We start from the raw sequence: 46,663 nt of genomic DNA on the forward strand, positions 1-46,663 counted from the left end.
CTCGCGTTGGTCGCTTCCTTCTTCATGGGAAAAGAGAAGATGGTCGTAGGCGAAGAGCAAGGTGAATACACAGGCGGACACTAATCCGTTATGCAGTAAACTGTAAGTTACGTATAGCAGCTAATCGTAGTTCATTACAACTCGAATACCTATCTTAAAACATGGAAAGACACACTTCTGGCGTATCCTCAAAAGGGACGTGAAGTGTGTCTTTTTGTTTTCGTAGGATCAGCTGATCCTTGAAAGCCTGAATTACGGATTGAGCCTAAGGCTGTTTCGTATCGCTAACCCCGTCCTCGACCACAGAAGGCCCTTGTGGATCAGGCGAGCTGCTATGACCAGAGCGGGCAATCAGACGATTCTGAGCTTTGTACGTATCCCGTGTGATCGTTTTGGATTCGACCACTTTGCCGTCTACACTCTTGGTTCGTACCGTCTCAACAATATATCCAGGCTGTCCGTCTTGCAGCACCTGCTGGGCACCATCAGGCAATACCGTACTGGACACATACTTTACAGGAACACTTAATGTTTCAATGGTACGAGATTCAAGGGCATAGCTGACGTTTTCCGGGAATGTCCCAAAAAATTTCACGACCAAACTCCCGTTTATGACTTTGGCATGAATCAGCAAGGACTTGCCTGTATTGTTTTTGAAGCGAAAATTGATGGCTCCCGAGGCAAAGGTAGCATCCAATCCTTTCGGCAAGTATTTGACGGGCAGGGAGTGATTGCGACGCTCAATAATATCGAGACCCGTCAACAGTGCTGCGTTATACACTGTACTGGATACCTGGCAGATTCCACCCCCAATCCCGGGGGTCAGTCTTCCGTTCACAATGACCGGTGCCTCACGAAACCCATAATCCTTTTCAGCTTTACGGACGACCTTCTCATAATCGAACACGGCATCCGGAGGCAAAATCATGCCGTTAATCGCTTCCGCGGCTGCGCTAACATTATGTATCCGGCCTTCACTGCTATTGCCAAGACCCGTGGAGAACTGGATGATCTTCCGTTCAATGCCTTCTTGGCGAAGAGAGTCAAGGGTTACCTCAGGTTTCAGCGTATACAGTGGTACCTGGATTATCAGCGGAGCTGGTTTCTTATCCGGGTTCAGTGCACTGAAATCCCGGTGCAGCTTCGTCTGAATGAGACTTGTGAGCGTATCCCAATCAATCCGGCGGACACCCTTTTCCGGGATATACTGGACTTGGTCACTTGCGGTAATGCGGCGAACGGCGTTCGCAGGTGTACCGAAGGTTTCTTTTTCCCAGGCAGGGCTGAGATGTTCTTGGAGTGGTTCTAAGTGGTAGGTCATATCCAGAGAGAACTCTTTCGAAAATTGATAACGTGCATATGCGCGTTCCCACAGGTTACCTTCCTCAAGCTGCTGTATTGCGGACTCAAAGCTGTTAACGTTGTAGCTTACTCCCACCTGGGCTGTGGTATGCGTCATGGTCTTGGGGTCAGGTTCAGTCACTTCAAGGGTGACAGGCCAGTCCTCCAGCTTTTGGATCCGTTCATCGATTGCATGCAAAACTTCCTTACGGTTCTTCCCTTCTACCGACCAGCCCCCAACATGGACGTCTTTGGGCAGGGCAGGCTGATTCACGTACATATACAACAATCCATAGGACGCGGAGCCGATCAAGAGGATGGAGAATAGAACAATGACCGTCAGATGTATTTTTTTCATAACCGTACGCTCCTTTATACTTCAGTTGTTCCCGACTTTGTAACACTTTCTATATATATGATCCAATGCAGGAAAACTTTCGGGTACTCAATAGGTAACAAATTTGTTACAATAAACTTCATATGAATCCATGCTTCACCATCAAAACAGGGACGACATGGATTTTTTCCTGATGAAATTCAGGTCTTTTTAAAGGAAATGCCGGGATTGTGTCGAAATGATAATGGCTAACTATGTGAGCAGGAAGTGATGATGTGATAGAAATGCAGGACGTGTGGAAGACCTACGCCAATGGGACCCACGCATTACAAGGGGTGTCGGTGAAGATCGACCGCAATGAATTTGTCTATATCGTCGGTCCGTCCGGCGCAGGCAAATCGACATTTATGAAATTGATGTACAGAGAAGAAGTTCCGACCAAAGGACAAATATCCATTAACGGATTTAATATTGGTAAATTGAAGCCAAGAAAGATTCCTTATGTTCGTCGTAACATCGGCGTTGTGTTCCAGGATTTTCGTCTGCTGCCACGCATGACAGCATTTGAGAATGTGGCATTTGCGATGGAAGTTATTGAAGCGCCGAAGCGTCATATCAAAAAACGGGTGATGGAAGTGCTCGACTTGGTGGGACTGCGGAGTAAGGCAAATCGCGAACCTTCACAGCTCTCGGGTGGAGAACAGCAACGTATTGCCATTGCACGGGCTATCGTCAACAACCCATCGGTTATAATCGCGGACGAGCCTACAGGGAACCTCGATCCGGAGACGTCATGGGGGATTATGCAACTGCTGGATGAGATTAATTTCCGGGGGACAACCATTGTTATGGCGACCCACAACAAAGATATCGTAAACACGATGCGTAAACGGGTAATCGCCATTGAACGTGGACAGATTGTACGGGATCAGATGAGAGGGGAATACGGTTATGAATTTTAGCACTCTCTTGCGTCATCTGCGGGAGGGATTCAAAAACGTATTCCGCAACGGCTGGATGTCTGTAGCCTCCATCATGTCCATTATTGTGTCGCTGCTGATTCTTGGCGTGTTCATGTTGCTGGTGCTCAATGTAAATTCCATGGCGAACCAGGTTGATAGCCAGGTAGAGATCAGCACGTTCCTCGAACTGAATGTGGACGATAACCTGCGTAACACACTGGAGCAAGAAATCAGCGCGATGCCAGAAGTAAGTGAGATCCGTTTTGTTTCCAAGGAAGAAGGACTCAAGGAGTTCCGTGAACGTCTTGGGGAGAGTGCAGATAACGTGCTTAGCGGTTTCGATGTGGATAACAATCCACTGCCGGAGACCATTGAAGTTGAGGTCATTGAACCGGAAACCGTGACTTTTGTGGCGCAAAAAATCGAAGCCTTGAACGAAAAACACCCGGAGAAGCCGATCATGAAAGTGAACTACGGCAAGGAAACGGTGGAAGTATTGTTCAAATTTACGAAACTAGTGCGTAATATCGGATTTATTTTTGTCGGGGGACTGGGTCTGATGTCCATGTTCCTGATCTCGAATACGATTCGCGTAACGATTCTGGCTCGTCGCCGGGAGATCGGCATTATGAAGCTGGTTGGCGCAACCAACACCTTTATTCGTTGGCCTTTCTTTATTGAAGGTGCACTCATTGGATTTATTGGCTCGGTCATTACGGTTGGGGTGCTGTTCGTAGGATACAGCCAGTTGATGGCCACGATTGGTCAGGATGTATTCATGCAGATGCTTAACTTGATTCCGCTCGGCGAAATCTGGTTGCTGTTTGGAACACTGTTGATCGGACTCGGTGTGCTGGTAGGTATTTTGGGAAGTACACTGTCCATTCGGAAATCACTCAACGTTTAATCTTGTTTACATCGATCGAATTGCAGAATATGTCGAAAAGAATGGTAAAGCAGGTTCATTCATGGGCGCTGTTTGACGATATGTAGGAAAGACGGAGTCTTTTAAGATTGAAGAAAGCAAAGAACATGCTGTTCACCACCTGTGCAGGTTGCTTTCTTGTGAAATCATAGGATGGGGGATCATCATTTTGAAAAAAACCGCTTCGCTACTGGCCTTAACGTTATTGGCCGGTATGACGCTTCAACCTTCTGACGGATATGCCAAGAGTAGCATCAACGATATTGACCAGCAGATTCAGCAACTGGAGAACAAGGCAGCTACTGCCAAGCAGGAGCAGAAAAAAGCCGCTTCCAACAAAAAGGAAGCTCAGCATTACAAGAACAAAACCAATGCTTATCTGAAGGTTGTCATGGAACAGATCAATGTCGTTAGTGATGAACTGGCCAGCGTATCCTTGCAGATCGAAAACACGGAGGAAGATCTCCGTACAACCAAGAAAGACCTTCAAGCGGCAGAAGAACGTATTGTTGCAAGGGAGAAACTTTTGGAGTCACGTGTGCGCCTGATGTATACGGACGGTGCTGTATCGTATCTGGATGTATTGTTGTCCTCCACCAGCTTCACTGACTTTCTGACCCGTGCGGATTCACTCAAAACGATCGTGGATCAGGATCAGCATCTGCTGGATGAACATAAAGCGGACAAGCAACTGGTTGTGGACAAAAAGGCAGAACTGGATGTGCAATATGCAGAAGCCAAGAGTCTGTATGCACAGAAGAAACAGCGCAAGTCCCAATTGAATGAAAAAGAAGCGGAAAAGCAAGTGCTTCTCGCTTCATATGATGCTAAAATTGAAGAGTCAGAAGAGCTGACACAAGAGCAGGAAGATGTATTGATGCAGATTGCCAGCAAACGTTCGGCACTTCTTCAAGAGAAAAATAAATTGCGTGAACAACAGGCAGCCGCCGCAGCCAAAGCAAAAGCCGCAGCCGCTGCTCGGGCGAAAGCTGCAGCGAAGACGCCAACCAGAGTCAGCTCGGATAGCAGCAGTGAGGTCACGTATTCATCAGGTAATGGTATTTTCTCAAGACCGGTATCTGGCGGACGCATTTCTTCTCCATTCGGTCCCCGTACCCATCCAATTACGGGTGTAGTGGGTAAAATGCATGCTGGTGTTGATTTCGCTGTTCCAACGGGAAGCTCAGTTTATGCTGCTTCTGGCGGAATTGTAATTATGGCTGAATGGTATAGCGGCTATGGCTATACGGTTATTGTGGACCATGGCGGCGGGTTATGGACGTTATATGGTCACTTGCGCGAAGGTGGATTTAAAGTCAGCAAAGGGGACACCGTGAGCAAGGGTGATACCATTGCTGAGTCAGGAAACACAGGGAACTCTACAGGACCTCACTTGCACTTTGAAGTGCGAGACAATGGTACAGCAGTGAATCCAATGAATTATCTGTAAATTCCTTGTCCCCGGACCGAATGGAAAAAACATATTCCGTACAAGCTAGACATATACTAAGCTGGCATGTTTAGGGAATGGATTCCGGCAACAATGGAATCTGACAGGCTTCAAAACGAAAGGCGGTGACAAACGGATGATGAAGAAAAGATCGGCGCTACTGCTTGTCATTGTGGGTCTCCTTGGCGGTAGTTTGCTAACCCTGGTATTGATGACTTATCCGGGAATAGCGAGCCAGACCACACCGGGCGAAGGTTTGCTGGCCAGTGTAACCGGCAATACGCAGCAGAAGAGCGATTTGAAGAAGATTGAAACCGCGATGGATTTGATCTCAAGCAACTATTATAAAGACGTGGATCAGACCAAATTGATTGACGGTGCGATCAACGGCATGATGGAATCCCTTGGTGATCCGTACTCCAACTATATGGGGCAGGAAACGGCTGCCCAGTTTGAAGAGTCGATCGAAGGTTCATTTACCGGTATTGGCGCAGAGGTATCGTCACAGGATGGAAACGTCGTTGTGGTTTCCCCGATCAAAGGGTCACCTGCCGAGAAAGCGGGTATTCGTGCGAAAGACATGATTATGTCTGTGAACGGAGAATCCCTGCAAGGTTTGGAACTGAACAAGGCGGTTAACAAAATCAGAGGTCCAAAGGGCAGTGAAGCGAAGGTACAAGTTAAACGTGCTGGATCTTCAGAACTGATTGAATTTGTTATTGTACGGGATGACATTGATCTGGAGACCGTATATGCGCACATGGAGGACGGTGGAATAGGCGTTATTGCCATTACCCAATTCTCTCTCAATACAGGCGATCGCTTCAAGGAAGAATTGGCGAAGCTTGAGAAGCAGAACATGAAAGGTCTGGTCATCGATGTACGTAATGACCCAGGCGGTGTACTGCAAGTTGTCATTGATATTGCTGAACAGTTCGTTCCTAAAGGCAAGGTTATTGTGCAAGTTGAAGACAAGAACGGCAAAAAGGAACAAAGTAAATCGAATGGATCAGCCAAAGCTTATCCAATCACAGTCCTGATGAACAAAGGTAGCGCGAGTGCGTCGGAGATTTTGGCCGGAGCATTACAACAGTCAGCAGGCGCTAAGTTGATCGGTGAAAACTCCTTTGGTAAAGGAACCGTGCAGACGAGTTATGACAAGCAAATGGGTGACGGCAGCTTGCTGAAAATTACCATTGCCAAGTGGCTCACACCGAACGGGGACTGGATTCATGAAAAAGGAATCAAACCGGATATTGCGGTAGACCAACCGGATTACTTCTCGGTGGCACCGATTAACAAAGAGAAGTTACCACTTAAATATGACAGCAATAGCACGGATGTGAAAAGTGCGCAGACGATGCTGAGAGGACTCGATTTCAAACCGGATCGTGTGGACGGATACTACGACCAGAAGACAGAAGAAGCGGTCAAGGCATTCCAGAAGCAAAAAGGCATTCAGGCTACAGGCCAGATTGATGAGAAAACCGCTGAATCACTGGAAGCGGCTCTGATTGAACGTATTGCCAATCCTCAATATGATGCACAGCTGAAACGCGCGATCGAAAATGTCTCAAAGGATATTTCGTCCGCAGTGTCGAAGCCATAAAGAAGGCTGATTTTCAGCCTTCTTTTTTTCTGAACTGGCTGAAGGAGAGGGGTGACCGACCACAATGGAATGGGTATGGCCGTGGTTAACTACATTAGGGGAAGCTTTGTTGCAGTTGTTTATTCAGCCGTTTTATTATATTGCGGTGATCCTGATTGCGCTGATCTATCATCGTCAGTTACTGCAGGAGCGTAAATTGTTTCATGTCCGTTTGCAAAGCTCGATCACACAGACGATTCGTGCGGTACTCGGAGGCATACTCATCGGTACCATTGTCTCGATCGTATCCCTATTTCTCGGTGCACATCTTACACTGGGAAGTCTCATATGCATATGGGCTGCAACGTTAGTTCTATCTTTGTTCCGCATCCGGTATCTGTGTTTTGCTTATGCGGCCGGGTTACTGGGTGTGCTGCAATTTGGTTTGAATCTGGCTTCAGGCTGGCAACCATCGGGTTGGCTGGGTAGTATAACGGAAACGCTACGTACCCTGGATATGCCTGCACTGCTTGTTCTGGCGGCCCTTCTACATATGGGTGAAGCCCTGTTGGTACGCATGCAGGGGGTATCGATGGCATCACCGCTTCTCTTCGAGGGAAAACGCGGGAAACTGGTTGGCGGATATCAATTACAACAATTCTGGGCTATTCCTCTACTGATTCTTGTTCCAGTCACAGGAGGTGGCGCAGAGCTGGCATGGAATCCGCTTATGAATGCAGGACATAGTTACATGCTGGTTGCGCTGCCGATCATGCTCGGATTTGGTGAGATAACGCAGAGTATGCTTCCAGGCCAGAAGGTGCAGATCTCGTCAAAACGATTGATGCTATATGGGACAACCTTGCTCGTGTTCAGTTTGCTTGCCGCATGGTGGTCTCCACTCATGGTGGTTGCAGCACTGATTGCATTTGTTGGACATGAATTTCTGGTGTGGTACAGCGCGTTTGAAGAGCAAAATCGCAGTCCGGTATTTGTTCATCCGCAGCACGGGTTGAAAGTATTGGCTGTTATTCCGGAGAGTCCTGCTGCAGATTTGGGGATTGAAGCCGGAGAGACGTTGTACAAGGTGAATGGTAAGTTGGTTCATTCGCCGGAAGAGTTGCATCGTGCTCTGCGGATGAACCCGGCTTTTTGCAAACTTGAGGTGCGAAATCACCAAGGAGAAAGCAAGTTCATGCAACGAGCGATCTATGAAGGGGAGCATCATCAGCTTGGGGTCATTATGGCACCGGACAATCACGAGGTCTGGGCGATTCGTTTACGTCCACTGACGCTGTTCCATGTCATTAATCTCAAGTTGTTTGCCCGTCTGAAAAAACCACAAAGGGACGAAGCTCCATTGGCTTTACCGCCAGCCCCTGTGGCCAGTGATAAAGGGTCCATAGAGATGTAACTAAGCATACGTGAGAAGTTGTTGCATAAATCAAACAATGAAAAAGGTATTTCCGAGCGCCGTCGCAGGCAAGGGAAATACCTTTTTGTTATTTTCTTAACATAAAAATGGCGATTTGGGTCCGATCACGCAAGCTCAGCTTACCGAGAATATCCGTGACATAGTTTTTGACCGTACCTTCACTGAGGAACAGTTTGGCTGCAATTTCTTTATTGGATAGTCCTTCCGATATGGCCTCGGCAACCGCCAGCTCCATACGTGTCAGTCCATAGGGTTCGATTGGACGATGTGTCTGGGAAGTTGGAGAAGGACGAAGAAGGCCTGTGAGCTTGCGAGCAATATCTGGATGAATTAACATATCACCGTTATGTACGGTCTTGATTCCTTGAATGATGCGCTCAGGGGGCACATTTTTGAGTAGATAACCACTTGCGCCATTCTGCAATGCCTGAATAATATACTCATCGTCGTCAAACGTAGTCAGCATCAGCACCTGGATTTCAGGAAAACGTGCCTTTATGCGAAGTGTACCTTCGACTCCGTCACATTCCGGCATCCGGATATCCATTAAGACCACGTCCGCAGGCGTACCTGCCTCAAGCAATGCCAACGCTTCCTGTCCATTTGAGGCTGTGCCTGTAACGCTAATGCCGGAGCCCAGTCCGAGCAGAACTTTAAGGCTCTCGCGAATGAAGTAGTCATCGTCAGCGAGAATCAGCCGAATAAGTGGGGGCTGGGCTGAATCATTCTTTACGTTCACATCATTCTGTTCGGGCATGAGAACATTCACTTCCTTTTTCAGAGTATATGCATTTGGTTGGTTATAGGAATGCGTGTAATCACCGTATATGGATAAGCCGATTGAATCTCCAGAGCTCCTCCCACCATTTGTGTGCGCAGAAGCATACCTTCCTGTCCTATGCCATTTCGCTTGGAAGAATGGGGATTGATTTTGCCATCATTACTTACACTCATACACACTTCCTGATCCCCGAATACCAACTCCACAGTGATCGAAGAAGCATTTCCATGTCGCAGGGCATTGGTCAGGGCTTCTTTAGCATTTTTGTACAAAACAATCTGTATGCTGGGATACAGCACATGAGATGGGCCATGAACTTCATAATTTGTCTTCACGCCGGTGTCTCTGCCCACTTCTTCAAGGAGACGATCCAGTGCGTAGGTAGTAGAAACATAGGAATCCGGTTGCAGTTTGTGCAGGGTGCTGCGCATATCATCCATACTGTCGGCCAATTGATCGCGAATCTGTCTCACCATTTTCGTTCCTTGTTCCCTATTTCGGGGGAGGGTCAGCAGAGCGGCTTCCGACATCATTTTGGTGCGAATCAGTCGATGCCCGATATCGTCATGGAGTTGCCTTGAGATACGGGTGCGTTCCTCCGCCTGAGCCGCTCCTTCAAGTTGCTTTGCGAATAGTAGCAGCTGCGCACGCGCTTCTTGTAGCTCGTAATGTTTGCTGCGAAGCTCATCGTAGACTTGTTCCAGTTGTCCGCGGCTGTTCGCCGTTCTTGATCCCTGCCAGGACAGAGCCGCTATGATGAGCAAAAGCAGGTTGCCAAGAACCATCGCTGTTGTCTCTGCGGAGAATAGAGTAGCGGCGTTTGTATACAGTGTGGTTAACCCTGGCTGCAAGGCTTGTGGGTCAGAATAATGCCAATGCAATGCCACATTGCTTGCCACAAGCTGACTTCCAAACATCAACCACCGCGGACTCCCCTCCAGTCTGTACATATACACGTAGAGCACGGATAGAGAGAGGAATACCATAAATGGTCCATAGCAAGCAATCAGCCAGCAGCTCCAGAGTATTTCGGCCAGAAGCAACAGCCACTGCTGTGTACTTGAACGGTTGAAATCTTTCCACACGGAGAGTCCAAGCGCGATGATGATATACAGGGTGTAGACGGCTTCATTTTCCAAGGGCAGCATCAACATGTACAGTACTGCTGGAACGATAATTAATCCATATTGCAGAAGCCGCATCGGCATATGTAAATGACATCCTTTATATAAAAAGTGGAGTAGAAAATATCTTGGTAATGCGCCCTTGATTATACCATAAGCAGCATTCGAATCAGGAGATGACTTAAGTCACCTTCGATTCATGACCTTTTGTACCTTCGCTACAGATTACGATCCGTTACAATAAAATTATGAAATCCAGCGGCGAAGGCCGAAACGGAAAAGGGGCGTAAAAGGGATGGGCATACTTGAAGTAGATCATGTAGTAAAACGGTACGGCAGCAAGCTGTCCGTGGATCATTTGAACCTTAGTGTTGGCAAAAGCGAGATTTTTGGATTGCTTGGTCCTAATGGAGCAGGAAAAAGTACCACCATCAGCATGATTGCAGGGCTCCTGAATATGGATCAGGGTGAAATCAGATTAGATGGTATATCGGTCAAGGAGCGACCGCTAGAAGTGAAGCGCAAGATTGGACTGGTTCCGCAGGATCTGGCGTTATACGAAACCATGTCTGCTGCGGAGAATGTGACCTTTTTTGCCAGACTGTATGGACTGCGTGGAAAATTGCTTAAGGAAAGAGTGCAGGAGTCCCTTGAATTTGTAGGGTTACAAGATAAAGCAAAGGATGCCCCCTCGACCTTCTCTGGCGGTATGAAACGCAGGTTAAACATCGCATGTGCGATTACACATCGCCCGGATCTAATTATTATGGATGAACCGACAGTGGGCATTGATCCGCAATCTCGGAATCATATCCTTGAATCGGTACGCACACTTAACAAGATGGGTTCAACGATCATATATACAAGTCATTACATGGAGGAAGTCGCTGCGATTAGCCACCGGGTTGCGATTATGGATCAGGGGCGAATCATTGCCTGTGGCACTGAAGCAGAACTGAGAGAACGGGTAGCATCGGAGGAAAAAGTAGTGCTCTCCACTTCCGGTATCGGTCCCGACGTCGTGGAAGAACTGAAACTTCACCCTCGCGTGCGAATGGTAGACGTTTCGGATAATACACTGATCATTACGCTGCCTTCTGCACAGCAGGATCTACAGGATCTGCTCTTTATTTGCAGCAAACATGAAATAACCATTCAGTCACTCAAGGTTGAAGAGCCTGATCTAGAAACATTGTTCCTCAATCTGACCGGGCGTACGCTTCGGGACTAGGGGGAGCAAGAGATGAATATATGGCATATTTGCATCTTTGAGTTAAGACGTATTCTTAAGATTCGATCTGTGGTATTGAACCTGTTCATCCTGCCGTTGTTACTGATTTTTATTTTGGGCACGGCCCTTTCCAGTACAATGGGTACGGCGGAAGATGTCATTCCGGATTCTGTACGTGTAGGGATAATCCATATGAATTCGGAATCAGGCGGAGGATCAGATGCGGTTAGTCAAGCGCTGGATTCATTTGTGAAAGCTCCAGCGGTAGCTGAGATGGTTAAGGTGCAGAACTTTACGACAGAAGAAGAGGCTGTCCATTCGCTGCGCACTGGCAAGCTCGACTTTGCCGTAATGATTCCTTCAGATTTTGAGCAGAACGTGATGATGGGGAAAGAGGCGCGGTTGCAATGGATACGTGGAAAGGACAGCACGCTCAATACCTTGGGCGAAACCTTGTTCACACGTTTTACGGATGAATGGAATCGACAGATGGCGATTACCAAAGTGCTGGGTCCGGAAGTGACTGCTGCCATGACCTCTGGCTTGGAGTCTAATGGAGCGAACTCGACTTCCATTACTGTCATTAATCCCGGAAAGACAGGTACTTCCTACAGCGCCTCCCAATACTATGCAGCTTCGATGCTGGCGATGTTCATGTTGTATTCGGGTATGACAACAAGTACCAGCCTTTTTGGAGAGCGGGATAACCGAACGCTGATCCGCCTTCAGGCTGCGCCGATAGGTAACGGAGTGATCTTTGCCGGGAAAATTGCCGGCAATAGTCTGCTCGCTTTTTTACAGGCAACGACGATCATCCTTATGACATATTGGTTCTACGGCGTAGATTGGGGAACGTATCCTGGGTATATTGTGCTAACTTGTGTTCTCATCACTTTGGCATCTATGACCCTCGGCATTATTGTATCCCTGGTATGCAAAAGCACGGCATCGGCCGGTGCAACCTTACAAGGCATCATTATTGTCATGACATTCATCAGTGGTGGGTTCAGGCCCATTCCGGTTGATTTGGTGCAACGTCTTAGCGAATTTACGGTTAACCACTGGGCGCTCCAGAGCTTTCTGAGAATGATGCTGGATGCACCTGTAGGAGAGATTGTATATAACATTCTAATGTTAGGCGTGGTCTGCGCTGTATTACTGTTCATCTCAGGATTGATCTATAGAAAGGCAGGATATCGATATGAATAGTCTGCACATCGCCTGGTTGATGATCAAACGTACACTTGGCCGCAAAATGGGCTTCATTACGTTTCTGCTTCTGCCTTGCCTGGTGGTTACAGGTGCGGTAGCTCTTTTTGGAAGTGAGCAGAGTACACGCACAGTAATTCCCTATGTCAATGAGGATGTAGGGGTGGCAGGGACATGGATGATTCATGAACTTGCTGGCAAAGAGGAATATTTGCTCAAGCCAATGAACAACGAAGCAGAAGTGAAGGAAGCTATCGCTCAGCAAAAAGGAAGTTCTGGCATCATCATTCCGGCACATTATACGGAGGATCTGTTACAAGATAAGGCAACCGACATTCAACTGGTGGAACTGCGTATAAGCGAAGGTTCTTATACACTGCGAGCAGCAGTTGAAGGTTTGACGAGCGGCCTGCAACAATCTGCTTCAGCTGTTACGGTGGCGGCAGGCCGAGTCTCAAGTGAGATGGACGTACTGGAGAGCACACAGAAGCCGTTAGAACAGCTATTACAGGAGATAGGCAAGCAACAGGTTGCTGGTGAATTTACCGATCTGCAGATCTATCCCAAGCCAGGCCTGAACAATGTGACTGGATTTACGATTATGTTTATGATGGGGCTGCTGACCAGTGCAGTGGCTGTGATAATGGAAGATCGCAGGAAACGTACGATGGCCAGAGTATATACGGCGCCCGTTCGTGCATATGAGATTGCGCTTGGCAATTTCCTGGGCAGCTTTGTCATTGGCCTGATTCAGATTGTGATGATTCTGGGAGTCAGCAGATGGCTGCTGCATTATGATGCTGGTATTCCTTTTGGCATTCATTTCATTATCTTGGCCGCATTCATGCTGGTCTCCATGGGGATTGCAAGTACCGTGGCAGGATTAATCCGTAATCCCAAAAATGCGAATATGCTGAATTCACTTGTTATTATGCCAACCTGCATGATAGGTGGTTGTTTCTGGCCGATCTCGTTGATGCCGGATTATATGCAAAAGCTCGCCAACTTTGTTCCACAGAAATGGGCGATTCAGGCAGTGGAGACGATCTCTGCTGGTGGTACATTGTCGGATATCACATTGCCACTATTGATTTTGTTAGGCATGGCTGCCATTTTGCTGACTGTAGGCTCTGCGATTCTACGCCCTAGCCAGCCAGGAGTAGAGGCATAAGGTAATACGACATAAAAGAAAGCACGCTCTGCTGAATTGAATTCAGTTAGAGCGTGCTTTCTTTGCATAAGGAATGTTGCATTATGTGAGATATGGATGATTAAGGCTGGAGCTGACGCAGGACCGTTATTTCGACCCGACGGTTCTTTTGTCTTCCCGCGGCTGTGGTGTTGTCACCCGTTGGGCGAGTATCCGCATATCCGGCATACTGGAAGCTGTCCGGGTTAAGCTTCTCTGTATCCAGAAAGAATCGCAATACAGACAGTGCACGTTCTCCTGAAAGCTGCCAGTTATCGGTATAGGCGGAGTTAGCTCCCACAGGAACATTATCGGTGTGACCCTCAATGCTGACAACGGTATTCAGATCGCGGAACAGGCTGGCAAGTTTACTGAGCGTTGGCGCTGCACCGTCCTTTAGAGCGGCCTGTCCCTGGTCAAACAGGAAGCGGTCACTAAGTGTAATGGACAGGCCCTGTGGCTTGTCAGCAACAAAAATCTGATTTTCCAGTTTATTATCCTCGATATATTGGGTAATCACATTGAACAGATTTTGCAATTCCTGCTCCTGTGATCTGAACTGTTCTTCCCGTTCTGTGAGGGGTTTGTTGTCATCATCTGGTGTTGCAGTTTCTTCACCTTCTGAAGGGTCTTCACCCTGCACCTCGGATGGCGGAGTCTCTGTAATCGTCTGTCCGGGCTTCTCACCGAGTCCCTCACCAAGCTCAAGGATAGAGTCGGACGCATTGAATGTATTTTGTAACGATTGAGTAACGACGTCATATTTACCTGAATCCAGATTGCTCATGGCATACATGATGACAAAAAAGATCAAAAGCAGAGTTATGAGATCGGCATAAGTAATCATCCAGCGATCCCGATGATCGATAGTTTCACGTTTTCCGCGCCGTTTACTGCGCCGACTCATCCAATCCCTCCTTTGCTAGGGGGCGTATATGCTGACGATGCGTGAGGGTGAAGGACTCCAGTCTTTTGCGTACAAGCTGGGGATTCTCACCGTTCTGAATGGCAAGTACACCTTCGAGAAGCATTTCCATGGTCTGCACTTCATCGGCACCTCTGGATTTGATCTTGGAGGCAATGGGCAAAAAGATAAGATTGGCACTGGCGACCCCGTACAGGGTTGCGGTAAAGGCAACAGCAATGGCAGGTCCGAGTCCGGTGGGATCGGTCAAACTGCCAAGTACCTGAATAAGTCCCATCACGGTTCCGATGATCCCCATGGTTGGGGCGTAACCACCAGCGGATTCGAATATTTTGGCATAGCCCTCATGTTTTTGTTCAATCGAGTCTATCTCCATCTCCAGGATCTGGCGAACCACATCCTGATCGGTACCATCAACAACCATCTGAATACCATCTTGCAAAAATGGATGCGGATGATCCATAACCTTGCGTTCCAATGCAAGTACACCTGAGCGGCGTGCAATTGAAGACATCTCCACCAGTTCTTCGACCCATAAGCCTGATTCATTGTTGTTACGTCCAAAAGCCATACGCAGGGCAGCTGGAATCGTACGAAGGCGATGCGCCGGGAAACTGGCAACTACAGCAGCAATCGTTCCACCGAATACAATTAAAGCAGCCGTTTTTTGCAGGAGACCGGACAATTGGCCGCCTTCCCACAAAAAACCGCTAATGACTGCGGCAATTCCGGCAATAATACCGATAAGTGTCGCAATATCCATAAATTAACCCACTCCTATCTTCATTTCACGTTTGCATCACTAAAACGAACGAGGTATAATTAAACGGGAACAAATATTCCTATTACTATAAGTTTTCCCATATGAAAATTCGGGGAACTTCGACAATATATAGTGACTATTATTTTAGACGATAGGGTGAGATACGGCAATGAGCGATATTATAATGAGCGACAAAACGTTCGAAATCGAGTCAGAGTTTTCTCCCCAAGGTGATCAGCCTGCTGCCATTAAAGAATTGGTGAAGGGTGTTCAGGAGGGGAAAAGGTACCAGACACTGCTGGGTGCAACGGGTACGGGTAAGACGTTTACGATAGCCCAGACGATAGCCCAACTGCAACGTCCGACGCTGATTATTGCACACAACAAAACGTTGGCAGCGCAGCTTGCAAGTGAGTTCAAAGATTTTTTTCCTAACAACATGGTTGAGTATTTCGTCAGTTATTACGATTATTTTCAGCCAGAAGCATATATCCCGTCCTCCGATACGTATATCGAGAAGGATTCAAGTATTAATGAAGAGATCGACAAACTGCGTCACGCAGCGACAAGTTCGTTGTTTGAGCGTAGGGATGTCATCATTGTAGCGAGTGTTTCCTGCATTTATGGTTTGGGTTCACCGCACTCGTATTCAAGCATGTTGCTATCACTCCGGGTAGGCATGGAGAAACCGCGCAATCAGATCTTGTCCCGATTGGTAGAGATTCAGTATCAACGGAATGATATTAACTTTGTGCGGGGTACGTTCCGTGTTCGTGGGGATGTTGTTGAGATTTTCCCTGCCTCCAAGGGTGAACATGCAATTCGGGTTGAATTGTTTGGTGATGAGATCGAGAAAATTACGGAGATTGATGTGTTAACCGGAGAACTGATTGGCGAACGTGAACATATTGCCATCTTCCCGGCGTCTCACTTCGTAACGCAAGAAGAGACAATGAAGGTTGCGCTGGTGAACATTGAGCGTGAACTGGAGGAGCGTCTTGAAGTGTTGCGTGAACAGGGAAAACTGCTGGAGGCTCAGCGACTGGAGCAACGCACACGGTATGATATCGAGATGATGAAGGAAGTTGGATTCTGTTCGGGGATTGAGAACTATTCCGGTCCGCTGACTTTCCGCGAACGCGGCGATACCCCATACACACTGATGGATTACTTCCCGGATGACATGTTGATTGTGGTCGATGAGTCTCACGTGACTCTGCCACAGATCCGTGCGATGTACAATGGTGACCAGGCGCGGAAGACGGTATTGGTTGAACATGGTTTCCGACTGCCGTCAGCATTGGATAATCGTCCACTCAAATTCGATGAATTCGAAGGCAAGATGGATCAGATCATCTATGTATCGGCCACACCAGGCCCGTATGAGATCGAGCATACCGATACGATGGTGCAACAGATTATTCGTCCAACCGGACTGCTTGATCCAATCATTGAACTGCGTCCAACCAAGGGGCAGATTGATGACTTGATCGGTGAGATTAATGACCGGATTGCCAAAGACGAGCGTGTGTTGATTACAACATTAACGAAGAAGATGTCCGAGGACCTGACGGATTATCTGAAGGAAGTTGGAATCAAAGTTCGTTATCTGCACTCCGAGATCAAGACGTTGGAACGGATGGCGATTTTACGTGATTTAAGGTTGGGCGTGTTCCATGTCTTAATCGGAATCAACTTGCTCCGGGAAGGTCTCGATCTGCCGGAAGTATCCCTCGTCGCTATTTTGGATGCCGATAAGGAAGGATTCCTGCGTTCCGAACGCTCACTGATTCAAACGATTGGTCGTGCGGCACGGAACAGCGAGGGTCGTGTTATTCTATACGGTGACAAAGTGACGGATTCGATGGATAAAGCGATAAAGGAAACAGAGCGTCGCCGTGCAATCCAGATCGAGTACAACGAGAAACATGGAATTACACCACAGACGATTCGCAAAAAAGTGCGTGATGTGATTGAGGCAACCAAAGTTGCCGAATCCAAGAAAGACTATCTCACAGGCGCAGCCGAGAAGATGTCGAAGAAAGATCGCCAGGCGCTTATTCAGCGCCTAGAGGTAGAGATGAAAGATGCAGCCAAAAACCTGCAGTTTGAGCGTGCTGCCGAGCTTCGCGATGCGTTGCTGGAACTTCGCGCTGAATAAGACTGCTCATTCATATGCTTCAGTAAAGATGGATCTGTAACAAGAGAACGGCCAATTGGCCGTTCTCTTGTTGAGTAAGGAAATTGATGATATCTACCGATAATAAGAGATGTTGAAATCTTGAAATCAAGTCTATACTGATAGAAATGTTGAAATTGGTTAAAAGGTTTATAGGAAAGCAATTGGGAGTCGAGAGTGCCCCAGTGTTGACCTCGGAGCCGAGCCGAAGGCAATGGCGACCTTGCCGCGACCAAGGCGAAGCCGAGAGCGCACCGGTGTTGACCTTGGAGCCGAGCCGAAGGCAATGGCGACCTGTCGCGAACGTGGCGAAGCCGAGAGCGCACCCTCGCAGTAGAGCGGTCGTATAAGGTTCCGGCAATGAGCCGGAACCTTATACGGAGCCGCGGGCACACGACCACCCTTCACATAGCAAGACCCGACCCCTCACCGTTGCACCGCTTGTTTCGGGTGTCCAGAGGGCTGCGCCCTCTGGGGCCCTCCCTTGGAAGGGAGGGTTTGGGAGGGATCGAAAAGCCTTTATAAAGGTTTGGATTAACACACTGAGAGGATGAATACTATTGGCGAGCGATAACATTGTCATTAAAGGCGCACGAGCGCATAACCTGAAAAATATCGACATTACCATCCCACGTGACCGCTTTGTTGTATTGACCGGCCTGAGTGGCTCAGGCAAGTCCTCGCTGGCTTTTGACACGATCTATGCCGAAGGACAGCGGCGGTATGTAGAATCATTGTCAGCTTACGCACGGCAGTTTCTGGGACAGATGGAGAAACCGGATGTGGATTCCATCGAAGGATTATCTCCTGCCATTTCAATAGATCAGAAAACAACAAGCCGTAACCCACGTTCCACAGTAGGAACCGTCACCGAAATTTATGATTATCTGCGTCTGTTGTTTGCACGTGTGGGCCATCCACATTGTCCGGACCATGGCGTGGAGATCAGCTCCCAAACCGTAGAACAAATGGTTGACCGCATTATGCAATATCCAGAGCGTACCCGGTTGCAGATTTTGGCACCCATTATCTCGGGCCGTAAGGGTGAGCACAAAAGTGTATTTGCTGATGTATCCAAGCAGGGCTTTGTCCGTGTACGGGTGAACGGGGAACTGCGTGACCTGTCAGAAGATATTCAATTGGAGAAAAATAAAAAGCATACCATTGAAGTCGTTGTTGACCGGATTGTTGTTAAAGATGATGTACAGGCGCGTCTGGCCGACTCTATTGAAACAGCACTAAATCTGTCTGGTGGACAACTCCTTGTGGACATTATGGGCGAAGAAGAGCTGCGCTTCAGTTCCAACTTTGCCTGCCCGGTGTGCGGATTCAGTATTGAAGAGCTTGCACCACGGATGTTCTCATTTAACAGTCCTTTCGGGGCTTGCCCGGATTGTGATGGGTTAGGTGTCAAAATGATCGTTGACCCTGATCTGCTGGTACCAGATCGGACTAAGACCATCGAAGATGGAGCTTTTGATGCTTGGACAGGTGGTACATCCACCTATTATCCGCAGTTCCTGAAGTCGGTATGTGAGCACTTCAACATTCCGCAAAATGTACCTGTCGAAGATCTGCCAGCTGAGCAGATGAACAAGTTGTTGCAGGGTACAGGTACGGAGAAAATCCGTTTCCGCTATGAGAATGATTTTGGACAACGGAAGGAAGCACTGGTTACCTTTGAAGGTATCGTGAATAACCTGGAGCGTCGTTACCGTGATACAGCTTCTGAAGGTATTCGTGAATTCATCGAAGGTTACATGAGTGCGAAGCCTTGTGGTACATGTAAAGGTCAGCGTCTGAAACGGGAAAGTCTTGCGGTTACGATCAATGATCATAACATGGCGTATGTGACTAGTTTGTCCATTGGTGAAGCTGGCCGATTCTTTGATACATTGGAATTGTCGGAGAAAGAGCAGACGATTGCCAAGCTTATTCTGAAAGAAATCAACAGTCGTCTCGGCTTCTTGGTGAATGTTGGTCTGGATTACCTTACACTGAGTCGTGCTGCCGGAACATTGTCCGGTGGGGAAGCCCAGCGGATCAGACTGGCTACACAGATTGGTTCCAGTCTGATGGGTGTGCTGTATATTCTCGATGAGCCAAGTATTGGCTTGCATCAACGGGATAATGACCGTCTGATCTCAACGCTTGCGCATATGCGAGACATTGGTAACACGTTGATCGTGGTTGAACATGATGAGGATACGATGATGGCTGCCGACTATATTATTGATATTGGCCCAGGTGCAGGTATCCACGGAGGTACCATCATGTCACAGGGTACACCGGAGGAGATCATGAATGATGAGAACTCCTTAACCGGTCAATATCTGAGTGGACGCAAATTCATTCCGATTCGTACAGAACGTAGAAGTGTAGGAGACCGCTGGTTGGAAGTACGTGGAGCCAAAGAAAATAACCTGAAGAATCTGAACGTGAAGATTCCAGTGGGTGTATTTACTGCGGTAACGGGTGTGTCCGGATCAGGTAAATCCACATTGATTAATGAGATCTTGTACAAAACGCTGGCACGTGATCTGAACCGTGCTCGGGTACGTCCAGGTCAGCATAAAGAAATTCGCGGTCTGGAACATATCGATAAAGTTATCGATATTGACCAGTCGCCAATTGGGCGGACACCACGTTCCAACCCGGCTACGTATACAGGAGTCTTTGATGATATCCGGGATCTGTTTGCTCAGACGAACGAAGCCAAGGTACGTGGATACAAGAAAGGCCGGTTCAGCTTTAATATCAAAGGTGGACGTTGTGAAGCCTGCCGTGGAGACGGCATTATCAAAATCGAGATGCACTTCTTGCCAGACGTTTATGTTCCTTGTGAAGTCTGCAAAGGCAAACGATACAACCGGGAAACGCTTGAAGTGAAATATAAAAACAGAAATATTTCCGATGTGCTGGAAATGACGGTTGAAGATGCAACCCAATTCTTCGAGAACATTCCGAAGATCCATCGCAAAATGCAGACGCTGATGGATGTGGGCCTGGGTTATATCAATCTGGGACAACCTGCAACTACATTGTCTGGTGGTGAAGCCCAGCGGGTGAAGCTTGCTTCCGAGCTGTATCGCCGCAGTACGGGGAAAACCATCTACATCCTCGATGAGCCGACTACCGGTTTGCATGTCGATGATATCGATCGTTTGCTGAACGTATTACACCGTCTGGTTGATTCTGGGGAATCGGTGCTAGTGATCGAGCATAACCTGGATGTGATCAAAACGGCAGACTATGTTGTTGATCTGGGTCCGGAAGGTGGTAGCGGTGGAGGAACCATTGTTGCAACTGGAACACCTGAGGATATCATTAAAGTGGAAGCTTCCTATACTGGCAAGTACTTGAAGCCGGTTCTGGAGCGGGATACCGAGCGGAGCAAGGCACTGCAATTGGTGGACTAAGGTCCTCTAACCAGTAGTTATATCAATATGAAGTGGCATTATTGGCCCTTCTTTTCGAAAAGTTGAGACGTTGGATTACGATCTGATGTGCTCTGCTTCCGAGAAGAAGGGCTTTTTAATTTTGAATTATGCACCGTTTTTCTTCGGATTAAAGTTATTTCGTGAAAGTGTTTACATATGCATTGCGACGAGCATTACAGGAATATTCGGCCAAATTGGATTTTTTTCATTTTTATGGATGATAGGGCTTGCATTACAAGCAGGGTACAGATAACATAGAGGAAGATATTAGGGTATGCGTTAGCTGTTCAACTATGGTAAGGAGGTCTGTCTATCCATGCTGTTTGCAGAAGCTGCCACGGCGAGTACATCGAATTTTAATGCATTTGATATTTTTGTCATCTTATTTACGATCCTGATTTTCATCGGAGTTGTTCGGCTTCTTCGGGCACCGAAGAAAAATCTGTTTGCGATCGGATTTGCAGTAGTCAGCCTACTGGTATTTCTGATGACAGACTATGCGATGATAACGGGTTGGTTTGCTCAGTAGGAATGCCGCAGAATTTAAATGTAATTTAAGCCAATAGTGCATGTTCAAAAAGATCGGTTTTCAGTACCGAGAAGATGGGATGAAGCTAGAAATGGAGTAGCGGAGCGTAGGAGAACTACGTGAGCAACGGACATTTCGGCTGAATTCCATATTCGATGCTGATGATGCCACTAGGCATCCTTCGTAATCAAAAGCGGATTTTTTGAACAACCTCTAAAAGAGGTACAGACGAACACTTTCCAGAGAGACATGGAGGGTGTTTTTTTCATTTATACTGAAACGATTGAATAGAATTCTATCTTCTCTACTAAAATAGGACTTAAAACAATTGTATATCCAGATTCTGTATGATACATTGAGGGATACCGGAATTGCAGATGAGAGAAAAAGAGAATAGATTCAGCGATGAATCCGATGTCGAGTCGCGCAAGAAGGATGTATAGAGAGGGTCAGGTGAGAATATGAGCGTGTTGGGTAAAAAGGGGATAGCCATACTGATGGCTGCTGTACTCTCGATTAGTGTAGCGGCAACGGCCGGTGCAGCTGAATCCAAAGCGGCGATGCAAGCGAAAGTGGTAGACGGTCAAGTCTATGTGAACACCAAGGATCTGCTCAAGGCAGTTGGTGGAAGTGGACAATATGATGCCAAATCCGGAACGTACACGTACAAGGGAAGTGAAGCCATTCCCAAAGTGATCGAAAAGGTATCTCCTTCGGTCGTAGGCATTATTGGGAAATCTACCGAAGTGCAGGACGGTGCAACATCAGACGATCGATATAATCTTGCACATGGTACAGGTGTCATTATCCGGTCCAATGGATGGATTGTAACAAATGCTCACGTGGTAGATGGATTAATAAACCCTGTGGTCGTAACGACGGATGGCAATACATACAAAATTACGAAAACATACAGTGATGCACTAAGTGATCTGGCGCTAATCAAAATCAATGCCAAATCACTCAAACCGGCGAGCTTCGCCAAAGCTTCACAAACCACTGTTGGAGAAACGGTGATTGCCTTGGGTACGCCGATTTCCTTTTCTTTGCGCAACTCGGCAACGGTAGGGGTAATTAGCGGCTTGAATCGTGGTGTTGAGGCGACCTACCGGTTGATTCAGACCGACACGGCGATTAACCCAGGAAATAGCGGAGGACCGCTGGTCAACCTGAAGGGTGAAGTGGTTGGTATCAACTCGATGAAATTTTCTGCGGTAGGCGTAGAGAGTTTGGGATTTTCGATTCCAGTGGATACCGTTCAATATATCATCGATCAGTTTTTTAAATATGGAAAAATAAAACGTGCAAGTCTGGGGCTACAGCTGGAAGAAAGCTGGTCTGCGATTGTGGGCCTGCCTACAGATGATCCCTTAACGATTACGGGCGTACTGTCTCCTGAAGCCAAGAAAGCCAAAATCAAAGAGGGCGATGTCCTTTACAGTGTCGCGGGCACACGTGTCTCTTCAGTAGTGGATATCAATGAGTTGCTCAAAAAGTATCTGCCTGGGCAAAAGGTAAAGCTGTTGATGCAATCGGATGGCGATATCGTCACCCGCACGTTGGTGCTTGCTGATCGCGCAGACATCGTAGACGAGGAAGATGAAGCGTTCCTTGCAGATGAAGAACAATAAAGCCCGGCGATCAGCCCGGATGGAGAGAGGACGAAAGAACGGAATGAAAAAGTCATGGATACGTGTGCTAAGCACAGGTGTATTAACCGGGATGCTGACCATTGGAGCGGCATTGCCTGTATGGGCATCTGATCTGACGACAAGTGAACTACGAGTCAAAGCGGGGAGCACGAGCGCCTACATTAACGGCGATAAGCAGGCCATAGCCAAACCTTACAAGTTTAAGGGTGTCACGATGGTGCCTGTTGGAGTGTTCAAGAAAGCATTTGGCAGTGAGATCCGGCTGGAGAAAAATGATGTTGTCAAAATCAAGGAAGGTCCACACACGGTTACCCTAACGATTGGCAGTTCAATTGCCTGGGTGGATGGTGTAAAACATGAGATGGGTGCCGCTCCCAAAATGGTGAATGGCGTACTTATGGTCCCACTTCGTCCGGTTGCTGCCGGTATCGGAGCGACACTAGCTCCAACCAGTTCCGGAGAGATGGTCATTCGTCTGTTGCAAATCGATGATTCGGTGGATGAAGAGGATGGCCTTCATCCGGATGAAGGCAAAACCAGAATTGGCAACAGTTTTTACGGTTGGTCCATTAACTACCCGGCAGACCTTATGGTTTTCCAGACCGGTGAGCAGGAGCGCATGATAACTTTCGGCGCTGCGGACAACAGTTATTATCTTGAAGTGTATGTCAGCGATCAGGATGTGGCTCTGGATGCGGATGATTTGTTGCAGCAACTTGTCCAGGAGGCCAAACAATCGGGAGATACGGTGCTGGATCGTGAAGCGGTGTCGAAAGGCAAAACACCTTATGCACGCATTATTGTGAAAGATGTAGACGGCATGTTATGGGAGATGCGTCAGTATCTGAGCGAAGGTCGTCAATATGATGTGTACCTCGCGGATTACGAAGCCTTGAATTATAAAGATCTGGGCAAACGTGCAGCGCTGCTCAACTCATTCCAGCCAACCTTTGCAGAATCGGATCGAACGATCAAGGATCTGTCCACCGTAGATAATGGCATGCGCTCCGCGTGGAATGATGACTATGGTATTGAATTGAAGATTCCTGCCGGCTGGTCGATGGATAACAATCAGATGATCTATGAAGCCAAGGATGGTGCGTATCTGCAATGGCGTGTCACTTCGGCGAAAGCAGGTACAACGGTAAAAGACTGGAGCGGCCAACTGGATAAGTGGATGCGCGAGACATTTACACCAGAGAGTTACGAGCCAATTGGTTCATATACGATGGATATCTCGGGAGAGACTGCCGAGGTGAATGAATTCCGTTATAACTTTGGCGGGGGCTGGCAGACCGAGTTCGATGTTCTTTTGCAGAAGAATGGGTATCGATACTATGCAGAGTATACGTTCCCTGAGGAGCAAAGTGCAGATCGGGCATGGTTTGAACGGATTATGAAGAGTGTGGAGATTGATTTTGATACGGTTGCCGATAATTTTGGTCAGCTGGATGAAGATCCGTATTTGACAGACAAAACGAAGACACTTACACGTACGTCCAAACGTTATAAATACAGTGTAGATATTCCGCGTTACTGGACGCCGTATAGTGATCGATTCGAATATTCACCTGTGGTGTACACCTTTACGGGCGGAGAATTCTCCATTGCGGCGAGCGAAGACAAGTCGATCGAGATGACGGTCAGCCAACTTAGAGAAGCTTATGCAGAAGCCACCAAAACCCGTAAGAACTTCAAGTTGCTTGGCAGTGAGGAGCTAACGTTTGCGGGTGTGCCTGCATTTTCCTTTACGTATCATGAACTGGACAAAGGCGTGCCATATGCGGGTCGGCAGATCGTCTTTGAAAAGGACGGAACAACCTATACGATCACAAGTGGGCTGAATGATGCCAACAAGACAGAAGTTCAGGCGGCAGCATTGGAAAAAGCAGTGAACTCATTTACTTTTATTAAATAATTGTAGTGGAGCCGGAGGGTCAAAAGACCTCTCGGCTTATTTGTTTTCTGTATAAGATAAATTAAATATTTTCACTGGTGCTGCAATCGGAGTGTTTAGTGTAAATCTTAATGGAAATGAAAATGGTAAACGGTTTTTTCAGGAAAACGTAGAAGAGTCGGTGCAGAAGTGGTACACTATACTAGTTCAGGAGTTATGACTGCTGATCTGATGAATAGGAATGACTGTAAGCTTGGAGTTCAGGCAATACAGACATAATAGATAGATATTGTAATACCGTGACAATGCAGGTGTACCCGATAAGGTGCAGTCTTAGGCTTGGTATGTTCAGGCGTTTAAGGATATAGGGATGAAATCCGGCGAATAGCCGGTTATGGGGAGGATCTACATGAAAACAGCAACAATACGAAGAGAAGACGTTGAACTTCTGGCACCGGCTGGTGACTGGGATTGTATGCGTTCGGCGGTAGCCAATGGCGCAGATGCAATTTTCTTCGGAGTCGAAAAGTTTAATGCACGGGCACGTGCGAACAATTTCCGTATGGACGAGCTGCCGGAGATAATGGCGTTTTTGCACAGTTATGGCGTAAAAGGTTTTTTGACCTTTAATATATTGATTTTTGAAAATGAGTTGACGGATGCCAAAGAACTGATTGACGCTTGTGTGGATGCAGGTGTGGATGCTGTAATTGTTCAGGATTTGGGTTTGGTGAAGATGATTCGCGAGATCTCACCGGATTTCCCGATTCACGGTTCAACACAGATGACGATTACGTCCCCGGAAGCGGTCGAGTTTACAAAGCCATTTGATATGGAACGTGTCGTTCTGGGACGGGAGAACAACCTGAAGCAGATCCAGAAGATCGGTGAGCAAGCGAAGCTTCCAATGGAAGTATTTGTGCATGGTGCGCTGTGTGTATCCTACTCGGGGCAGTGTCTGACTTCCGAAATGTGGGGAGGACGTTCGGCGAACCGCGGAGAGTGCGCACAAGCTTGTCGTCTTCCATACGATCTGATGGTGGATGGGGTGCACAAACCGATGGGTGATGTAGCTTATCTGTTGTCTCCGAAGGATCTGGCAGCGATTGATCTGATGCCGGAACTGATCGAAGCAGGAGTAACTTCTTTCAAAATTGAAGGACGTCTCAAAACGCCAGAATACGTAGCAAACGTAGTAAGCAAATACCGCAAAGCGATTGACCGTTATTTTGATGGAGATAACACACCGCCAAGCAAGGAAGAAGTTCGCGAATTGCAGCAAAGCTTCTCCCGTGGATTCACGCATGGTTTCCTCAGCGGTACAAACAACAAAGAACTGGTGGATGGAACATTCCCGAAAAGTCGTGGTGTCTACCTTGGTCGTGTGGATCAAGTGTTGCGCGATGGTGTTGTCCTGAAGCTGGATGCACCCGTGAAACGTGGAGACGGAATTGTATTTGACGCCGGAGACCCGACTCAGAAGGAAGAGGGCGGACGTGTATACGATGTACGTCGCAAAGGTGTAAAACTCGAAGGTGAAGCCGAAGAGGGCTGGATCGTTGACGTTGTGCCAGGCCGCAGTGACGTAGATCTGCGCCGCGTGAAAGTTGGCGACAAAGTGTGGAAAACGAATGACCCGGCGCTGGACAAACGTCTGCGTCAAAGCTTCGAGACCGAGAAGCCGTACCGTGTATTCCCGGTGAAGGTGAAGGTCATCGGCAGCCCGGGGCAGCCGCTTAGCACATGGTGGACAGACGTGCAGAAAGGCACGACCGTCCGTATTGATTCTGAGATGGAACTGGACATCGCCCAGAAGCGTCCAATGACACATGAATTGCTCGAAGAGCAGTTCGGTCGTCTGGGAGGCACCGTGTTCCAGTTGGAAGGAATGGACGTCAATCTGCACGGTGACGTTATCATCCCGATGCGTGAGTTGAATAACATTCGTCGTCAGGCTGTAGAACAACTCGCGGGCGAGCGTCCTAAACCGCCCGTCTACGTGAAACGCGCGGTAGATGTGTACGGCGATTCGGTTAAACCGGCATCACCAGTCGCTCGCGGTCAAGCAGAACTGACCGCACTCTGCCGTAGCCTGCCACAAGTGGAGGCAGCGATTGAAGCAGGAATCGGTATGATCTATGCCGACTTCGAGTTTATCAAACAGTTCCCGGCAGCCGTGGAAGCTGTGCATGCCGCTGGTCGCAAGATCGCGCTGGCAACACCGCGTATTCACATGCCTGGGGAGAACGGATATCATAACAACATCTTGCGTCTGAAGCCGGATGCGGTATTGGTACGTAATACAGGTGCGCTGTACTTCTACCTTCGTCACCGGATGGAAAACCCGGATGCGAAGCACCCGGAACTGATCGGCGACTTCTCATTAAACATCGCCAATCACAAAGCAGTAGAATTGTTCCTGGAAGCCGGATGTGACTGGATTACCCCATCCTATGACCTGAACATTCAACAAATGGTTGATTTGCTGGGCCACTCCCGTACAAGTCAGACTGAAGTGGTTATCCATCAGCATCTGCCGATGTTCCACACCGAGCACTGTGTGTACTGTACGTTCATGAGTGAAGGAACGGACTTCACGAACTGTGGCCGTCCTTGTGAGGAGCAGCGTGCATCCCTGCAAGACCGGATCGGCATGTCCCACCCGGTACGTGTAGATGAAGGCTGCCGTAATACGGTATACAACGCAGTAGAACAGTCGGGTGCCGAGTATCTAACCAACTTTATGGATCTGGGTGTATCCCGTTACCGTGTGGAGTTCCTGGAAGAGACACCTGAGCAGGTACGCGAAGTAATTGATCTGTACAACCGTGCACTGCGCGGCGAGATCAGTGGTACACAAGTCTGGAAAACACTCAAAGCAACGAACCAACTTGGCGTTACACGTGGTCAATTGGTGAAATAAACAGTTTTATGGTACAACAACAGTTACAAGCATGAAGGAACCCCAAACTCTGCTTCAAGGAGCTCTTGGGGTTTTTTTACATCATGACACAGGAGGCGAAGAAGCGTGGCGCCATTCACAATTATGGATATCAAATTGCTGTGCGGGGTCACGGCATTCAAGCGCGGAGAAGATTATAACCAATCTGGCAGGGTGACTAATCTGGTGGTTAGTGAGGATCAGCTTCATTTTGAAGCACAGGTACGTGGATCGGAGCGTTATCAGGTGACGGTGGATATAGATGGATCAGGTGAGATTGTGGCAGGCTGCAGTTGTCCGGGTGACGGCAGGCATTATGACTATTGCAAACATGTCGCTGCTGTCCTGTTGGCTATTCACGAATGGGGTGAGCAGCAGCAGCGTAATGCCACGATTGCCTCTGGGAAGCCTTCTCAACCGGCTACAGGCCAAGGAGCCAATGCCAGTTCTAACTTAGATTCCAAGTCCAAGGTCGGGACGCTAGTCGAAGAGAGCGTGTGGGAGCGCCCACAGTCTGCTTCACAACGAGAGCAACTGAATGATGCTCCAGAGCGTCCTCCGGTTCATTTTGCCCAGGCAGGTCGTCCAAGCTCAGCTTCGGGGTGGGGTCGCTCGGCAGATAAACCTTCTTACCGTACGGCGGATCAGATTCTGTCCATGTTTGCCAAGGATCGGAGACAGCTGCATGGAAATGACCGTAAATACACCGCCCCTGTCAACCGATCCTCCCTGCGGGAAGAGTTGCAGGTTCAGTTTATATGTAAGCTGATACAGGTTCATAAGGGTGGGGGGAAACTTGCTCTTGAATTGAAAGTGGGTAACAAACGGCTGTATGTGGTGCAGAAAGTGAAGCAATTCCTGAACTGCATCGAAAAGGGCGAGCCCATGTCATTTACCAAGCTGTTCCACTATGATCCATTAATGCATGTGTTCACTCCACAGGATCAGGCGATTCTCTCGATGCTTATTCGAATGAGACAGAGTGAGGAGGCCTACCGCCAATCCATCTCCGGTTATCTTGGAGCTTCGGACGGACGGGATATATTGATTGCTCCTCTGGTATGGAAGCCATTGCTGGAATTGCTGCTACAGGCTGACAGCCGGATGGAGGGCACAGGATTTGCCAATGGACCACTCACGCTGGGGGAAGGGGTACTTCCTTTATTTTACCGGATCGCCCAGGGAGCGAATGAAGGATATCAGCTTGAAATTTCGGGACTGCGTGAGCTGATTCTTCTTCCTGCTTATGATGCCGCTGTGGTGGAAGGGCAGTTGCATATGTTGGAGCCGATGCAGATGCGAAGTCTGGAGGACTTGAGTGGGGCACTCACGTCATATGGGATCAAGGAAAGCATTGATATTTCGACCCAGCAGGTGGATGAGTTTGTTCAGCATGTCGTGCCAGAACTGCGTACGCTCGGACATCTGTCCATTGATTCACAGGTGCGTGAACAGATCGCGGAACCGGAACTTTCACCCAAGCTGTACATCGACTTCTATCGTGAGCGTATCACAGCGCGTCTGGAATTCGACTATGAGGTCATGGTTATTAATCCGCTTGCCGAGTACTTGATAGATGAAGAAGAGAAAAAGGTTATTTTGGTGCGTGATCGATACAAAGAACGGAATCTGATTGAACGGCTCGATCGTTCTTTTCTGGAACGTGATGGTAGTGTATGGGCGAGCGAGCGTGAAGATGCCATCTATGATGTCATGTATCATCTGTTGCCTGAGCTTGAGAAACAGGTAGATATCTATATGCCAAACGCCGTGAAGGCGATGGTGCAATCCTATCCAACACCGCCGAAAGTACGAGCAGATTTGGGAAGAGGATTGGACTGGCTGGAGATTTCATTTGAGATGGAAGGTGTGGACGATCAGGAACTTCAGGAACTCATGCGCCGCATTGTGGAAAAGAAACCGTATTTCCGTCTCAAGAGCGGTGTCTTTCTCTCGCTTGAAAATGAAGGTGCAGACAGCTTCGCTCATATGGCCGATTCACTCGGACTGGGGGCAGATGACATCAAGAGCAGCCATATCCGGCTGCCAGCTGTTCGGGCGTTACAATTGCCAGGCAGGGACGAAGTTTCCGGTCATGTGAAGTGGGGAGGTTCTCTGAAACGTTTCCTCGATGATCTCAGAGATCCCGAACGGATGGATTTTGCATTGCCGGGATCACTGACCCCCATCCTGCGGGATTATCAGAACAGCGGATACCAGTGGCTGCGTACCCTCGCTTATTATCGTTTTGGCGGCATTCTTGCGGATGATATGGGACTTGGCAAAACGTTGCAAAGCATCGCGTATATCACAGCGGTACTTCAGGAGAAGCCTGAGTACAACATTGACCATACGGGCGGTGATAAATACCGGGAGAGCGGATCATTACGGGGTGGTGAAACGTTGGCGACTTCCGACATCGATCCCGAAACTGGGCTCCCATTGGATAAGATGGCTTCAGAGAATACGGATGGCTTATGGTCTACGATGCAGCAGGATGGACTGACAATCCGAACGAGGGTCATTCATCCCCCTGTACTTGTCGTGGCTCCTGCCTCGCTGACCTACAACTGGGCTAATGAGTTTGCACGGTTCGCCCCGCATCTGAACGTCTTGATCGCAGCAGGTCAGAAAGAAGAACGAGCCAATATGCTTTCAGGCATGGATGAGGCAGATGTAATTGTGACGTCTTATCCTCTGTTACGACGGGATTTGGACACCTACCTGGGCCGAACCTTCCATACGCTCATTCTGGATGAAGCTCAGGCGATCAAAAATGCTTCTTCCCAGACTGCGCAGGCAGTGAAACAAATTCAGGCTCCGCGTCGTTTTGCACTCACAGGAACGCCTGTAGAGAACTCGCTGGATGAATTGTGGTCCATTTTTGAAGCCGTATTCCCTGGATTGTTTCCAAGTTACAGAAGATTCCGTGACCTTCCTCCGGAGCGGATCTCGCGGATGGTACGTCCGTTTATTCTGCGCCGCCTGAAGAAGGATGTGTTGGAAGAATTGCCTGATCGAATTGAAACGGTACAGCGGTCAGAGCTTACGGTTGAACAGAAGAAACTGTACGCCGCGTATCTCTCCCAGCTTCAGGATGAAGCATCGAAGGACATGGAGGATAACGGATTCCAGAAGAATCGTATCAAAATTCTGGCAGGCATCACCCGTTTGCGTCAGTTGTGTTGTCATCCGGCCCTCTTTGTTGAAGGTTACCAAGGCGATTCCGGGAAAATGGAACAGTTGCTGGAAACGGTCGAGGATTGCTTGGCTTCAGGCAAACGAATTCTCATCTTCTCCCAATTTGCAAGCATGTTGAACCTGATTCGCCAGACGCTCGCGGCACAGGGAAGAAACCTGTTTTACCTTGATGGTCAGACCCCAGCTCAGAGCCGGGTAGAGATGTGCCACAGATTTAACGAGGGAGAAGCTGACCTATTCTTAATCTCCCTGAAAGCTGGAGGTACCGGATTAAACTTAACAGGGGCAGATACCGTTATATTATATGATCTATGGTGGAATCCCGCGGTGGAAGAACAGGCGATTGGCCGTGCCCATCGTATGGGACAGAAACAGGTGGTACAGGTTATTCGCTTGGTTACCGAAGGTACAATCGAAGAGAAGATTTTGGAACTCCAGCAGCGGAAGAAGGACTTGATTGCTGAAGTAATCGAACCGGGAGACGGGGGGGCGACGACCTTATCCGAACAGGATATCCGCGAATTGTTGATGGTATAATGGAGTCAAGCATCGTAGCAATAAGAATCATTAAATATATGAATCTATACAAGTTGAACTAATCATTTACACGAGAAACGTAGCGTTCGCCTAAAAGCTTTCTGAAAGAAAGCTGCATCGGAAGCATACGCTATCCCCGGATTTTCCCCTTTAAAAAAGGGAATGAAAAAATCTGGGGGTAACAGCGATTGGAAGGTTGTTCTGTCATCGTAGTGTCAGTGTAAATAATCTTTAGTTCAACTTATCTAGCAAAAGGAGTGGGTTCGTGTGCGTATTCGCAAAGCGATTATTCCAGCCGCAGGGCTAGGTACCCGGTTTCTGCCTGCCACCAAGGCGATGCCTAAGGAAATGCTGCCCATCGTGGACAAGCCAACGATCCAGTATATTATTGAAGAAGCCGTAGCTTCAGGCATTGAAGATATCATTATTGTGACAGGTAAAGGGAAGCGGGCTATTGAAGATCACTTCGACTATTCATTCGAGCTGGAGCAGAATCTCGCGGACAAACAGAAGTGGGACTTGCTTAACGAAGTACGCAAACCCTCCGAGATGGCAGATATCCATTATATCCGTCAAAAGGAACCGAAGGGACTTGGTCACGCCATCTGGTGCGCCCGCAAGTTTATCGGCAACGAGCCTTTTGCCGTTCTGTTAGGGGATGATATTGTGGAAGCGGAACATCCCTGCCTGAAGCAGATGATCGATGTCTACGATGAACTGCAATCTCCGATTGTAGGTGTACAGCCTGTTGATTGGAGCGAGGTATCCCGCTATGGGATAGTGGACGGAGAGTTGCTGACCCCTACCGATGATCGTGTCTTTCGGGCCCGCCGCTTAATTGAGAAACCAAAGACTGAAGATTCCCCGTCTAACCTTGCTATTATGGGACGTTACATTCTTACACCGGATATTTTCGAGATCCTGGGTCAACAATCTGCTGGTGTAGGGGGAGAAATCCAACTTACGGATGCCTTATCCCGACTGAATGAGCAGCGGCAGATTCTCGCATATCACTTTGATGGATTGCGTCATGATGTTGGCGAGAAGTTGGGCTTTATTGAGACATCTATTCACTACGCATTGCAACGCCCGGATCTACGGAAAGATCTTTTAAAGTATTTGGAACAGGTCGTAAAGGATCAATAAATGGTTTTCCGCATGCCCTTGAAGTCCAGCCGAAGAATGTTACCGCGGCTGGGCTTTAATTTATTTTATGGAAGAGCAAATATGAGGGTTATACAGGCCAATGAACAAACACTTACCCGACACTTTACATATACATAGTCAATATGAAGAAATGATGTCAACAGCAAAACGGAGGGATGTCATGAAGGTACTTCCGCTGTTTATGGATGGGGCTGCCATATTGGAACCCAAGGTTTATGGTGATCACCGTGGATATTTTATGGAGAGTTATAATGAGCGGGTTCTGCATGAACAGGGGATACAGCACGTCTTTATTCAGGACAATCAATCCTTGTCGGCTGAAGCAGGTGTTCTGCGTGGGCTTCATTACCAGCTTCAGCCCAAAGCACAGACTAAATTGGTGAGGGTTATATCAGGGGCTATATATGATGTAATTGTGGATGTCCGCACGTCATCCCCTACCTTTGGCCAATGGAAAAGTGTCATTCTAAGTGAGTACAACCAGCGGCAACTGCTTGTTCCTCAAGGATTTGCTCATGGATTCTGTACCTTGGTGCCTCATTCCCAGGTAACTTATAAGGTAGATGCCTATTATTCGCCTGAACATGACCGTGGAATTCTATGGAATGATCCGGCGCTCGCCATTGATTGGCCTGTGACGAAACCTATATTATCGGAGAAGGATCAGAAGCATCCTTTATTGAAAGATGCTGAACTGAACTTCGACTAATTAAACAGACTTTTCAGATACTTCTGTATCTGGAGGCAGAGGGAGAGAGACAGCATGAAACTACTGGTTACGGGTGGGGCCGGATTTATCGGCAGCAACTTTGTCTTATATATGCTTCGTGAACATCCGAGTTATGAAATTATCAATGTGGATGCATTAACGTATGCAGGGAATTTGGAGAACTTGCATACGGTAGAGTCGAATCCTCAATATACATTCATCAAAGCAGATATTGCAGATGTACAGCAGATGGAAGCTGTTTTTTCCCAGGGCATGGATGTGGTTGTGAATTTCGCTGCCGAGTCTCATGTGGATCGAAGTATTCTGTCGCCGGATATCTTTGTGCGTACCAATGTGATGGGTACTCAGGTTCTGTTGGATGCGGCAAAGAAGTATCAAGTCACCAAATTTGTTCAGGTATCGACGGATGAGGTATATGGATCATTGGGTGCAACAGGGTTATTTACTGAAGATACACCTCTGATGCCAAACAGTCCTTACTCTGCAAGTAAAGCTGGCGGGGATCTGCTCGTAAGAGCCTATCATGAAACCTTTGGACTTCCTGTAAATATTACACGTTGCTCCAATAACTACGGACCTTTTCAATTCCCGGAGAAACTGATTCCGCTGATTATATCCCGTGCATTAAATGATGAAGCCATTCCAGTATATGGTGACGGGCTCAATATTCGTGACTGGCTTTATGTCGAGGATCACTGCAGCGCGATTGATCTGGTGATTCATAATGGTCAATCTGGAGAGGTATACAACATTGGTGGTAATAATGAACGTACCAATATATACATTGTGGAGAACGTATTGGAACAACTGGGTAAACCGGCGAGTTTGATTCAATATGTACAGGATCGATTGGGACATGACCGACGTTATGGTATAGATCCTACCAAGCTACGTACAGAGCTCGGATGGCAACCTGCACACAATTTTGAGACAGGGATCAAGGAGACGATCAAGTGGTATCTGAAACATCAAGATTGGTGGACGAGAATTCAATCAGGCACATATCAGGACTATGTTCAGCTTCAGTACGGTAAGAGGATGGGTGATTCGTCCAAATGAACTATAGAGTTATGGTGACTGGCGCGGCAGGACAGCTGGGTTATGATGTGGTGAAGACCTTTCAAGCAGAGGGTCATCAGGTATTGGCCTGTGACAAAAACCAGATGGATATTACCGATCAACAGCAGTGCACAGATATGATTACAACCTTCCGGCCTCACATCATTATTCACTGCGCTGCTTACACGGCGGTCGATCAGGCTGAGGTAGATGAGGATACAGCATACGCAATTAATGCATCAGGTACTAGAAATATCGCGGTTGCCGCCGAGAAAATGAAAGCAAAACTGGTATATATCAGTACCGATTATGTATTTGATGGGAGCGGGAGTACACCTTACCGCGAGTACGATGTAACGAATCCGCAGAGTGTATATGGCAAGTCGAAGCTTGCCGGGGAACGGCTGGTTCAAAGTTTTTGTACGCAATGGTTTATCATTCGAACATCATGGGTGTTTGGCGTGTATGGCAGTAATTTTGTCAAAACCATGCTGGAATTTATGGAAAAACGTCCACAACTGCAAGTTGTTCATGACCAACAAGGTTCGCCTACCTATACGGTGGATCTTGCCCGATTCATTCATATCCTTTCCATAAGTGAAAAGTATGGCATCTATCATGCCTCCAATTCAGGGACTTGCACATGGTACGAGTTTGCAGAGGCAATAAAAGAAGAAGCCAATAAGCAGAGTGGGTTCGAGCCTGCAGCCGAACTTACGCCATGCACAACCGATCAGTTTCCGCGTCCAGCCCCTCGTCCTGCATACTCGGTGATGGATCATCTGGCGATTCGAACGAACGGTCTGGAACCTCTGAGACCTTGGCGTGAGGCGCTGATTGCGTTTTTGAAAGAGTTGAGTGTACAGCAAAAGGACTGAGCATGTGGAGGGTCCGTGCTTTATTCCCAAACTGCATCCCACCATTTAACAGCCGCCTCGGGCGGCTATTTTGTTTTGCACATCATCAATTCGGGTAGTTAGCTAACAAAAAGGTACTGAGGATGTGAATGCTATATGAAACGCATTGCCGCCGTGTTAATACTACTGATCGTTACCGTGGGCACACTCTTTTTCGCCTATGAAAGCGAGAGTGAGGAACAACGGGACGGATTTACCGCTTATAGATTAATCGCCCATGCGATGGGCAGCATTCGTGATCAACCATATACCAACGCCTATGAGGCGATGATTGCCAATTATGAGAAAGGCACACGTGTATTTGAGATTGACTTTATGCTGACTTCGGATCGCAAAGCCGTAGCCAGACATGAATGGACTGCTAACATGAGTAAAATGCTAGGACAAGACGAAGAGCTCCCGGAGGATAAACAGGCTGGGGCGCTGACACATGATGAATTCATGGATACGCCAATCTTGGGCATGTATCAACCCATGGATGCCGATGGCATTATGGATGTACTGGCCGAGTACCCGGATATGTATATTGTAACCGACACCAAGGAACAGAAGGACGAGGACATTCAGCAGGTGTTACAATCCCTGGTGGATGCAGCGAAAGAACATGATCCCTCCGTGCTGGATCGGGTGGTGGTACAGATCTATAACGAACCGATGCTTGAAACGGTAAAAGAAGTCTATGAGTTCCCTTCCATTATCTATACGTTATATGCAACACAGGATACAGAAGCTAAGGTTGTTGATTTCGTGCAAAAAAATGATATTGATGCTGTAACGATGCCGGAATATAAAGTAAACCAGAATTTCGTGGCCAAGCTGAATAGTGCGGGTTCTGTCACCTACGTGCACACCATCAACGACACTGAACAGGTGGCTAACTATGAGAAGTGGGGCGTGTACGGGGTCTACTCGGACGTGCTGACGGAGCAGGAACTGGATGAGATGAATACACGTTTTGCCTGGAAACCGTAAAAATTCATGTTTTTCTGTTCCCCTTTTTATACGAACATTGACACTCACTGTCTGCTGACTTAGACTTAGTTTACAAGCTTTCTAGGATGCAGAAGAACCTCTGGAGGAATGTTCGTTGATAGACATGATTAAGCAGTGGAGACATGTATTTAAGCTTGACCCGGACCGGGAGATTACGGACGAAGAACTCGATCTGGTCTGCATGTCGGGGACCGATGCAATTATCGTCGGTGGATCTTCCGGAATTACCTATGATAACACGGTAGACCTGATGTCCCGTGTGCGTCGTTATGAGTTGCCATGTGTGCTTGAAGTATCCGACCTAGAGGCTGTTGTTCCCGGCTTTGATGGCTATTTGATCCCAATGGTCCTGAATGCAACGGACAGCAAATGGATGATTGGGCACCACCAGCAAGCCATAGAGCGTTATGGTTATCTTATTCCATGGGATCTGCTGATTGCCGAGGGTTATATTGTGCTTAATGCAAACTCCACGGTAGCGCGGTTGACTGGTGCAGATACGGATCTGACGACAGGAGCTGCGGTGGCATATGCCCAGGCAGCGGAGCGTCTGCTCAATCTTCCAATTGTATACATGGAGTACAGCGGAACGTTCGGGGATATGGAGCTTGTTGGTGAGACACACCGACAATTGGAGCGGGCACACCTCATCTACGGCGGTGGAATTGATGATCCGGAGAAAGCCTCGCAAGCTGCCCAGGTGGCAGATACCATCGTGGTAGGTAACATTGTGTACAGCGATTTGAATAAGGCACTTGAGACGGTGTTGGCTGTAAAAGGAACCATTTAATCGGTTTAGTTTACCATTCCCCCATTTTCCCCTTATGATCTGTTAAAATAGAACTTTGCCCTTACTAATTAAAGAAGTTATATGAGCGTAATGTCGTTTACACGAGAACGAAGAGGAGAGAAGTGAGCTGGAGAAACGAAATGCTCGTTAAAAGCTTGCTTTAAGAAAGCTAAATCCTAAGCATACTTCTATTACCCGATTTTTTTCTTTTTTTACTAAGAAATTCGTATACAGAACTATGTTTACACAGAAACGGAGAGTGCAGAAGCAATCTGAAGAAACGAAGTGTTCGTATTTATCACCGGATTTTCCCTTTCGATAAAGGGAAACAAAAAATTTGGGGATAACGACGATCGGAAGATGCTGCTGCAATCGAAGTCCAAGTGTAATGGATAGATCATTTATACCGACCAACCAACGAAAGGAGCATGCATGCATGCAACCTGTAAATATACATGATGCCGTTGCACGGCTTAACACTCCTCAACGGCAAGCCGTCGAGGCGACGGATGGCCCGCTACTGATTATGGCCGGAGCGGGCTCCGGCAAGACCCGGGTGCTGACACACCGGATTGCCTACCTCATTGCAACACGGAAGGCACCCCCGTGGGGCATTTTAGCGATTACATTTACGAACAAAGCCGCCCGTGAGATGCAAGACCGGGTATCCCAACTCGTAGGTGGCTCCCAAGGTCGTGACATATGGGTATCCACGTTCCACTCCATGTGTGTGCGAATTCTGCGCCGTGACATTGAACGTATTGGTTTTACCTCCAACTTCAGCATTTTGGACTCATCGGACCAACTATCTGTTATTCGCAGCTGTATGAAAGACCAGAATATTGATACGAAAAAGTTTGAGCCCAAAGCAGTTCAATCCATGATGAGCACGGCCAAGAATGAACTGATCAGTCCGGAGCAATATGAGAAGCAGGCAGGAGACTATTTCGAGGGTATTGTAGCGAAGATATATAAGATGTATCAGAAACGGTTAAGAGCCAACAACTCACTTGATTTCGACGATCTCATCATGCAGACCATTCAACTGTTCAAGGAAGTGCCTGAAGTGCTCGACTTTTACCAAAAGAAATTCCAGTACATTCACGTGGACGAGTATCAGGATACGAACCGTGCACAGTACATGCTGTGCCGCATGCTGGCTGACAGTCACCACCGCATCTGCGTTGTAGGGGATAGTGACCAGTCGATCTATCGCTGGCGCGGGGCAGATATCAGCAATATCCTGAACTTCGAGAAAGATTACCCTGAAGCAAATACGATTTTGCTGGAGCAGAACTATCGTTCTACTTCCAATATCCTGAATGCAGCGAATGAAGTGATCGGCCTGAATACAGGGCGTAAACCGAAGAAACTGTGGACGGACAAAGAGGGTGGTTCGAAGATCAAGGTGTACCGTGCGGATTCCGAACATGATGAGGGGTATTTTGTCACCTCCGAGATTAGTAAAAATGTGAAGAACGGCAAATCCTATCAGAACCATGCCATTTTGTACCGTACCAACGCCCAGTCCCGGGTAATAGAGGAAATTCTGATCAAGTCTGATATTCCGTATCAGATTGTCGGCGGCATCAAGTTCTATGATCGTAAAGAGATCAAGGACATTCTGGCGTATCTGCGCCTGTTATCCAACCCCGACGATGACATCAGTCTCACCCGGATCATTAATGTACCTAAGCGTAGTATCGGTGATACAACGGTAGCGAAGCTTGCGGCTGCGGCAGGAGAGCGTGGAATTTCTATTTTCCGAGTGCTTCAGGTCGTGGACGATCTTGGTTTTGCTGGCCGTACGCGGAATGCGCTGGTGGAGTTCTATGACATGATCGCTGCGTTGCATCAGATGGTAGAGTATCTGTCTGTAACTGAATTGACCGAGAAGATTCTTGAGATGAGTCAATACCGTCTTGAGATGCAAAATGAAAACACACTCGAATCTCGTGCACGGCTGGAGAACATTGATGAGTTCCTGTCGGTAACCATGGAATTTGAGAAAAATAATGAAGACAAAACGCTCGTATCGTTCCTCACCGATCTTGCATTGATTGCTGACATCGATAGTATGAATGATGATGAAGAGGATCAGAGCGACGCTGTTACCCTGATGACCATGCACAGCGCCAAAGGTCTGGAGTTCCCGGTTGTCTTTATCGTGGGTATGGAGGAAGGGGTCTTCCCGCATAGCCGTGCCTTTATGGACAATGAAGAGTTGGAAGAAGAACGCCGACTTGCTTATGTAGGGATCACCCGTGCGGAAGAGCAACTCTTCCTGTCTTGTGCCCAGATGCGGACGTTGTTTGGACGTACAACGGCGAACCCGCCTTCCCGCTTCCTGGATGAAATTCCGGACGAGCTAAAGGAAGACACCTCGATGGCTCGTGATCGTTACCGCCGCGGCAGTAGCGGAGGCGGCTCGTATGGTGGACGTGGACTGGGTTCCAGTGGGGGAAGTAACTTTGGTGGTGGCACTAAGCTGTTCGATCACCAAAGCAAGAGCGGTTCATCTGCTACTTCATCCACGCCAACTTCGCGTGTGACTACAAGTGTCTCCCGCCCAACATATGCTACGCCATCATCAGCTTCCAAGCCTGTAGCTTCTAATGGTGAAGCAGGGTTTAAGGCAGGAGACAAAGTGCAGCATGGCAAATGGGGGACAGGCACGATTGTTGCGGTCAAAGGTACAGGGAATGATACCGAACTACAGATTGCATTCCCGGCTCCGGTTGGCGTGAAACGTCTGCTTGCCGGTTTTGCCCCAATTACCAAAGTAGAATAATTTTTGAACGAAACTTCCTTTTGCACGATAACAGAGAGAACAGAAATAACTTTCCTAAGGAAAACCTTCTTAAGCATCTTCCTCGTTTTTGTAACGGGATTTCTAACCTTGATTGATATGACTAAAAATCTATATAAGTTCAATGTAATATCGGCAAGGTAACGGAGAGAACAGAAATAACTTGAAGTAGCAAAGCGTTCGCCTTTATCCCCGGATTTCTACCTTTTAAAATGAATTAAAAGAAATCTGGGGATAACAGCGATCGGAAAGTTATTCTGTTATCGGAGTGTTAGTGTGGATATTCATTCATTGAAATTATGTAGTGATACCAACGATGGAAAGTTATTCTGTTCTCCGAGTTCAAGTGCAATAGGGGTGTTCGTTCTACATATGATCAAATTAACGGAGGGATGGCCCTGTATGGACCCGATGCACCGGATGGAGCAACTCGTTACCGAGCTGAATCAGCATAATTATCAGTACTACACGATGGATCAGCCACAGATCAGCGATAAGGAGTATGACCTTCTGTACGATGAACTGGTTACGCTGGAACAGGAAAGCGGCATGGTTCTGCCTGATTCTCCAACCCAGCGTGTGGGTGGCGAATTGCTCAAGGGGTTTACCCCACATCGCCATTTATCCTCATTGTGGAGTCTGGACAAAGCGCAGAATATTGAGCAGCTACGGAGCTGGAATACCCGTGTACTGAAACTGATTAATGACTATAACAGTAAAAATCCGGATACGCCGTTACCGGAACCGGGTTATGTCATCGAGTTGAAGTTTGACGGATTGACGTTGAACCTGACCTACACCAACGGTGAGTTGGTACAAGCCTCTACGCGTGGTAACGGTACGGTGGGCGAAGGGATTTTGGCACAGGTTAGAACGATCCGATCCGTTCCGCTCAAAATTCCTTACACAAGCGGTACGATTGAAGTACAGGGTGAAGGCATCATGAATCTGTCTGTCTTGGACCGATACAATGAGACGGCGGCCGAGCCGCTCAAGAATGCGCGGAATGCAGCAGCGGGAGCGCTCCGCAACCTGAATCCGAAGGCGACGGCTGAGCGTCGACTGAATGCTTATTTTTATAATGTAGGTTATTCGGATGACATTCAGTTTGCCAATCATCAGCAGATGATGGATTTCCTGCGTGAGAATCGCTTCAAAGTGAATCCATCCATCACGTATTTCCATGAGTTTGATGATGTAATGGAGCAACTGGCTGCCATTCAGGAGAACCGGGGTCAACTGGACTATCTGATCGATGGAGCTGTTATCAAAATTACGGACATGCGCACCCGCGAGGTGCTGGGTTATACCGATAAGTTCCCTCGCTGGGCGGTAGCATATAAATTCGAGGCAGAAGAGACCACGACGGTTCTTAACGCTGTGGTATGGAATGTAGGTCGTACCGGCAAAGTAACTCCACTGGCACGGGTAGAACCGGTTGAACTTGCCGGGGTAACGGTTCAGAACTGTACTCTTAACAACGTCGGCGATATTGAGCGCAAAAATCTGAAGTTCGCTCTGGGCACACGGGTCTTTATCCGTCGCTCCAATGACGTCATTCCTGAGATTCTGGGTAAAGTGACTGAGGAGAGTGATGGCGAGGAGATCGTCTTCCCTGAGCAGTGTCCTGCATGTGGATTCCCACTGGAGCAACGCGGAGCGCATCTATTCTGTAACAATAGACTTGCGTGTAAACCGCAAACGGTGGCACGAATTTCCCATTTTGCTTCCCGTGATGCCATGGACATCGAGACGTTCAGTGAGAAAACGGCGATTCAGTTGTATGATGAATTGAACGTACGTGAGCCTGCCGACCTGTATACGTTACAGTTTGATGATCTGGTGAAGCTGGAGCGGTTTGGGGAAAAGAAAGCGAACAACCTTATCGCTGCGCTGGAACTCAGTAAGGATCGTGATCTGGCTTCCTTCTTATACTCACTGGGTATTCCGAACACAGGTAAGTCCACCACGCGCATGCTCGCTGATCATTACCGGGATCTGCACGCCATTATGAATGCAACCGTGGAAGAACTGGTTGAACTACCCGACGTGGGTGGTATCGTTGCTGAGAGCATCGTAAACTTTTTTGCAGATCCGTTTACACAGGCTGCGATTGAGAAAATGCTCAACTTGGGCGTGAAAGCTCAGGCACCTGAGGCACCAGCCGTTGCTGTTGTGGAAGATTCCTTCTTCAGTGGTAAAACAGTCGTCTTGACCGGAACGCTGCACCAATTGACACGGGAAGAGGCGACGCAAAGACTGGAAGCGCTCGGAGCGAAGGTGACCGGCAGTGTGTCGAAAAAGACAGATCTGGTTATTGCCGGAGAGAAGGCAGGTAGTAAACTAACCAAAGCTCATGATCTCGGTATTCCTACGATTGAGGATGAGGATGAACTTGTACGTCTTTTGAACCCACAGGGTTAGAGGATAAATGAACAAAAGATTTCATATAAGAAAGCCCCCGAAGACACAAATATGTGATCGGGGGCTTTTGCTAGTGCGCCCGGCATGGGCGATAACTTGGCGGTGAAAGTCCGCTACAGGCTTGGCAGTAGGAACTGTTAGCCAAGGGCAAGGGTGTCCGGCGCGAGGCGGAATCTGAAGGAAGCCGGAGGCAAACCCTCGGTCTGACGAACAGAAATCACATACAAGGCATGGTGGAACGGACGAGCTTGCTAGCCAAAGCGAAGTCCAATACTGCCCGAATTCCGGCATGTAAATGTGGCAGATGGATGAGGGGAAGGTTATCGCTCTTACCCGGGGAGGTCTCACTGACGTCAAGTAGGGAAAAAAAATCCGAAAAACGGAGTAAAGCTTGTGGTGAGAAGTCAGCAGAGGCCATAGTACCGTAAGGTTTTTTTTTTCGGGAAGGACCGAACAATCGTATGTCTCAAGTACAAACTGAAAGGAGAGTCGATGCAATGAAAGCAGAATACCGGAAGGGCTACCGGCAAAGAGAACGCGTGGAACGCGAAGGGTATGCAGGAGTGCGGAGTATCGATACTCGGGAAAGTAGAGAAAGAGACGGTGCAGAGGACCTGCTGGAGGTCATACTGGACAGAGAAAATCTGAACCGGGCATATCAGCGGGTCAAACGTAACCACGGAGCACCAGGAATCGATGGAATGACGGTCGAAGTGGCGCTTCCGTGGCTACGAGAAAACAGAGACGAACTTTTACAGCGTATTCGGGAGGGTACATATCGACCAAGCCCGGTAAGGCGAAAAGAAATCCCCAAACCAGATGGAAGCGGCGTTCGAAAGCTAGGCATCCCGACGGTAATCGATCGGGTCGTCCAACAAGCGATCGCTCAAACGCTGCAACCTGTGTTCGAGCCACTCTTTTCGGAAGGAAGCTATGGTTACCGTCCGGGGAGAAGTGCGCAGCAAGCGATTCGCAAAGTCAAAACTTGCGCAGAACAAGGATACGGTCATGCAGCCGAAATTGATCTGTCTCAATACTTCGACACCCTAAATCATGAACTTCTGCTGAACATACTGCGAAAACAGATTCAGGACAGGCGCGTCATCGACCTGATCAAGAAATATCTGAAAAGCGGAGTCATGGAGAGCGGCGTGCGGCGCAGAACGGAAGAAGGCTCACCACAAGGTGGTCCCTTGTCGCCTTTACTAGCGAATATCTATCTGAACGAGTTCGATCAGGAGATGGAAAAGCGAGGCGTGAAGGTGATTCGGTACGCGGACGACATCGTGATCTTGGCGAAGAGTAAGCGGGCAGCGAAAAGACTGCTGGAATCTGGCCGAACGGTGCTGGAGCAGAGGCTCAAGCTCCAAATGAACATGCGGAAAAGCAAGGTCGTGAGCGTCCTGTCGCAGAAGCACTTCAAATTTCTAGGATTCGCTCTGGGCAAGAATAAAAACGGTGTATACATACGCGTACACCGAGAGTCTCTGGCCAAAGCGAAGAAGAAGTTGAAGGAACTAACAGGCCGAAGCCAAGGCAGAAATGCAAGGCAAGTCATGGAAAGCGTGAAGGTCTACATTCGAGGATGGGTTGGTTACTTTTACGTAGCGGACATGAAGCGAATCCTGCAAAGCTGGAATGAATGGCTGAGAAGACGAATGCGGATGTACATCTGGAAGCAGTGGAAGAAGCCGAGAACGAAGGTAGATAACCTACGAAAGCTAGGGATACCGGAATGGCAGGCGTACCAATGGGGAAATACAAGGCTGGGCTACTGGCGAATTGCTGGAAGCGCGGTGTTGAATCGCTCTGTAACAAACGAAAGGCTCGCACAGGCAGGGAATTATGACTTCCCTGCACAATACGAGCGCTTACGGCAACTGCACTTAAACGGTTGAACCGCCGTATACCGAACGGTACGTACGGTGGTGTGAGAGGTCGACTGTCCAACTAATGGGCAGTCTCCTACTCGATTTTATCTAAATTATTTTTACAACGAATGAACGCTCACCAATCTTATCTTATTATCTTATCTCATCATGATCCACTTAAATTGTTAGGGATGCGCTGAGATGCGCCTGTAAGCCATGCATCCTTATCATATCCTCGTTCTTCCCAGTAACCAATATGTTCGTTGTCGATGAGTTCAATGCGATTCAACCATTTTACTGATTTATAGGCATACATCTGAGGAATGACGAGCCGTACCGGACCGCCAAGATCAGCAGGGATAGGTTTGCCATCATGCATGACAGCGACCATAATATCTTCCATTTGTGCTTGATCCATCGTAATGGCATCCGTATACACACCATCACCGGAATAAAACTTCACACTATGAGCTTCCGGTTTGACCCCGGCTTGCTTCAAAAGCTGTGCAAGAGAAATGCCTTCCCAGGTATTCTTATATACAGACCAGCCCGTTACACAGTGGAAATCACTAACCTGTACGGTACGTGCCAGCTTCACGAATTGTTCCCAGTTCCATACCTGTGCCCGTTCAACCAACCCATCAATTCGAAAAGACCAGTTAGCATTGGAGAAGGACGGTATGGGTGTAACCGTATATACACGGAAATGACCTTCAGCTCCGCCTCCAATGGGAGGAGAGGAAGCAGACAGTGGTTGTGGTAAAGGAACCATACGGTTAGGATCGTTCTCCAGCATACTATCGATACTGTTATCAATCTTGAGATTTCGTCCTACCCAGGATATAAAAGTAGGCCCAAGCGTGACGGCGAGACCAATACCTACAGCAGAACGGATGAAAGCTCGGCGTGTATACACAGGTTCAGGTCGCTCAGGCTGCTTGAGGGAATCTCTGTCCGATCTGCGATCAATATGGGAAGAAGATATAGCAGCCGGAGTTTCTTTTTCATCCGATATTGAATCAGATGGATCAGCAGTATTTTGAGTTCGTGTTGAAGTTGTAGTGGTTTTAACCGCACGACGTGCAGGGTCCTTTAACCATTTGGTCCGAGTGATGGAGTGATAAATGATATAAGGTAAGCCCACCCAAGTCAGCAGGTCATGGATCAAAAGTGCAGCATTCGACCATCGAGGTCCAGCCAGCTTGAACTGCCATAATACAATACCCGAGAGTAACCATCCGACCAGCAACGCAAGAACAAAGATGGTGTTCACCCTTTGCCAAGGTCTATTACGAAGCTGCTTCCAGTGCTTTCCGGCCAAAATCAAGTAATATACCACGGGTGCCAGCATAGCTAGCCCAACGATGATATGTAGCCATTTTAACCAGACACGTCCAATTCCGAGTATCTCGCGCCAAAAACCGCCTACCAGCATAAGACCTGTTATAGCAAGGATCACAACAATCCAGGCATTCCAAGCATGGATGGAAACCAACTTTTTGCCGTAACCTTCGCGTCTGTTCTTCAACCATTGTTTCACGTGCGATCACCCCATATAGGTTAGTAATGAGTTTATTCAGAACTTTGATATGTAATAGCTAGCTGTGAATGGAGTACGTGATCTGTATAAAGGTGCAATGCGAGATGGTTATACGATTGTTCATAGGCTACTTATGAAAGTAGTACACTTGACTGCTTAACCTTATCTCTATATCTATATACCTTATTATAGAGTTTTTGGATCACTTTCTTCAAACCAACAGGAGGGCAGGGATAGTTATCACGATCAGTACTCTAACTAAAACTCATCTAGATCATTATTACTTGTGGTTATAGAAGGGAGTATTTATAGAATTGAGTTATTTCTTTTATATGTAATGCACTTTAAGGGTAGCCCTTCATTTGTTTAGAGAATGTGCTAATCTGTCGAATACAGGTTGGAAACAAGACACCGTAGATGAAGATATCATGATATCAAAAGGTTGATTAAAAATGCTTGCTAAATAAATCACTACGTGATATATTCTTTCTTGTCGCTTCAAACGAATGATTGTCATAATCATTTGAAAGATGACGAAAACAAAGTGTTGACAGTAAGTTAGTTAACATGATATGATAAGATTCCTGTCCGGTTGACAAACATCAACATAAACGGACATACAAGTTCCTTGAAAACTGAACAAATGGATAGTAACTTTTGATTCACAATGAATCGTCAGATTCAAAATGAGCTTATCGCTCTTTTCAATACTTTATTGGAGAGTTTG

General features: G+C 47.7%; 31 protein-coding genes (1 of these 31 only partly in view). 25 read left to right on the forward strand and 6 right to left on the reverse strand.

Features of this window, described 5'->3' with window-relative positions:
* On the forward strand, positions 1-84 hold the 3' end of the coding sequence (locus AC6CIF_RS09085; protein ID WP_498199152.1) for an MFS transporter. 1,470 nt of this gene lie to the left of the window's left edge; 84 of the gene's 1,554 nt are visible here — the last part of the coding sequence; its start codon lies beyond the left edge, outside the window; its stop codon occupies positions 82-84.
* Between the two features lie 181 nt (positions 85-265).
* Here AC6CIF_RS09085 and AC6CIF_RS09090 read toward each other — a convergent pair whose 3' ends face one another.
* Entirely contained in the window at positions 266-1,699 is a 1,434-nt protein-coding gene (locus AC6CIF_RS09090) for a VanW family protein (protein ID WP_498199154.1), read from the reverse strand.
* Between the two features lie 254 nt (positions 1,700-1,953).
* Between AC6CIF_RS09090 and ftsE the strand changes: the two genes are divergently transcribed.
* The 5 genes from ftsE (at position 1,954) to AC6CIF_RS09115 (ending at position 8,017) form a co-directional block, all read left to right on the forward strand.
* Positions 1,954-2,640 (forward strand): cell division ATP-binding protein FtsE, encoded by a 687-nt coding sequence (gene ftsE, locus AC6CIF_RS09095; protein ID WP_024631580.1) that lies wholly within the window; start codon positions 1,954-1,956, stop codon positions 2,638-2,640.
* Complete coding sequence (gene ftsX, locus AC6CIF_RS09100) at positions 2,630-3,547, forward strand: permease-like cell division protein FtsX (protein WP_498199156.1); 918 nt, start codon at positions 2,630-2,632, stop codon at positions 3,545-3,547. The genes ftsE and ftsX overlap by 11 nt, the downstream gene beginning before the upstream one ends.
* Positions 3,548-3,734: 187 nt before the next feature.
* Positions 3,735-5,015 carry a murein hydrolase activator EnvC family protein gene (locus tag AC6CIF_RS09105; protein ID WP_498199158.1) on the forward strand — a complete coding sequence of 427 codons (1,281 nt, stop codon included), beginning with the start codon at positions 3,735-3,737 and terminating at the stop codon, positions 5,013-5,015.
* 136 nt (positions 5,016-5,151) lie between these two features.
* Positions 5,152-6,624 (forward strand): S41 family peptidase, encoded by a 1,473-nt coding sequence (locus AC6CIF_RS09110; protein ID WP_498199159.1) that lies wholly within the window; start codon positions 5,152-5,154, stop codon positions 6,622-6,624.
* 64 nt (positions 6,625-6,688) lie between these two features.
* The gene (locus AC6CIF_RS09115) at positions 6,689-8,017 is read left to right on the forward strand and encodes a PDZ domain-containing protein (RefSeq protein ID WP_498199161.1); all 1,329 of its coding nucleotides are present in this window, start codon (positions 6,689-6,691) and stop codon (positions 8,015-8,017) included.
* A gap of 88 nt (positions 8,018-8,105) precedes the next feature.
* On the opposite strand, the gene AC6CIF_RS09120 is transcribed toward AC6CIF_RS09115, so the two are convergent.
* The gene (locus AC6CIF_RS09120) at positions 8,106-8,795 is read right to left on the reverse strand and encodes a response regulator transcription factor (protein WP_336762335.1); all 690 of its coding nucleotides are present in this window, start codon (positions 8,793-8,795) and stop codon (positions 8,106-8,108) included.
* Between the two features lie 20 nt (positions 8,796-8,815).
* The gene (locus tag AC6CIF_RS09125) at positions 8,816-10,027 is read right to left on the reverse strand and encodes a sensor histidine kinase (RefSeq protein WP_498199163.1); all 1,212 of its coding nucleotides are present in this window, start codon (positions 10,025-10,027) and stop codon (positions 8,816-8,818) included.
* Between the two features lie 211 nt (positions 10,028-10,238).
* On the opposite strand from AC6CIF_RS09125, the gene AC6CIF_RS09130 reads away from it, so the two are divergent.
* From AC6CIF_RS09130 to AC6CIF_RS09140, 3 genes are read left to right on the forward strand one after another with little or no spacing between them, the layout of a single operon-like run.
* Entirely contained in the window at positions 10,239-11,174 is a 936-nt protein-coding gene (locus AC6CIF_RS09130) for an ABC transporter ATP-binding protein (RefSeq protein WP_498199165.1), read from the forward strand.
* A gap of 12 nt (positions 11,175-11,186) precedes the next feature.
* Entirely contained in the window at positions 11,187-12,383 is a 1,197-nt protein-coding gene (locus AC6CIF_RS09135; RefSeq protein ID WP_498199167.1) for an ABC transporter permease, read from the forward strand.
* Positions 12,376-13,554 carry an ABC transporter permease gene (locus AC6CIF_RS09140; protein ID WP_498199169.1) on the forward strand — a complete coding sequence of 393 codons (1,179 nt, stop codon included), beginning with the start codon at positions 12,376-12,378 and terminating at the stop codon, positions 13,552-13,554. Before AC6CIF_RS09135 ends, AC6CIF_RS09140 begins: the two co-directional genes overlap by 8 nt.
* 100 nt (positions 13,555-13,654) lie before the next feature.
* On the opposite strand, the gene AC6CIF_RS09145 is transcribed toward AC6CIF_RS09140, so the two are convergent.
* A complete protein-coding gene (locus AC6CIF_RS09145; RefSeq protein WP_498199171.1) occupies positions 13,655-14,479 on the reverse strand; it encodes a flagellar motor protein MotB in 825 nt (274 codons plus the stop codon).
* Positions 14,463-15,260, reverse strand: a complete 798-nt coding sequence (locus AC6CIF_RS09150) for a flagellar motor protein (RefSeq protein WP_062837042.1) — start codon at positions 15,258-15,260, stop codon at positions 14,463-14,465. Before AC6CIF_RS09150 ends, AC6CIF_RS09145 begins: the two co-directional genes overlap by 17 nt.
* Positions 15,261-15,429: 169 nt before the next feature.
* Between AC6CIF_RS09150 and uvrB the strand changes: the two genes are divergently transcribed.
* The 16 genes from uvrB (at position 15,430) to ltrA (ending at position 44,423) form a co-directional block, all read left to right on the forward strand.
* Positions 15,430-17,421 (forward strand): excinuclease ABC subunit UvrB, encoded by a 1,992-nt coding sequence (gene uvrB / locus AC6CIF_RS09155; protein ID WP_076209852.1) that lies wholly within the window; start codon positions 15,430-15,432, stop codon positions 17,419-17,421.
* 578 nt (positions 17,422-17,999) lie between these two features.
* The gene (gene uvrA / locus AC6CIF_RS09160) at positions 18,000-20,858 is read left to right on the forward strand and encodes an excinuclease ABC subunit UvrA (RefSeq protein WP_076254108.1); all 2,859 of its coding nucleotides are present in this window, start codon (positions 18,000-18,002) and stop codon (positions 20,856-20,858) included.
* A gap of 337 nt (positions 20,859-21,195) precedes the next feature.
* On the forward strand, positions 21,196-21,408 hold the full coding sequence (locus AC6CIF_RS09165) for a hypothetical protein (RefSeq protein WP_017692026.1): 213 nt from the start codon (positions 21,196-21,198) through the stop codon (positions 21,406-21,408).
* A 461-nt stretch (positions 21,409-21,869) separates the two neighbouring features.
* Positions 21,870-23,039 (forward strand): S1C family serine protease, encoded by a 1,170-nt coding sequence (locus AC6CIF_RS09170; RefSeq protein ID WP_083656971.1) that lies wholly within the window; start codon positions 21,870-21,872, stop codon positions 23,037-23,039.
* A gap of 43 nt (positions 23,040-23,082) precedes the next feature.
* Positions 23,083-24,978 carry a stalk domain-containing protein gene (locus tag AC6CIF_RS09175; RefSeq protein ID WP_498199174.1) on the forward strand — a complete coding sequence of 632 codons (1,896 nt, stop codon included), beginning with the start codon at positions 23,083-23,085 and terminating at the stop codon, positions 24,976-24,978.
* Between the two features lie 388 nt (positions 24,979-25,366).
* Positions 25,367-27,880, forward strand: a complete 2,514-nt coding sequence (locus AC6CIF_RS09180; protein ID WP_017692029.1) for a U32 family peptidase — start codon at positions 25,367-25,369, stop codon at positions 27,878-27,880.
* 105 nt (positions 27,881-27,985) lie between these two features.
* Positions 27,986-31,636 carry a DEAD/DEAH box helicase gene (locus AC6CIF_RS09185; protein WP_498199176.1) on the forward strand — a complete coding sequence of 1,217 codons (3,651 nt, stop codon included), beginning with the start codon at positions 27,986-27,988 and terminating at the stop codon, positions 31,634-31,636.
* 267 nt (positions 31,637-31,903) lie between these two features.
* Positions 31,904-32,782 (forward strand): UTP--glucose-1-phosphate uridylyltransferase GalU, encoded by an 879-nt coding sequence (gene galU, locus AC6CIF_RS09190; protein WP_076209856.1) that lies wholly within the window; start codon positions 31,904-31,906, stop codon positions 32,780-32,782.
* Positions 32,783-32,963: 181 nt separating this feature from the next.
* Positions 32,964-33,512, forward strand: a complete 549-nt coding sequence (rfbC, locus tag AC6CIF_RS09195; RefSeq protein WP_498199177.1) for a dTDP-4-dehydrorhamnose 3,5-epimerase — start codon at positions 32,964-32,966, stop codon at positions 33,510-33,512.
* Between the two features lie 54 nt (positions 33,513-33,566).
* Complete coding sequence (gene rfbB / locus AC6CIF_RS09200) at positions 33,567-34,592, forward strand: dTDP-glucose 4,6-dehydratase (protein WP_498199178.1); 1,026 nt, start codon at positions 33,567-33,569, stop codon at positions 34,590-34,592.
* Positions 34,589-35,470 (forward strand): dTDP-4-dehydrorhamnose reductase, encoded by an 882-nt coding sequence (gene rfbD / locus AC6CIF_RS09205; RefSeq protein ID WP_498199180.1) that lies wholly within the window; start codon positions 34,589-34,591, stop codon positions 35,468-35,470. Before rfbB ends, rfbD begins: the two co-directional genes overlap by 4 nt.
* Before the next feature lie 135 nt (positions 35,471-35,605).
* Complete coding sequence (locus AC6CIF_RS09210) at positions 35,606-36,481, forward strand: phosphatidylinositol-specific phospholipase C/glycerophosphodiester phosphodiesterase family protein (RefSeq protein ID WP_498199182.1); 876 nt, start codon at positions 35,606-35,608, stop codon at positions 36,479-36,481.
* Positions 36,482-36,596: 115 nt separating this feature from the next.
* Positions 36,597-37,292 carry a heptaprenylglyceryl phosphate synthase gene (pcrB, locus tag AC6CIF_RS09215; RefSeq protein ID WP_340964602.1) on the forward strand — a complete coding sequence of 232 codons (696 nt, stop codon included), beginning with the start codon at positions 36,597-36,599 and terminating at the stop codon, positions 37,290-37,292.
* A 436-nt stretch (positions 37,293-37,728) separates the two neighbouring features.
* Positions 37,729-40,083: a DNA helicase PcrA gene (gene pcrA, locus AC6CIF_RS09220; protein ID WP_498199184.1), complete on the forward strand. Its 2,355-nt coding sequence runs from the start codon at positions 37,729-37,731 to the stop codon at positions 40,081-40,083.
* A gap of 420 nt (positions 40,084-40,503) precedes the next feature.
* Positions 40,504-42,525: an NAD-dependent DNA ligase LigA gene (gene ligA, locus AC6CIF_RS09225; protein ID WP_047840609.1), complete on the forward strand. Its 2,022-nt coding sequence runs from the start codon at positions 40,504-40,506 to the stop codon at positions 42,523-42,525.
* 497 nt (positions 42,526-43,022) lie between these two features.
* The gene (ltrA, locus tag AC6CIF_RS09230; RefSeq protein ID WP_498199186.1) at positions 43,023-44,423 is read left to right on the forward strand and encodes a group II intron reverse transcriptase/maturase; all 1,401 of its coding nucleotides are present in this window, start codon (positions 43,023-43,025) and stop codon (positions 44,421-44,423) included.
* Positions 44,424-44,562: 139 nt separating this feature from the next.
* Here ltrA and AC6CIF_RS09235 read toward each other — a convergent pair whose 3' ends face one another.
* Entirely contained in the window at positions 44,563-45,936 is a 1,374-nt protein-coding gene (locus tag AC6CIF_RS09235) for a molybdopterin-dependent oxidoreductase (RefSeq protein WP_498199188.1), read from the reverse strand.
* Positions 45,937-46,663: the final 727 nt, after the last annotated feature.

Source organism: Paenibacillus sp. GQ49, from assembly GCF_059759055.1.

Coding starts and splice junctions, on each gene's coding strand:
- AC6CIF_RS09140 (WP_498199169.1), top strand. CDS start 12,376: ATGAATAGTCTGCACATCGCCTGGTTGATGATCAAACGTACACTTGGC.
- AC6CIF_RS09135 (WP_498199167.1), top strand. CDS start 11,187: ATGAATATATGGCATATTTGCATCTTTGAGTTAAGACGTATTCTTAAG.
- AC6CIF_RS09090 (WP_498199154.1), bottom strand. CDS start 1,699: ATGAAAAAAATACATCTGACGGTCATTGTTCTATTCTCCATCCTCTTG.
- AC6CIF_RS09210 (WP_498199182.1), top strand. CDS start 35,606: ATGAAACGCATTGCCGCCGTGTTAATACTACTGATCGTTACCGTGGGC.
- AC6CIF_RS09180 (WP_017692029.1), top strand. CDS start 25,367: ATGAAAACAGCAACAATACGAAGAGAAGACGTTGAACTTCTGGCACCG.
- AC6CIF_RS09150 (WP_062837042.1), bottom strand. CDS start 15,260: ATGGATATTGCGACACTTATCGGTATTATTGCCGGAATTGCCGCAGTC.
- ligA (WP_047840609.1), top strand. CDS start 40,504: ATGGACCCGATGCACCGGATGGAGCAACTCGTTACCGAGCTGAATCAG.
- rfbD (WP_498199180.1), top strand. CDS start 34,589: ATGAACTATAGAGTTATGGTGACTGGCGCGGCAGGACAGCTGGGTTAT.
- AC6CIF_RS09175 (WP_498199174.1), top strand. CDS start 23,083: ATGAAAAAGTCATGGATACGTGTGCTAAGCACAGGTGTATTAACCGGG.
- ftsX (WP_498199156.1), top strand. CDS start 2,630: ATGAATTTTAGCACTCTCTTGCGTCATCTGCGGGAGGGATTCAAAAAC.
- AC6CIF_RS09145 (WP_498199171.1), bottom strand. CDS start 14,479: ATGAGTCGGCGCAGTAAACGGCGCGGAAAACGTGAAACTATCGATCAT.
- ltrA (WP_498199186.1), top strand. CDS start 43,023: ATGAAAGCAGAATACCGGAAGGGCTACCGGCAAAGAGAACGCGTGGAA.
- uvrB (WP_076209852.1), top strand. CDS start 15,430: ATGAGCGATATTATAATGAGCGACAAAACGTTCGAAATCGAGTCAGAG.
- AC6CIF_RS09165 (WP_017692026.1), top strand. CDS start 21,196: ATGCTGTTTGCAGAAGCTGCCACGGCGAGTACATCGAATTTTAATGCA.
- AC6CIF_RS09170 (WP_083656971.1), top strand. CDS start 21,870: ATGAGCGTGTTGGGTAAAAAGGGGATAGCCATACTGATGGCTGCTGTA.
- pcrA (WP_498199184.1), top strand. CDS start 37,729: ATGCAACCTGTAAATATACATGATGCCGTTGCACGGCTTAACACTCCT.
- rfbC (WP_498199177.1), top strand. CDS start 32,964: ATGAAGGTACTTCCGCTGTTTATGGATGGGGCTGCCATATTGGAACCC.
- AC6CIF_RS09125 (WP_498199163.1), bottom strand. CDS start 10,027: ATGCCGATGCGGCTTCTGCAATATGGATTAATTATCGTTCCAGCAGTA.
- AC6CIF_RS09120 (WP_336762335.1), bottom strand. CDS start 8,795: ATGCCCGAACAGAATGATGTGAACGTAAAGAATGATTCAGCCCAGCCC.
- AC6CIF_RS09115 (WP_498199161.1), top strand. CDS start 6,689: ATGGAATGGGTATGGCCGTGGTTAACTACATTAGGGGAAGCTTTGTTG.
- rfbB (WP_498199178.1), top strand. CDS start 33,567: ATGAAACTACTGGTTACGGGTGGGGCCGGATTTATCGGCAGCAACTTT.
- AC6CIF_RS09130 (WP_498199165.1), top strand. CDS start 10,239: ATGGGCATACTTGAAGTAGATCATGTAGTAAAACGGTACGGCAGCAAG.
- AC6CIF_RS09110 (WP_498199159.1), top strand. CDS start 5,152: ATGATGAAGAAAAGATCGGCGCTACTGCTTGTCATTGTGGGTCTCCTT.